Annotated in this window: 39 protein-coding genes, 4 tRNA genes and 2 pseudogenes (1 of these 45 only partly in view); 25 read left to right on the forward strand and 20 right to left on the reverse strand. The window is 67.6% G+C overall.

The window, feature by feature from the left end; all coding sequences use genetic code 11:
• On the reverse strand, positions 1 to 1,098 hold the 5' portion of the coding sequence (locus V8688_RS04020; protein ID WP_255588105.1) for a geranylgeranyl reductase family protein. Its footprint begins 243 nt before the window's first position; the window shows 1,098 of its 1,341 coding nt (coding positions 1-1,098); its start codon is at positions 1,096 to 1,098; its stop codon lies off the left edge, out of view.
• A gap of 145 nt (positions 1,099 to 1,243) precedes the next feature.
• Here V8688_RS04020 and V8688_RS04025 point away from each other — a divergent pair, with 145 nt between their 5' ends.
• Complete coding sequence (locus V8688_RS04025) at positions 1,244 to 2,266, forward strand: polyprenyl synthetase family protein (protein ID WP_255588106.1); 1,023 nt, start codon at positions 1,244 to 1,246, stop codon at positions 2,264 to 2,266.
• 173 nt (positions 2,267 to 2,439) lie between these two features.
• Positions 2,440 to 3,303, forward strand: coding sequence for a zinc metalloprotease HtpX (gene htpX, locus V8688_RS04030; RefSeq protein WP_218719606.1), 864 nt, complete (start codon positions 2,440 to 2,442; stop codon positions 3,301 to 3,303).
• A gap of 115 nt (positions 3,304 to 3,418) precedes the next feature.
• Here htpX and V8688_RS04035 read toward each other — a convergent pair whose 3' ends face one another.
• Complete coding sequence (locus V8688_RS04035) at positions 3,419 to 3,910, reverse strand: YajQ family cyclic di-GMP-binding protein (protein ID WP_316576178.1); 492 nt, start codon at positions 3,908 to 3,910, stop codon at positions 3,419 to 3,421.
• 177 nt (positions 3,911 to 4,087) lie between these two features.
• Here V8688_RS04035 and V8688_RS04040 point away from each other — a divergent pair.
• The 10 genes from V8688_RS04040 (at position 4,088) to rplA (ending at position 9,238) form a co-directional block, all read left to right on the forward strand.
• Positions 4,088 to 4,170: transfer RNA gene (locus V8688_RS04040), tRNA-Tyr, on the forward strand.
• A gap of 313 nt (positions 4,171 to 4,483) precedes the next feature.
• A tRNA-Thr gene (locus V8688_RS04045) sits at positions 4,484 to 4,556 on the forward strand.
• A 58-nt stretch (positions 4,557 to 4,614) separates the two neighbouring features.
• Positions 4,615 to 4,690, forward strand: a tRNA-Met gene (locus V8688_RS04050).
• 36 nt (positions 4,691 to 4,726) lie between these two features.
• Complete coding sequence (gene rpmG, locus V8688_RS04055) at positions 4,727 to 4,897, forward strand: 50S ribosomal protein L33 (RefSeq protein WP_019049401.1); 171 nt, start codon at positions 4,727 to 4,729, stop codon at positions 4,895 to 4,897.
• A gap of 144 nt (positions 4,898 to 5,041) precedes the next feature.
• Positions 5,042 to 6,109, forward strand: a complete 1,068-nt coding sequence (locus V8688_RS04060; protein ID WP_308248557.1) for a fused (3R)-hydroxyacyl-ACP dehydratase subunits HadA/HadB — start codon at positions 5,042 to 5,044, stop codon at positions 6,107 to 6,109.
• A 197-nt stretch (positions 6,110 to 6,306) separates the two neighbouring features.
• Positions 6,307 to 6,379: transfer RNA gene (locus tag V8688_RS04065), tRNA-Trp, on the forward strand.
• Positions 6,380 to 6,487: 108 nt separating this feature from the next.
• Positions 6,488 to 6,865 carry a preprotein translocase subunit SecE gene (gene secE, locus V8688_RS04070; RefSeq protein WP_218719608.1) on the forward strand — a complete coding sequence of 126 codons (378 nt, stop codon included), beginning with the start codon at positions 6,488 to 6,490 and terminating at the stop codon, positions 6,863 to 6,865.
• A gap of 112 nt (positions 6,866 to 6,977) precedes the next feature.
• Complete coding sequence (gene nusG / locus V8688_RS04075) at positions 6,978 to 7,772, forward strand: transcription termination/antitermination protein NusG (protein WP_316576176.1); 795 nt, start codon at positions 6,978 to 6,980, stop codon at positions 7,770 to 7,772.
• 238 nt (positions 7,773 to 8,010) lie between these two features.
• Positions 8,011 to 8,445 carry a 50S ribosomal protein L11 gene (rplK, locus tag V8688_RS04080; RefSeq protein ID WP_019049397.1) on the forward strand — a complete coding sequence of 145 codons (435 nt, stop codon included), beginning with the start codon at positions 8,011 to 8,013 and terminating at the stop codon, positions 8,443 to 8,445.
• A 79-nt stretch (positions 8,446 to 8,524) separates the two neighbouring features.
• Complete coding sequence (rplA, locus tag V8688_RS04085) at positions 8,525 to 9,238, forward strand: 50S ribosomal protein L1 (protein WP_067641870.1); 714 nt, start codon at positions 8,525 to 8,527, stop codon at positions 9,236 to 9,238.
• Between the two features lie 77 nt (positions 9,239 to 9,315).
• Here the strand turns inward: rplA and V8688_RS04090 are convergent, their stop codons facing one another.
• Positions 9,316 to 10,914 (reverse strand): MFS transporter, encoded by a 1,599-nt coding sequence (locus V8688_RS04090; RefSeq protein ID WP_342800192.1) that lies wholly within the window; start codon positions 10,912 to 10,914, stop codon positions 9,316 to 9,318.
• Between the two features lie 404 nt (positions 10,915 to 11,318).
• Here V8688_RS04090 and rplJ point away from each other — a divergent pair, with 404 nt between their 5' ends.
• The 5 genes from rplJ (at position 11,319) to V8688_RS04115 (ending at position 21,699) form a co-directional block, all read left to right on the forward strand.
• The gene (rplJ, locus tag V8688_RS04095) at positions 11,319 to 11,849 is read left to right on the forward strand and encodes a 50S ribosomal protein L10 (RefSeq protein WP_218719611.1); all 531 of its coding nucleotides are present in this window, start codon (positions 11,319 to 11,321) and stop codon (positions 11,847 to 11,849) included.
• 60 nt (positions 11,850 to 11,909) lie between these two features.
• A complete protein-coding gene (rplL, locus tag V8688_RS04100) occupies positions 11,910 to 12,296 on the forward strand; it encodes a 50S ribosomal protein L7/L12 (RefSeq protein WP_218719612.1) in 387 nt (128 codons plus the stop codon).
• Between the two features lie 230 nt (positions 12,297 to 12,526).
• Positions 12,527 to 13,609, forward strand: a complete 1,083-nt coding sequence (locus V8688_RS04105) for an ABC transporter ATP-binding protein (RefSeq protein WP_255588111.1) — start codon at positions 12,527 to 12,529, stop codon at positions 13,607 to 13,609.
• Between the two features lie 532 nt (positions 13,610 to 14,141).
• Positions 14,142 to 17,642: a DNA-directed RNA polymerase subunit beta gene (locus V8688_RS04110; RefSeq protein ID WP_218719614.1), complete on the forward strand. Its 3,501-nt coding sequence runs from the start codon at positions 14,142 to 14,144 to the stop codon at positions 17,640 to 17,642.
• Positions 17,643 to 17,745: 103 nt separating this feature from the next.
• Entirely contained in the window at positions 17,746 to 21,699 is a 3,954-nt protein-coding gene (locus tag V8688_RS04115; protein WP_218719615.1) for a DNA-directed RNA polymerase subunit beta', read from the forward strand.
• 55 nt (positions 21,700 to 21,754) lie between these two features.
• Here V8688_RS04115 and V8688_RS04120 read toward each other — a convergent pair whose 3' ends face one another.
• The 3 genes from V8688_RS04120 to V8688_RS04130 form a co-directional block, all read right to left on the reverse strand.
• Positions 21,755 to 22,558 (reverse strand): hypothetical protein, encoded by an 804-nt coding sequence (locus V8688_RS04120; protein WP_316576175.1) that lies wholly within the window; start codon positions 22,556 to 22,558, stop codon positions 21,755 to 21,757.
• A gap of 41 nt (positions 22,559 to 22,599) precedes the next feature.
• Positions 22,600 to 23,673 carry a Fic family protein gene (locus V8688_RS04125; RefSeq protein WP_342800193.1) on the reverse strand — a complete coding sequence of 358 codons (1,074 nt, stop codon included), beginning with the start codon at positions 23,671 to 23,673 and terminating at the stop codon, positions 22,600 to 22,602.
• 176 nt (positions 23,674 to 23,849) lie between these two features.
• Positions 23,850 to 24,674, reverse strand: coding sequence for a formate/nitrite transporter family protein (locus V8688_RS04130; RefSeq protein WP_316576173.1), 825 nt, complete (start codon positions 24,672 to 24,674; stop codon positions 23,850 to 23,852).
• A 156-nt stretch (positions 24,675 to 24,830) separates the two neighbouring features.
• Between V8688_RS04130 and cynS the strand changes: the two genes are divergently transcribed.
• The gene (gene cynS / locus V8688_RS04135; protein WP_218719617.1) at positions 24,831 to 25,280 is read left to right on the forward strand and encodes a cyanase; all 450 of its coding nucleotides are present in this window, start codon (positions 24,831 to 24,833) and stop codon (positions 25,278 to 25,280) included.
• 21 nt (positions 25,281 to 25,301) lie between these two features.
• Here cynS and V8688_RS04140 read toward each other — a convergent pair whose 3' ends face one another.
• Together V8688_RS04140 and V8688_RS04145 are read right to left on the reverse strand one after the other, a co-directional pair.
• Positions 25,302 to 25,499: a hypothetical protein gene (locus V8688_RS04140; RefSeq protein WP_218719618.1), complete on the reverse strand. Its 198-nt coding sequence runs from the start codon at positions 25,497 to 25,499 to the stop codon at positions 25,302 to 25,304.
• A 176-nt stretch (positions 25,500 to 25,675) separates the two neighbouring features.
• On the reverse strand, positions 25,676 to 26,668 hold the full coding sequence (locus tag V8688_RS04145; protein ID WP_342800194.1) for a DMT family transporter: 993 nt from the start codon (positions 26,666 to 26,668) through the stop codon (positions 25,676 to 25,678).
• Positions 26,669 to 26,706: 38 nt separating this feature from the next.
• Between V8688_RS04145 and V8688_RS04150 the strand changes: the two genes are divergently transcribed.
• Positions 26,707 to 27,237, forward strand: coding sequence for a CGNR zinc finger domain-containing protein (locus V8688_RS04150; RefSeq protein ID WP_342800195.1), 531 nt, complete (start codon positions 26,707 to 26,709; stop codon positions 27,235 to 27,237).
• On the opposite strand, the gene V8688_RS04155 is transcribed toward V8688_RS04150, so the two are convergent.
• Together V8688_RS04155 and V8688_RS04160 are read right to left on the reverse strand one after the other, a co-directional pair.
• A complete protein-coding gene (locus V8688_RS04155; protein ID WP_316576170.1) occupies positions 27,234 to 27,920 on the reverse strand; it encodes a hypothetical protein in 687 nt (228 codons plus the stop codon). The two genes, V8688_RS04150 and V8688_RS04155, sit on opposite strands and share 4 nt — an antisense overlap.
• A 61-nt stretch (positions 27,921 to 27,981) precedes the next feature.
• The gene (locus V8688_RS04160; RefSeq protein WP_342800196.1) at positions 27,982 to 28,995 is read right to left on the reverse strand and encodes an aldo/keto reductase; all 1,014 of its coding nucleotides are present in this window, start codon (positions 28,993 to 28,995) and stop codon (positions 27,982 to 27,984) included.
• A 100-nt stretch (positions 28,996 to 29,095) separates the two neighbouring features.
• Between V8688_RS04160 and V8688_RS04165 the strand changes: the two genes are divergently transcribed.
• Positions 29,096 to 29,938: a helix-turn-helix transcriptional regulator gene (locus V8688_RS04165; RefSeq protein ID WP_218719623.1), complete on the forward strand. Its 843-nt coding sequence runs from the start codon at positions 29,096 to 29,098 to the stop codon at positions 29,936 to 29,938.
• Between the two features lie 3 nt (positions 29,939 to 29,941).
• Here V8688_RS04165 and V8688_RS04170 read toward each other — a convergent pair whose 3' ends face one another.
• Both V8688_RS04170 and V8688_RS04175 read right to left on the reverse strand, forming a co-directional pair.
• Positions 29,942 to 30,574, reverse strand: a complete 633-nt coding sequence (locus V8688_RS04170) for a hypothetical protein (protein WP_342800197.1) — start codon at positions 30,572 to 30,574, stop codon at positions 29,942 to 29,944.
• Positions 30,575 to 30,670: 96 nt separating this feature from the next.
• Complete coding sequence (locus V8688_RS04175) at positions 30,671 to 31,927, reverse strand: FAD-dependent oxidoreductase (RefSeq protein WP_342800198.1); 1,257 nt, start codon at positions 31,925 to 31,927, stop codon at positions 30,671 to 30,673.
• 124 nt (positions 31,928 to 32,051) lie between these two features.
• Here V8688_RS04175 and V8688_RS04180 point away from each other — a divergent pair, with 124 nt between their 5' ends.
• Together V8688_RS04180 and V8688_RS04185 are read left to right on the forward strand one after the other, a co-directional pair.
• Positions 32,052 to 32,384, forward strand: a complete 333-nt coding sequence (locus V8688_RS04180; RefSeq protein WP_218719626.1) for a metalloregulator ArsR/SmtB family transcription factor — start codon at positions 32,052 to 32,054, stop codon at positions 32,382 to 32,384.
• A complete protein-coding gene (locus V8688_RS04185) occupies positions 32,381 to 32,860 on the forward strand; it encodes an SRPBCC family protein (RefSeq protein WP_218719627.1) in 480 nt (159 codons plus the stop codon). Before V8688_RS04180 ends, V8688_RS04185 begins: the two co-directional genes overlap by 4 nt.
• A 38-nt stretch (positions 32,861 to 32,898) precedes the next feature.
• On the opposite strand, the gene V8688_RS04190 is transcribed toward V8688_RS04185, so the two are convergent.
• From V8688_RS04190 to V8688_RS04215, 6 genes and pseudogenes are all read right to left on the reverse strand, one after another.
• A complete protein-coding gene (locus tag V8688_RS04190; RefSeq protein ID WP_342800199.1) occupies positions 32,899 to 33,888 on the reverse strand; it encodes a pirin family protein in 990 nt (329 codons plus the stop codon).
• Positions 33,885 to 34,223, reverse strand: a complete 339-nt coding sequence (locus V8688_RS04195; protein ID WP_342800203.1) for a GNAT family N-acetyltransferase — start codon at positions 34,221 to 34,223, stop codon at positions 33,885 to 33,887. Before V8688_RS04195 ends, V8688_RS04190 begins: the two co-directional genes overlap by 4 nt.
• A 15-nt stretch (positions 34,224 to 34,238) precedes the next feature.
• Positions 34,239 to 34,700, reverse strand: a pseudogene (locus tag V8688_RS04200) (carboxymuconolactone decarboxylase family protein); the annotation flags it as partial.
• A 192-nt stretch (positions 34,701 to 34,892) separates the two neighbouring features.
• Positions 34,893 to 35,875: pseudogene (locus V8688_RS04205) on the reverse strand (aldo/keto reductase); the annotation flags it as partial.
• Entirely contained in the window at positions 35,872 to 36,336 is a 465-nt protein-coding gene (locus tag V8688_RS04210; RefSeq protein WP_218719631.1) for a MerR family transcriptional regulator, read from the reverse strand. The gene V8688_RS04210 and the pseudogene V8688_RS04205, both read right to left, overlap by 4 nt.
• An 89-nt stretch (positions 36,337 to 36,425) precedes the next feature.
• Positions 36,426 to 36,794 (reverse strand): VOC family protein, encoded by a 369-nt coding sequence (locus V8688_RS04215; RefSeq protein WP_218719632.1) that lies wholly within the window; start codon positions 36,792 to 36,794, stop codon positions 36,426 to 36,428.
• 48 nt (positions 36,795 to 36,842) lie between these two features.
• Here V8688_RS04215 and V8688_RS04220 point away from each other — a divergent pair, with 48 nt between their 5' ends.
• Positions 36,843 to 37,046: a hypothetical protein gene (locus V8688_RS04220; protein WP_218719633.1), complete on the forward strand. Its 204-nt coding sequence runs from the start codon at positions 36,843 to 36,845 to the stop codon at positions 37,044 to 37,046.
• Between the two features lie 12 nt (positions 37,047 to 37,058).
• On the opposite strand, the gene V8688_RS04225 is transcribed toward V8688_RS04220, so the two are convergent.
• On the reverse strand, positions 37,059 to 37,550 hold the full coding sequence (locus tag V8688_RS04225) for a histidine phosphatase family protein (RefSeq protein WP_316576164.1): 492 nt from the start codon (positions 37,548 to 37,550) through the stop codon (positions 37,059 to 37,061).
• Positions 37,551 to 37,708: 158 nt separating this feature from the next.
• Here V8688_RS04225 and V8688_RS04230 point away from each other — a divergent pair, with 158 nt between their 5' ends.
• A complete protein-coding gene (locus V8688_RS04230; RefSeq protein WP_342800200.1) occupies positions 37,709 to 39,376 on the forward strand; it encodes an FAD-dependent oxidoreductase in 1,668 nt (555 codons plus the stop codon).
• Between the two features lie 34 nt (positions 39,377 to 39,410).
• Here the strand turns inward: V8688_RS04230 and V8688_RS04235 are convergent, their stop codons facing one another.
• Positions 39,411 to 40,184: an acyl-ACP thioesterase domain-containing protein gene (locus tag V8688_RS04235; protein WP_218719636.1), complete on the reverse strand. Its 774-nt coding sequence runs from the start codon at positions 40,182 to 40,184 to the stop codon at positions 39,411 to 39,413.
• Positions 40,185 to 40,326: 142 nt separating this feature from the next.
• Between V8688_RS04235 and V8688_RS04240 the strand changes: the two genes are divergently transcribed.
• Positions 40,327 to 41,157, forward strand: an 831-nt coding sequence (locus V8688_RS04240) for a serine/threonine-protein kinase (RefSeq protein WP_342800201.1), incomplete at its 3' end; no start/stop codon positions are given.

A 41,157-nucleotide genomic window follows, 5' to 3' on the forward strand; every position in this document is an offset into this window, starting at 1 on the left:
CTGCGGCCACACCCGGCTCAGGTCGGGCTCGTCGAGCAGGCCGGACAGCAGGTGCCCGCCCTCGAGGCCGTAGTCGATGCCCTCGCCGTTGAGCGGGTTCACGCAGCCCGCCGCATCGCCGACCAGGACCCAGTTCACCCCGGCCACGTTCGAGACCGCGCCGCCCATCGGCAGCAGCGCCGACGCCACCGCGCGCAGCTCGCCCTCGAGCTCCCATTCCTCGCGACGCAGCCGGGTGTAGTGCTCGATCAGCGGCTTGAGCGCGATGTGCGAGGGCCGCTGCTCGGTGGCCAGCGAGCCGACGCCGATATTCACCTCGCCGTTGCCCAGCGGGAAGATCCAGCCGTAGCCGGGGACCAGCTCGTCGGCGGCGTTGCGCAGTTCCAGGTGCGAGGAGATCCACTGATCGTCGCTGCGCCCCGACTTGATGTAGGCGCGCGCCGCGGTGCCGTAGGCGAAGCGCCGATGCCAGGTACGACCCAGCTGTTTTCCGATGGGGGAGCGCACCCCGTCGGCCACCACGAGCACCCGGCAGCGCACGGTGTGGGTGGCCTCGCCGATGCGCACCGTCACCCCGGTGACCCGCTCGCCCTCGCGCAGCACCTCGGTGACCTTGGCCCCGTCGACCATCAGCGCGCCCGACTTGATCGCGGTCTCCCGCAGCTTGTCGTCGAGTTCGGTTCGGGGAACCGCGCTTCCGTAGGTCGGGAACGACCCGCCCGGCCACGGCAGCAGCGCCTCCCGGCCGAAGCCTGCCATCCGCAGGCCGTGATTCACCGTATGCGCGCGCAGCCACTCGCCCAGACCCAGGTGTTCCAGCTCGGCGGTGGCCCGCGGCGTCAAGCCGTCACCACAGGTCTTGTCGCGCGGGAACACCGCGGAATCGAGCAGCAGCACGTCGCGACCGGCCCGCGCGGCCCAGGCCGCCGACGCCGATCCCGCGGGTCCGGCCCCGACCACCAGCACCTCGACGTGGGCAGGCAGCGGCGCGCCTGCCCCCGGCGGGCCGGCGGCGGCAGCGGAGTGTGACCACGCAGGCCCGCGAGGGCGGGCGCCAGGGGCACCGCGGTCGGCGGGGGTGAGATCCGGTGAACCCATGGCTCAATACTGGCACCCCCGGCCGCTGTGCGAGAGTGTCGGGTACACCGGGAATAGTCACTGTGTGACCGTGTTCATCGGCCCTGGCGCCGGAACACGCTAGGTTGCTACCCGTCGGGGTCGGACGCATCGCTGGGAGAAGATAATGAGCACATCGGCTGTGAGCGACGAGAGCACCGTGGTTGCCGGGGTAGATCTCGTCGATCCCGAACTCGCCGCCACCGTGCGCGACGGCCTGGCCGCGGTCGAGAAATTGCTCGTCGACGAACTCTCCGACGGTGAGGAATTCCTGCAGGAAGCGGCGCTGCATCTCGCCCGCGCGGGCGGCAAGCGCTTCCGGCCGTTGTTCACCGTGCTCACCGGTCAGCTCGGTCCCAATCCCACCGATCCGGCCCTGGTCACCGCGGGTACCGTGGTGGAGCTGGTGCACCTGGCCACGCTGTACCACGACGACGTGATGGACGAGGCGCCCCAGCGGCGCGGCGCCGTCAGCGTCAACGCGCGGTGGGGCAACAACATCGCGATCCTGGCGGGCGACTACCTGTTCGCCCACGCCTCCCGCCTGACCTCGACGCTGGGCCCCGACGCGGTCCGCATCATCGCCGAGACCTTCGCCGAGCTGGTCACCGGCCAGATGCGGGAAACCATGGGCGCCAAGCAGACCCAGGACCCGGTCGAGCACTACCTGCGCGTGGTCTGGGAGAAGACCGGCTCGCTCATCGCCGCCGCGGGCCGCTTCGGCGGCACCTTCTCCGGCGCGGGCCCCGAGCACGTCGAACGGCTGGCCCGCCTCGGCGACGCCGTCGGCACCGCCTTCCAGATCTCCGACGACATCATCGACATCTCGTCCTCGGCCGAGCAGTCCGGCAAGACGCCGGGCACCGACCTGCGCGAGGGCGTGCACACCCTGCCCGTCCTCTACGCGCTGCGCGAGTCCGGCGCCGACGGTGACCGCCTGCGCACCCTGCTGGCACGCCCCCTGGAAACCGACGCCGAGGTCGAGGAGGCGCTGGAGCTGCTGCGCCGTTCGCCCGGCATGGCCCAGGCCAAGGAGAAGCTGCAGGAATACGCCGACCTCGCCGACACCGAACTGGCCGCGCTCCCGGCGGGTCCGGCCAACGACGCCCTCAGCCGCCTCGTCCGCTACACCATCGAGCGGGTGGGCTGACCAGGAACTATCGCCGCCACGCAGTCGTTGACCAAACGCGAAGCAACATCGGATTTCGCGCGAACATGGGTGACTCGCCGGGTACGCCCAGAACTGTTCACGTGGTCGACCGCAGGCCCGACGCCTGACGAACCAAGCGCCTGACGACCGGCAAGAGGCGCGGGGAGGCGGAAATGCCCAATGGGATCAGAACATTCGGTTTGATGGTCGGGCTGTCGGCGCTGATCGTCGCCATCGGGGCGATGTTCCGCAGCCCGACGATCCTGATCATCTCGATCGTGCTGGCCGTCGGCATGAACGCCTACGCCTACTTCAACAGCGACAAACTGGCGCTGAAGGCGATGCACGCGCAACCGGTCAGCGAACTGGAAGCGCCGGTCATGTACCGGATCGTGCGCGAGCTCGCGACCACGGCCCGCCAGCCCATGCCGCGGCTCTACATCAGCCCGACCAACGCGCCCAACGCGTTCGCGACCGGGCGTAATCCCCGCCACGCCGCGGTGTGCTGTACCAGCGGCATCCTGCAGTTGCTCGACGAGCGGGAACTGCGCGCGGTGCTCGGACACGAGCTGTCGCACGTCTACAACCGCGACATCCTGATCTCGTCGGTGGCCGGCGCGATGGCCTCGATCATCACCGGCCTGGCCAATATGGCGTTCTTCGCGAGCTCGTTCGGCAGCAGGGACGGGCAGGGCCCGAACATCATCGCCGTGCTGCTGGTCTCGCTGCTCGGCCCGATCGCGGCGGGCCTGATCAAGATGGCCGTCTCACGGTCCCGGGAGTACCAGGCCGATCAGTCCGGCGCCGAACTCACCGGTGACCCACTGGCGCTGGCCTCGGCCCTGCGCAAGATCGAACGCGGCGTCCAGGTGGCCCCGCTGCCGCCGGATCCCCAACTCACCAGCGAATCGCACCTGATGATCGCCAACCCGTTCCGCGCGGGCGATCGCATCGCCCGCTGGTACTCCACGCATCCGCCGATGGAGGAACGCATCAAGCGGCTGGAGGAGCTGGCGGGCGGCGAGCACCGCTGCTGACGTCACCACCACGTTTTCGGCCGCCTCGCCGCCGAGCAGCGAGACGGAACGCCGAAGGCGCAGTATCGCTGCTCGGCGGCGAGGTCACGAGGCCGAAAACCCGCGGCGCCAGCCGCTAGCGATAATTCACGAACTGCAGGGCGATACCGAAGTCCTCGCCCTTGAGCAGCGAGATCACGGCCTGCAGATCGTCGCGCTTCTTGCTGCTGACCCGCAGTTCCTCGCCCTGGATCTGCGCCTTCACGCCCTTGGGGCCCTCGTCGCGGATCTTCTTGGAGATCTTCTTCGCCTTCTCGGTGTCGATGCCCTGCACCAGCGTGCCGGTGATCTTGAACACCTTGCCCGAGGCCTGCGGCTCGCCGGCATCGAACGCCTTGAGCGAGATGTCGCGCCGGATCAGCTTCTCCTTGAACACCTCGAGCGCGGCCTTGACCCGCTCCTCGGCGTTCGCGGTCAGCACGATGGCTTCCTCGCCCGACCACGCGATCGCCGCATCGGTGCCCTTGAAGTCGTAGCGGGAGTTCAGCTCCTTCTCCGCCTGGTGCAGCGCATTGTCGACCTCCTGCCGATCGACCTTGCTCACCACGTCGAATGACGAATCAGCCACACTGCGCTCCTGTCCCTCACGGTCTGCCAACGGGTGGGCCGACAGGTGTGCCGGCCACCGAGACAGTTGTACCCGTATGCCCCCGTCGACCGTGCTCGCAGGGTCGTTGTGCAGGCGGTTTGCATTGGGGGTGTGGGTTCGTTGTAAGCTGCTCAGCGCACCGGAAACGGCGCACAAGGCAGATTGCCCGAGCGGCCAATGGGAGCAGACTGTAAATCTGTCGGTGAAAGCCTACGTAGGTTCGAATCCTACATCTGCCACATCGAACCCCGTCGATCATCACGATCGGCGGGGTTCTTTGGTTCGTGGCCTCGTCCGCCTCTCCGCGATTCTGCGTCCCGTCCGGGAGCTCGACTGTGCGTTCTCGGGCTCGCGTCGTTCTGGCACGGCGTCGAGGTGGCCGGGGGAGTTACCCATGCACCTGCGTGATCAGTGGGTTGCGGGTCGGTAAAAATGGGGTCTCACCAGGCGATTTGGTGCTCTTCGGTGGAAGTGTGTAATCTCTTTCAGGACGCCGGAGCACGGGGTCGCTCGGATCGGTTCGCCGACCAAGACCTTGTGCCACGTAGTCATGCCCCCTTAGCTCAGTCGGCAGAGCGTTTCCATGGTAAGGAAAAGGTCAACGGTTCGATTCCGTTAGGGGGCTCGCCGGATTGCCGGTGGTGACCGACTTTCCCGCCGGCCCACCGTAACAGGTCCGCCGTGGCGGTGTAGCTCAGTCGGTAGAGCAAACGACTCATAATCGTTGTGTCGCCGGTTCAAGTCCGGCCATCGCTACCAATAACGACTCAGCCCAGACCGGAAAGAAGGCAAATCGTGGCCGCGAAGTCCACCGATGTCCGGCCAAAGATCACCTTGGCCTGCGAAGAGTGCAAGCACCGCAACTACATCACCAAGAAGAACCGGCGCAACGACCCGGACCGCCTCGAGCTGAAGAAGTTCTGCCCGAACTGCGGAACCCACCGGGCGCACCGCGAGTCGCGCTGATTCACCAAGCTTTGCCGAAAGGCCGGACGAGAGTCCGGCCTTTCGTGCGTTTCCGGGGTCGGTACGGTACCCGCCCGAGTGGGTGAATACACCCCGCTCGACGTTGTGACCCGGCTACGTGTGAGTAAGGTCCACGGTGTGACAGTGAACACCGGAACCGACGAAGCGGTCACCGCCGCAGCCGCCGCACCGGTCGATCCCGCCGCGCACGCCGCGGCGATGGTCGGCCACCACTACCGTGTCGACGACTACTACGAGGTCGGCCGCGAGAAGGTGCGCGAATACGCCCGTGCCGTGCAGGACTACCACCCGGTGCACTGGGAGGAAGACGTCGCACGTGAGTACGGCCACGACGGCCTGCTCGCCCCGCTCACCTTCATCTCGCTGGTGGGCATCCTCGCCCAGCGCAAGCTGTTCGAGCAGATCGTCACGGGCTACGACCTGAGCCAGATCATGCAGACCGATCAGATCCTGGAGTTCCACCGCCCTATCCGGGTGGGCGACCAGCTGACCTGTGATGTGTACCTGCATTCCTTCCGGCAGGCTTTCGGCGGCGACATCATCGTGACGAAGAACATCGTCACCGCCCAGGACGACGAGCTGGTGCTCACCACCTACACCACGCTCATCGGCCGCAGCGGCGGTGACATCGATCCCACGATGTCGGACGCGGTGCGCAACATCCTGATGCACGGCCTCGAGGAGCCCGCTCATCACGCGCCCGTCGACGCGCACACCGGGATCACCCCGGATCCGGTCACCAAGCAGCCGGCCCCGTTCTTCAGCACGCGCGCCCTGTCCTTCGACAGCGTGTCGGCCGGTGATGAACTCCCGCCGCGCACCGTCCGGCTCACCCGTGGCGATCTGGTTAACTACGCGGGCGTGTCCGGCGACGCCAATCCGATCCACTGGAGCGACGAGATCGTCAAGCTCGTCGGCCTCGACGACGTGGTCGCGCACGGCATGCTGACGATGGGTCTCGGCGGCGGTTTCGTCACCTCCTGGCTCGGCGATCCCGGCGCCGTCAAGGAGTACAACGTGCGCTTCACCAGCCCGGTCTACGTCGGGTCCGACGCACCGGCCGAGGTCGAGTTCACCGGTAAGGTGAAGTCGGTCGATCCGGAGACCAGGACCGCGGTCGTCGCCATCACGGCGAAGTCGGCGGGCAAGAAGATCTTCGGGCGGGCCACGGCTACCGTTCAGCTGTCCTGACCTGGTCGGCTGTCCCGGATTGGCAAATACCGCACGCGGTAACGTACACTCGGGACTCTGGGGTCACCGGCTGCTGCGCGCTGATCTTCCCGGGGACATGATCCCCATGGAAGCGGCGCGCATGTTGTGTGGCACCAGAGCTCGATAATCGAATATCGACTGTGGTTGGGCACTACAGCTCAGGCTGGTCCAACCGAAGGGGCGTAGCTCAATTGGCAGAGCAGCGGTCTCCAAAACCGCAGGTTGCAGGTTCAAGTCCTGTCGCCCCTGCCCTGAATGCCAGCGACGAGGAAGGATCGACGTGAGCGAGCGGAGCGAGCGAGCCATCAGGCCAGCGCGCTTCGCGCACGGCGGATCCGAGCGAAGCGAGGAGACGACGTGAGCGACGAGCGGGATACTCGCGCCGAAGACGGCGACGACACCGCCGCTGCCACTCGGCCGAGCGGCAAGCGGACAGCTCGCCGTGCGCGCACGTCGGATGCTCCGGCGGACACCGGTTCGGTGGCGACGCTCGACCGGTCCTCCTCGCGCAAGGCAGACAAGACTGCTGGGAAGGCCACGTCGGGCAACCCGTTCAAGCGGCTGCTCAGGTTCCTGCGAGAAGTTATCGCGGAACTGCGCAAGGTGATCTGGCCCAACCGGAAGCAGATGGTCACCTATACGACCGTCGTTCTGGTGTTCGTGGTCTTCATGGTCGCGTTCATATTTGGGCTGGATACGGCGTTCATCAAGGGTGTCGACTGGCTGTTCGGCTGATCGCCGACACCAACGCCGGTAGCCGATCCCGGGCCGGAACGGCGGAGTGTGCGCTCCGCGCCCCCGACCCGGCCCAGAGGATGTAGTGACGACACAGGAAGCGAGTGCCTCAGTGAGCACCCCGGAGAACGAAACAAACGACGAGTTCCCGGTCGACGACGCCGTGGCGGAGACCGCCACCGACGAGGTCGATGCCACCACCGAGGTCGCTGACGCCGACGAGACCGTCGTCGAGGACGTCGCCACCGAGGAAGACCCCGAAGCCGACCCGGTCGAGTCGATGAAGGCCAAGCTGCGCCGCGTCCCCGGCGACTGGTACGTCGTGCACTCCTACGCCGGCTACGAGAACAAGGTCAAGACCAACCTCGAGACCCGCGTGCAGAACCTCGGCCTCGAGGACTACATCTTCCAGGTCGAGGTGCCGACCGAAGAAGTCACCGAGATCAAGAACGGCCAGCGCAAGCACGTCAACCGCAAGGTGCTGCCGGGCTACATCCTGGTCCGGATGGAACTGAACAACGAGTCGTGGGGTGCGGTCCGCAACACTCCCGGCGTCACCGGTTTCGTCGGTATGACCGGCGGTGGCCCCGGCGCCAAGCCGACCCCGCTGACCATCAACGAGGTCGTGAAGTTCCTGGTTCCGGCCGGTGCGCAGCAGAAGAAGGCGGCCGCGGCGGCAGCCTCCTCGACCGGCGCCGAGTCCACCGGCGAGGTGTCGGCCAAGCCGATCATCGAGGTCGACTTCGAGGTCGGCGAGTCGGTGACCGTGATGGACGGCCCGTTCGCGACGCTGCCCGCCAGCATCAGCGAGGTCAACGCCGAGCAGCAGAAGCTCAAGGTGCTCGTCTCGATCTTCGGTCGCGAGACCCCGGTCGAGCTGAACTTCACCCAGGTCTCCAAGATCTAGCTCGAACCAGCTTCGCAACGGCACCGCCTCGGCGGTGCCGTTGTCGTTGTACGACCTCCCCGCCTGCGGCCGCCACGGTGGGGTTCGGTAGAGTGTGACAGTTCGTGTGTAGACCCGCTCCAGGCGTTTTCCGCCCGGTGTGACGGTCGTGCGCGAATGCCGGGCTTGGACCCGGCGTGGGAGCGATCCCGCAACAGGCTTACGGCAACCGTAAGGAACCGAAACCCAAGGAAGAAAGATGCCCCCCAAGAAGAAGAAGCTCGCCGGGATCATCAAGCTGCAGATCCAGGCCGGTGCCGCGAACCCGGCTCCTCCGGTCGGCCCCGCGCTCGGTCAGCACGGCGTCAACATCATGGAGTTCTGCAAGGCGTACAACGCCGCGACCGAGTCGCAGCGTGGCAACGTCATCCCGGTCGAGATCTCGGTGTACGAGGACCGGACGTTCGACTTCAAGCTGAAGACCCCGCCCGCCGCGCGTCTGCTGCTCAAGGCCGCCGGTGTGCAGAAGGGCTCGGCCGAGCCGCACAAGACCAAGGTCGCCAAGGTCACCATGGACCAGGTCCGGGAGATCGCCAAGACCAAGGCCGAGGATCTCAACGCCACCGATCTCGATCAGGCCGCGAAGATCATCGCCGGTACCGCGCGTTCGATGGGTATCACCGTCGAAGGCTGAGCGACTACTCGCTCACTGTGGGAGGGCCGGCCAGGCCCGTAACACCACATCTGAACTCGAACATTAAGGACAGAGAAACATGGCAAAGCGAAGCAAGGCGTATCTCGCCGCTGCTGAGAAGGTCGATCGCGACAAGCTGTACTCCCCGCTGGCCGCTGCGCGCCTGGCCAAGGAGACCGCGACCACCAAGACCGACGCGACCGTCGAGGTCGCCGTTCGTCTCGGCGTCGACCCCCGTAAGGCCGACCAGATGGTCCGCGGCACCGTCAACCTGCCGCACGGCACCGGTAAGACCGCCCGCGTCATCGTGTTCGCCGCCGGCGAGAAGGCCGCCGAGGCCGAGGCCGCCGGTGCCGACGCCGTGGGCGCCGAGGACCTGATCGAGCGGATCCAGGGCGGCTGGCTGGACTTCGACGCCGCGATCGCCACCCCGGACCAGATGGCCAAGGTCGGCCGCATCGCGCGTGTCCTGGGCCCGCGCGGTCTGATGCCGAACCCGAAGACGGGCACCGTCACCAACGATGTGACCAAGGCCGTCAACGACATCAAGGGCGGCAAGATCAACTTCCGCGTCGACAAGCAGGCCAACCTGCACTTCGTCATCGGCAAGGCGTCGTTCGACGACGCCAAGCTGGTGGAGAACTACGGCGCCGCGCTGGACGAGATCCTGCGTGTGAAGCCGTCGACCGCCAAGGGTCGCTACGTCAAGAAGATCACGGTTTCGACCAACACCGGACCGGGCATCCCGGTGGACCCGAACCGCACCCGCAACCTTCTCGACGAGGATGCGTGAGCTTCGACTGACAGGTAGCTCCTGATCGACCACGAGGGTGGGAACGCACTGCGTTCCCACCCTCGCGGTCTTTCCGCTCAGTCCTTCTTGCGCCAGCCGAGCAGGACCGATTCGCCGTCCTGCGGCTTCCACGGCAGGAAGATCGCGACGATCACCGCGCAGACGGCGACCGCGCCCGCCGCCACCAGGGACGCGGTGTGCGCACCCTGTAGCGTCGCGGTCTTCATGGCGACGATGAGGTTCTCGCGCTGGGTTTCCAGGAACGGCGTCAGTTCACGCTTACGCAGCTCCAGCACGCTGAGTGGACTGGCCTTGACCAGGCTCTTCTCATTGGCGTTCATGATCGCGAGCGGGATGGCGTCGACCCGGGCGCCGATGCGGCCGCTGTAGTACGAGGCCACGATCGAGCCGAGTACCGCGACGCCGAGGGTGCCGCCGATCTCGCGGGTGGTGTCGTTGACGGCCGAGCCCGCGCCCGCCTCGTCGAGCGGCAGCGCCGACATGATCGACTCCGTGGCCGGGCCCTGCACGATGCCCAACCCCAGCGCCATCGACACCATCGATGGCAGCACGCCGATCAGATAAGTGCTGTCGACGGTGACCTGGCCGCCCAGATAGAGGCCGAGTCCGGTGAGCAACAGCCCGATCACCAGCACCGCGGTGGTGCCGACCCGCTGGGCGAGCAGCGTCGCCACCGGTGCGCCGATCGCGACCGAGAACGCGAACGGCAATGACGCGATACCGAATTCGAGCGGGGTGTATTCCCGCACGCCCTGGAAATACTGGGTGATCAGAAACAGGAATCCGAACATCGAGAAGTACGCGATGGCAATGGCCAAGGCGGGCAATGAGAATCGGCGGTTGCGGAACAGTCGCATATCGAGAATTGGAGCCGCGGTGCGCAATTCCCACGTGACGAAAGCGGCGAGCAGAACGACACCGAGCGCCGCGGTGCACAGGGTGGTGAGCGAGAGCCAGCCGTTGTGCGGTGCCTCGATGATGGCCCACACCACCAGCGTGATGCCCGCGACGGACAGCAGGATGCCGGGCAGATCCAGCCTGCCGACCTGTTCGGCGCGTGATTCCGGCACCCAGATCAGCGTCGCGACAAGTGCGACCAGCGCCACCGGCACATTGATCCAGAACACCGAGTGCCAGCTGAAGTGTTCGAGCAGCCAGCCGCCCGAGATCGGGCCGATGGCGATGGCGAAGCCCGCCATCGCGGTCCAGGCGGCGATGGCAAGCGCGCGTTCGCGCTTGTCGGTGAAGATGTTGATGATCAGGGCCAGGGTGGCCGGGAAGACGGCGGCGGCGAAGACACCCATCGCCGCGCGGGCCGCGATGACCTGCGTCATCGACTCGGCGAGCGCGCCGCCCACCGACATCACCGCGATGCCGATGAGACCCACGATCATGATCCGGCGGCGACCGTAGCGGTCACCGAGATTGCCTGCGGCGAGCAGCAATCCGGCGAAGGTGAGCGTGTAGGCGTCGACGACCCACTGCAGGCCGGAGACTCCGGTCTGCAGTTGGACGCCGATGGAGGGGAGGGCGACGTTGACGATGGTGTTGTCGAGGACGACCAGCAGTTCGGCCAGGCAGATGACGACGAGTGCGAGGAATCGCTGCGGACGCCGGTCCAGCAGCACTGATGGAGCGACTATGGAGGTTGCCATAGTTGAGAAGTGAAGCAGGTTACTGTCACCGAACGTAACACCTTTCCGGTGAGATTGCTGCCACTTCGACCCATCGAATGTGAACTGGGCCACAAATCGACACCGGCGAATTCAGCGCTGCCGGGGGCGTTTTGGCAGATCGGGGCAGGTGCCGGTACAGTGGACTCCGGTCATCGACATGTTCGATGGCTACCCATTCGTTCTACCGAAGACCGTTGGTCGTCGATGCCGCTTGCGTGGTGTCGATCGAAGGTCCGGCGACATTGCCGGCGGCCCACGCAGGGAGAGCTGAGGCCGATATTTTCGCGCCCCGGTACGCCTTGCGTCCGGGGCGTTAGTTTTGTCGCCGGCCCCTGAATTCGGTAGTGCGCGTTCACGAACCGACATCAGAGAGGAGGCGAAGTATGGCGAAGCCTGAAAAGGTCACCGCTGTCGCGGAGATCGCGGAGCAGTTCAAGAACTCCACGGCCACTGTTGTCACGGAATACCGTGGTCTTTCGGTCGGCAAGCTCACCGAGCTGCGTCGCGCGCTCGGCGCCGAGGCCACGTACTCCGTCGCCAAGAACACCCTGGTCAAGCTCGCGGCCGCGGAAGCGGGCGTCGAGGGCCTGGACGACTTGTTCGTCGGACCGACCGCCATCACCTTCATCCAGGGTGAGCCGGTCAACGCCGCGAAGGCCCTCAAGACCTTCGCCAAGGACAACAAGGCGCTCATCATCAAGGGCGGCTACATGGACGGCGCTGCGCTGTCCGTGTCCGAGGTCGAGAAGATCGCCGACCTGGAGACCCGCGAGGTCCTGCTGGCCAAGCTGGCCGGTGCGATGAAGGGCAACATGTCCAAGGCTGCCGGGCTGTTCTCGGCTCCTGCCGGTCAGGTGGCCCGTCTGGCCGCCGCGCTGCAGGAGAAGAAGCAGGCCGAAGGCGCTGCCGAGTAATACCCCCGTGTGGGTGTTACCGCCCGCGCGAACAGACATTCACTACCGAAAGGAACAATCATGGCCAAGCTGTCCACCGAAGAGCTGCTCGAGGTTTTCTCGGAGATGACCCTGCTGGAGCTGTCGGGCTTCGTGAAGGCGTTCGAGGAGAAGTTCGAGGTCACCGCCGCTGCCCCCGTCGCCGTTGCCGCCGCGGGTGCCGCCCCGGCCGCCGCTGACGCCGCCGAGGAGCAGGACGAGTTCGACGTCATCCTCGAGGGTGCGGGCGACAAGAAGATCCAGGTCATCAAGGTGGTCCGTGAGATCGTCTCCGGCCTGGGCCTGAAGGAAGCCAAGGACCTGGTCGAGGGTGCCCCGAAGCCGATCCTGGAGAAGGTCACCAAGGAGGCCGCCGAGGCCGCCAAGGCGAAGCTGGAAGAGGCCGGCGCCAAGGTTGCCGTCAAGTAATTCGGCACCAGCCGTTGCGAACGGGCGGTCCCACTCGGGGCCGCCCGTTTGTTATTTACCCAGACATGCGAAAGTGATCTCAGTCGTGAGTTCCGGTCGGGGTTACTCTTCAGTCATGTAGGGGTGTGCCCCGTCTCACTGATGGGTTACAGTGACCGGACCCACAGTGTCGTGACGCACCGCCGTGATGTGAGCGCGCGGTCAGCGGGGTGGGGTGCTCGCAGGGAACAATGGAGGTAGGCGTGGGCGTCGAGGTCAGGACCGAGGGTGTAACAAAATCCTTCGGTTCGCAGCGAATTTGGCAGGATGTGTCGATCACGCTCCCTTCGGGTGAGGTGAGCGCCCTGCTCGGCCCTTCTGGTACGGGTAAGTCGGTGTTCCTGAAGTCGCTGATCGGTCTGTTGCGGCCCGAGCGCGGCTCCATCTTCATCGATGGCACCGATATCACCACCTGCTCCAACAAGGAGCTCTACGAGATCCGGAAGCTGTTCGGCGTCCTTTTCCAGGACGGCGCGCTCTTCGGCTCGATGAATCTGTTCGACAACATCGCTTTCCCGCTTCGTGAGCACACGAAGAAGTCGGAAACCGAGATCAAGCGCATCGTCATGGAGAAGCTCGAGCTGACCGGTCTGCTCGGCGCCGAGGGCAAACTGCCCGGCGAGATCTCCGGCGGTATGCGCAAGCGCGCCGGTCTGGCCCGCGCCCTGGTGCTCGACCCGCAGATCATCCTCGTCGACGAGCCCGACTCCGGTCTGGACCCGGTGCGTACGTCGTACCTGGCGCAGCTGCTGCTCAATATCAACGCCCAGATCGACGCCACGATCCTGATCGTGACGCACAACATCAACCTGGCCCGTACCGTGCCGGACAACATCGGCATGCTGTTCCGCCGCCAGCTGGTCATGTTCGGCCCCCGCGAGGTGCTGCTGACCAGTGACGAGCCGGTGGTCAAGCAGTTCCTCAACGGCCGCATGATCGGCCCGATCGGTATGTCCGAGGAGAAGGACGAGGCGCAGATGGCGCGCGAGCAGGCGCTCGTCGACGCCGGTCACCACCACGGTGGCGCCGAGGAGATCGAGGGCATCATCCCGCAGATGAAGGCGGAGCCGGGCATGCCGGTCCGCCAGGCCGTCTTCCGTCGTCAGGCGCGTGTGCGCGAGATCATGCACACCCTGCCGCACGCGGCTCAGGTGGCGATCCGGGAGTCGCTCGACCAGTCCGACGACACCCAGGTGATGGCCGCCTACGGCAGCGAGCACCCCACCGCGGCCTTCGACACCAAGACGATTCCGCACGGCCAGATCAACGGCTGAGCGCACCCGGCGACACCAGCGAGCCCCGGCCGTCACGGCCGGGGCTCGCTGCGTTCACGGCCGGAAAACAGGCTCTGAACGGGTGTTTCGCGGGTTGGCGTCTTCGGCGTGTCGCGGGTAAAATAGCCGCGGTTCCGGCCGGGGATGTCCAGCGCGCCAGGCGATCTCACTTCTCGGACAGACCCCGCCGCGCCACTTGACGAGGCGCGCGCGAACCGTCACCCTATTCACAGCAGTGTCAGCTGCGCAGGGGCTCCAGCGCCCAGAACGACCGACGCGGCCAGCGTCACGGGAGTTCGGCGCGTTTGCCGTGTGAGCGGTCGCACGGATGGTATGTTGACACCCCTCTGTATGTGGGTGTAAGTTTGGACGTTGCGCTGGCTGCCTCCTGTCCACACCTTGATTCGCACACGTAAGTTCCACCTTCCGGTGTTACTTCCGCTGCTGCCTGTTCGGGTTTCGTTCGGGTTGTAACCAGCGGAATTCGTAGCAGACAAGCGACGGTCGCGGACCACCACGCGACGCGCGTGAGGTGCTGGAAGGACGCATCTTGGCAGTCTCCACCCAGACCAAGGCTGGAATCCCCGGAGCCCCGTTGAGGGTTTCGTTCGCGAAGATCCGAGAGCCCTTGGAGGTGCCCGGACTTCTCGACCTACAAACGGACTCGTTCGCCTGGTTGGTCGGTACCCCCGACTGGCGTGAGAAGGCGGCCGCACGCGGCGACGTCGGTCTCGCAGGCGGCTTGGAGGAGGTGCTCGAGGAGCTCTCGCCGATCGAGGACTTCTCCGGTTCGATGTCCCTGTCGTTCTCCGATCCGCGCTTCGAAGAGGTCAAGGCCTCCATCGAAGAGTGCAAAGAGAAGGACATGACCTACGCGGCGCCCCTGTTCGTCACCGCGGAGTTCATCAACAACAACACCGGCGAGATCAAGAGCCAGACGGTCTTCATGGGTGACTTCCCGATGATGACCGACAAGGGCACCTTCATCATCAACGGCACCGAGCGCGTCGTCGTCTCGCAGCTGGTCCGCTCCCCGGGCGTCTACTTCGATCACAGCATCGACAAGGGCACCGAGAAGGACCTGCACAGCGTGCGCGTCATCCCGTCGCGCGGCGCGTGGCTGGAGTTCGACGTCGACAAGCGCGACACCGTCGGTGTCCGCATCGACCGCAAGCGCCGTCAGCCGGTCACCGTGCTGCTCAAGGCGCTGGGTTGGACCACCGAGGAGATCGTCGAGCGTTTCGGCTTCTCCGAGATCATGATGTCCACCCTGGAGAAGGACAGCACGCCCGGCCAGGACGAGGCGCTGCTCGACATCTACCGCAAGCTGCGTCCGGGCGAGCCGCCGACCAAGGAGTCCGCGCAGACCCTGCTGGAGAACCTGTTCTTCAAGGAGAAGCGCTACGACCTGGCGCGCGTCGGTCGCTACAAGATCAACAAGAAGCTCGGCATCCACGTGCACGAGCCGGTGACCTCCTCGGTGCTCACCAAGGAAGACATCGTCACCACCATCGAGTACCTGGTGCGTCTGCACGCCGGTGACCGCTCGATGACCGCCCCCGGTGGTGAAGAGGTCCCCGTCGAGATCGACGACATCGACCACTTCGGTAACCGTCGTCTGCGCACCGTCGGCGAGCTGATCCAGAACCAGATCCGGGTGGGCCTGTCCCGCATGGAGCGCGTGGTCCGCGAGCGGATGACGACTCAGGACGTCGAGGCGATCACGCCGCAGACCCTGATCAACATCCGTCCCGTCGTGGCTGCGATCAAGGAGTTCTTCGGAACCTCCCAGCTGTCGCAGTTCATGGACCAGAACAACCCGCTGTCGGGTCTGACCCACAAGCGCCGCCTGTCGGCGCTGGGCCCGGGTGGTCTGTCCCGTGAGCGCGCCGGCCTGGAAGTCCGAGACGTCCACCCGTCGCACTACGGCCGCATGTGCCCGATCGAGACCCCGGAAGGCCCGAACATCGGCCTGATCGGATCGCTGTCGGTGTACGCGCGGGTCAACCCGTTCGGCTTCATCGAGACCCCGTACCGCCGGGTCATCGACGGCAAGGTGACCGACGAGGTCAAGTACCTGACCGCCGACGAGGAAGACCGCTACGTTCGCGCGCAGGCCAACTCCCCGGTCGACGCCGAGGGCCGCTTCCTCGAGGAGAAGGTCCTCGTCCGCCGTGCGGGCGAAGAGGTCGAGTTCGTGACGCCGGCTCAGGTCGACTACATGGACATCTCGCCGCGCCAGATGGTGTCGGTCGCGACGGCCATGATCCCGTTCCTCGAGCACGACGACGCCAACCGTGCCCTCATGGGCGCGAACATGCAGCGTCAGGCCGTGCCGCTGATCCGTTCCGAGTCCCCGATCGTGGGCACCGGTATGGAGCTGCGCGCCGCGGTGGACGCCGGCGATGTCGTGGTGAACGAGAAGCCGGGTGTGGTCGAGGAGGTCTCGGCCGACTACGTCACCGTGATGGCCGACGACGGCAGCCGCAAGTCCTACCGGATGCGCAAGTTCAACCGCTCGAACCAGGGCACCTGCTCCAACCAGCGTCCGATCGTGGACGAGGGCCAGCGGGTGGAGAAGGGGCAGGTCCTCGCGGACGGCCCCTGCACCGAGAACGGTGAGATGGCGCTCGGCAAGAACCTTCTTGTCGCCGTCATGCCGTGGGAAGGCCACAACTACGAGGACGCGATCATCCTGTCGCAGCGCCTCGTGGAAGAGGACGTTCTCACCTCGATCCACATCGAAGAGCACGAGATCGACGCCCGCGACACCAAGCTGGGCGCCGAGGAGATCACCCGGGACATCCCGAACGTCTCCGACGAGGTGCTGGCCGACCTGGACGAGCGCGGCATCATCCGCATCGGCGCCGAGGTTCGCGACGGCGACATCCTGGTCGGCAAGGTCACCCCGAAGGGCGAGACCGAGCTGACCCCCGAGGAGCGCCTGCTCCGCGCGATCTTCGGTGAGAAGGCGCGCGAGGTGCGCGACACCTCGCTGAAGGTGCCCCACGGTGAGTCCGGCAAGGTCATCGGCATCCGCGTGTTCTCGCGCGAGGACGACGACGATCTGCCTCCGGGCGTCAACGAGCTGGTCCGCGTGTACGTGGCCCAGAAGCGCAAGATCCAGGACGGCGACAAGCTCGCCGGCCGCCACGGCAACAAGGGCGTCATCGGCAAGATCCTCCCCGTGGAGGACATGCCGTTCATGCCCGACGGCACCCCGATCGACATCATCCTGAACACCCACGGTGTTCCGCGTCGTATGAACATCGGCCAGATCCTCGAGACCCACCTGGGCTGGATCGGCAAGGCCGGCTGGAATGTCGACGTGGCCTCCGACGGCACCCGTCCGGACTGGGCGGCCTCGCTGCCCGAGGAAATGCTGGGTGCCCCGGCCGACTCGAACATCGCGACCCCGGTGTTCGACGGCGCCAAGGATGACGAGCTGACCGGTCTGCTCGGCTCGACCCTGCCGAACCGTGACGGTGAGCGCATGGTCGACGAGAACGGCAAGGCGACCCTGTTCGACGGCCGCTCCGGCGAGCCGTTCCCGTACCCGGTCGCGGTCGGTTACATGTACATCCTGAAGCTGCACCACCTGGTCGACGACAAGATCCACGCCCGTTCGACCGGTCCGTACTCGATGATCACGCAGCAGCCGCTGGGTGGTAAGGCGCAGTTCGGTGGTCAGCGTTTCGGTGAGATGGAGTGCTGGGCCATGCAGGCCTACGGCGCGGCGTACACGCTGCAGGAGCTCCTGACCATCAAGTCCGACGACGTGGTCGGCCGCGTGAAGGTCTACGAGGCGATCGTCAAGGGCGAGAACATTCCGGAGCCGGGCATTCCGGAGTCGTTCAAGGTGCTCCTCAAGGAACTCCAGTCGCTGTGCCTCAACGTGGAAGTGCTGTCCTCGGACGGCGCCGCGATCGAGATGCGTGATGGCGACGACGAGGATCTGGAGCGCGCCGCGGCGAACCTGGGCATCAACCTGTCCAGGAACGAAGCGGCCACCGTCGACGATTTGGCGAACTAGGTGGTGACGCGGGTGGCTGTCTCGGCAGCCACCCGCGGACCCGCGATCGGTAACTAGTGAACTTTTTGCTCGAATTCGACCCGAACAGGGGAAAGGAAGTTACGTGCTAGACGTCAACTTCTTCGATGAACTCCGGATCGGCCTGGCCACCGCTGAAGACATCCGCCAGTGGAGCTATGGCGAGGTCAAGAAGCCGGAGACCATCAACTACCGCACGCTCAAGCCGGAGAAGGACGGGCTCTTCTGCGAGAAGATCTTCGGCCCCACCCGGGACTGGGAGTGCTACTGCGGCAAGTACAAGCGCGTCCGCTTCAAGGGCATCATCTGTGAGCGCTGTGGCGTCGAGGTGACTCGCGCCAAGGTGCGCCGCGAGCGGATGGGCCACATCGAGCTGGCCGCACCCGTCACCCACATCTGGTACTTCAAGGGCGTTCCGTCGCGCTTGGGCTACCTGCTGGATCTGGCGCCGAAGGATCTCGAGAAGATCATCTACTTCGCCGCCTACGTCATCGTCGGTGTCGACGAGGAGCTGCGCCACAACGAGCTCAGCACCCTCGAGGCCGAGATGGAGGTCGAGAAGAAGGCCGTCGCCGATCAGCGCGACGCCGATCTCGAGGCCCGCGCGCAGAAGCTCGAGGCCGACCTGGCCGAGCTGGAGGCCGAGGGCGCCAAGTCCGACGTGCGTCGCAAGGTCAAGGACGGCGGCGAGCGCGAGATGCGTCAGCTGCGCGACCGCGCCCAGCGTGAGCTGGACCGCCTCGACGAGATCTGGACGACCTTCACCAAGCTGTCGGTCAAGCAGCTCATTGTCGACGAGGTGCTCTACCGCGAGCTCGTCGACCGCTACGGCGAGTACTTCACCGGTGCCATGGGTGCGGAGTCCATCCAGAAGCTGATGGAGAACTTCGACATCGACGCCGAGGCCGAGAACCTGCGCGAGACCATTCGCTCGGGCAAGGGCCAGAAGAAGCTGCGCGCGCTCAAGCGGCTCAAGGTCGTCGCGGCCTTCCAGGCCAACGGCAACTCGCCCATGGGCATGGTGCTCGACGCCGTTCCGGTGATCCCGCCGGAGCTGCGCCCGATGGTTCAGCTCGACGGTGGCCGTTTCGCCACCTCCGACCTGAACGACCTGTACCGCCGCGTGATCAACCGCAACAACCGCCTCAAGCGACTGATCGATCTGGGTGCGCCCGAGATCATCGTCAACAACGAGAAGCGGATGCTGCAGGAGTCCGTCGACGCGCTGTTCGACAACGGCCGTCGTGGCCGTCCGGTCACCGGACCGGGTAACCGCCCGCTGAAGTCGCTGAGCGATCTGCTCAAGGGCAAGCAGGGTCGTTTCCGTCAGAACCTGCTCGGCAAGCGTGTCGACTACTCGGGCCGTTCGGTCATCGTGGTCGGTCCGCAGCTGAAGCTGCACCAGTGTGGTCTGCCGAAGCTGATGGCGCTCGAGCTGTTCAAGCCGTTCGTCATGAAGCGTCTGGTCGACCTGAACCACGCGCAGAACATCAAGTCCGCCAAGCGGATGGTCGAGCGTCAGCGTCCCCAGGTGTGGGATGTCCTCGAAGAGGTCATCGCCGAGCACCCGGTGCTGCTGAACCGCGCGCCCACCCTGCACCGCCTGGGTATCCAGGCCTTCGAGCCCCAGCTGGTCGAAGGTAAGGCTATCCAGCTGCACCCGCTCGTGTGTGAGGCGTTCAACGCCGACTTCGACGGTGACCAGATGGCCGTGCATCTGCCGCTGTCGGCGGAGGCGCAGGCCGAGGCGCGCATCCTGATGCTGTCGTCGAACAACATCCTGTCCCCGGCGTCGGGTCGCCCGCTGGCGATGCCGCGTCTGGACATGGTGACCGGCCTGTTCTACCTGACTCGTCTCGACGAGAAGGGTGTCGGCACCTACCAGGCCGGCGGCAAGGACACCCCGGAGTCGGGCGTGTACTCCTCGCCCGCCGAGGCCCAGATGGCCGTCGACCGCGGTGAGCTCACCGTGCGTTCGATGATCAAGGTCCGGCTCACCGAGCAGCGCCCGCCGCGCGAGATCGAGGCGGAGCTCTTCCCGGAGGGCTGGCACCGCGGTGACGCGTGGCTGGCCGAGACCACCCTGGGTCGCGTGCTGTTCAACGATCTGCTCCCGGCGGACTACGCGTTCATCAACGAGCCGATGCCGAAGAAGCGGCAGGCCACGATCATCAACGATCTGGCCGAGCGCTACCCGATGATCGTCGTCGCCCAGACCGTCGACAAGCTCAAGGACGCGGGCTTCTACTGGGCCACGCGTTCGGGTGTCACCGTCTCCATGTCGGACGTGCTCGTTCCGCCGGAGAAGGCGGAGATCATGGAGCGGTACGAGGCCATGGCGGATCAGATCGAGAAGAAGTACCAGCGTGGTGCGCTCGATCACCAGGAGCGCAACAACGCCCTGGTCAAGATCTGGCAGGAAGCGACCGAAGAGGTCGGCACGGCGCTGCGTTCGCACTACCCGGCCGACAACCCGATCATCACGATCGTCGACTCGGGTGCGACCGGTAACTTCACCCAGACTCGTACCCTCGCCGGTATGAAGGGTCTGGTGACGAACCCCAAGGGTGAGTTCATCCCGCGCCCGATCAAGTCCTCGTTCCGTGAGGGCCTGACCGTGCTCGAGTACTTCATCAACACCCACGGTGCTCGTAAGGGTCTGGCCGACACCGCGCTGCGTACCGCCGACTCGGGTTACCTGACCCGTCGTCTGGTGGACGTCTCGCAGGACGTCATCGTGCGCGAGCACGACTGCGGCACCGAGCGCGGCATCGTCGTGCCGATCGCGGAGAAGCAGGCCGACGGCTCGCTCATCCGGGACGCGCACGTCGAGACCTCGACCTACGCCCGCACCCTGGCGACCGACGCCGTCGACGCGAGCGGCAACGTCGTCGTGGCCAAGGGCGCCGATCTCGGCGACCCGGCCCTGGAGGCGCTGCTCGAGGCCGGTATCACCGAGGTGAAGGTCCGCTCCGTGCTGACCTGCACCACCGGCACCGGCGTCTGCGCCACCTGCTACGGCCGCTCGATGGCCACCGGCAAGCTGGTCGACATCGGCGAGGCCGTCGGCATCGTCGCCGCCCAGTCCATCGGTGAGCCGGGTACCCAGCTGACCATGCGTACCTTCCACCAGGGTGGTGTCGCGGGTGACGACATCACCGGTGGTCTGCCGCGTGTCCAGGAGCTCTTCGAGGCCCGTGTCCCCAAGGGCAAGGCGCCGATCGCGGAGGTCTCGGGCCGGGTGCGCCTCGAGGACGACGACCGCTTCTACAAGATCACGATCATCCCTGATGACGGGTCGGACGAAGTCGTCTACGACAAGCTCTCGAAGCGTCAGCGTCTGCGTGTGTTCAAGCACGACGACGGCACCGAGCGCCTGCTGGCCGACGGTGACCACGTGGAGGTGGGTCAGCAGCTGCTCGAGGGCGCTGCCGATCCGCACGAGGTGCTGCGCGTGATGGGTCCCCGTCAGGTGCAGGTCCACCTGGTCCACGAGGTCCAGGAGGTCTACCGCTCGCAGGGTGTGTCGATCCACGACAAGCACATCGAGGTCATCGTGCGCCAGATGCTGCGTCGCGTGACGATCATCGATTCGGGTGCGACCGAGTTCCTGCCCGGTTCGCTCACCGAGCGCGCCGAGTTCGAGGCCTCGAACCGTCGCGTGGTGGCCGAGGGCGGCGAGCCCGCCTCCGGTCGTCCGGTGCTGATGGGTATCACCAAGGCGTCGCTGGCCACCGATTCGTGGCTGTCGGCGGCCTCCTTCCAGGAGACCACCCGAGTGCTGACGGACGCGGCCATCAACTGCCGCTCCGACAAGCTGATCGGCCTGAAGGAGAACGTGATCATCGGTAAGCTCATCCCGGCCGGTACCGGTATCAACCGTTACCGCAACATCCAGGTGCAGCCGACCGAAGAAGCCCGTGCCGCCGCGTACGCGGTGCCGTCCTACGACGACACCTACTACTCGCCGGACAGCTTCGGCTCCTCCACCGGTGCCGCGGTGCCGCTGGACGACTACGGCTTCAGCGACTACCGCTAAGCAGTAACCCGAACGCCCCGTTCCTGATTGGAACGGGGCGTTCGTCGTTTCCGGGTCAGCGGACTCGCGGGCAGGTTTTGCCCGCGATGTGGCAGCGTTCCTCGAAGCCGTGGGGGAGCCAGGAGCCGCTGATCAGTTGGGGGTGATGGGGGAATCTCGCATGGCTGGCAAGGAGGAACGCCGGCGTCGCCCACGGAGTCGCCAATTCGAGGTAGTGCGATGTGTTCGCTTCCGTGAATCGGATTCGCAGCCGGTCGGGTTGCGTCAATTCGAGGTGCTCCAACGCCGCCAGCGGGATTCGAGATGAGCGGTGTTGATTGGTGAGGTGAATTCGGAGATTCGTGAGGGTGATGCTGCCGCTCGGCTCGGAGAACCAGCGTGGTTGCATCGCCTGAGTGCGGGCCGCTGCCGCCGCGGCATTCGCGGCCTGCGCCGCCTCGGCGGCCGCCCGAACCATATGGACCGCCATATGTTCGTTTCGCCGTCTGGCATTGAAGGCTGCGGCATTTGCTGCCGTACGTGCCCGCTGCATATCGCGGCTCGAGCTGCCGCGCGGCGGCACGACGACCGGGGCATGCGGGACGACAGCCGCGATCACCGGCGTGGCGACAGTCGGCGGCGGAGGCGGCAGCTCGGGGCTGCGAAACGCCGCCCACATACCCTGCCCTTCCCCGAAACAGGTCTCCTGCTCGTCCATCAGAATCGATGTCGTGTGCGGCGCGAGCGCTGCCATCCCACCCGCCCGCAGCCGCGTTAGCATTTCGCAGGCATAGACCAGATGGTCGTCAACCCAATTCCAGCCGACCTGGGCGGCCAGCGCCCGTTCGACATCCGCCATCGGATCGTGCACTTTCACCACCTGAGTTATGCCACACTGGGCCATTCAGAATAGCGATGCTGTCAGGTTGCGGGGGTGCGTTTGCCTGCTCGGCGGGCGAAGTCGTCGAGGGCGTCGAGGACTTCTCTTGCCTGCCAGAGGCGGTTGCGGCGCATGCCGGTGAATTCGGTGAGTACGCCGACTTCGACCAAGGCGTTGATGGCGCGTACCGCGTTGGAGTCGGCGATGCCGAGTGCGTCCGCTGCGGTGGCGGCGTCGAAGACCGGCTGGCGCAGGGCGACGTCGATCAGGCGCCATGGGGTGGATCCGCGCCGGGCGCGGACCGCCGATTCCCACCGTTCGCGGATTCGGTGGATATCGGCGACCAGCAGGCGCGCGTTGCCGAGTGCGATGAAGGTGGCTTCGGCGACCTGGTGCACGATCGGTGCCGGGTCGCCGGCCCGATAGGCGGTGAGCGCGGCGAAATAGTCGTCGACGCGGGTCAGCAGTCCGGCGGCGATCGGGACCGTCGCCTGTTCGGTGACGCCCTTCGACCGCAGCATCGCGTGCAGCATCGCCCGCCCGGTCCGTCCATTGCCGTCGATGAACGGGTGAATCGTCTCGAAGTGCGCGTGTGCGAGGGCGGTATGAGCCAGCGCCGGAATGTCGTCGCGCCGGATGAACCGGAGCAGATCGTCGATCGAATCCGGTACGCGGGCGTGATGTGGAGCGACGAAGGCCGCACCATGTGGGCCCACATTGTCGCCACCGATCCACACCTGCTGGGCCCGCCACCGCCCGGCCGACTCCGGCTCGTGCACCATCAGCGCGGCATGCATCTCCAGGAGCAGACGCTCGTCGACCTCGCCGACCAGGTTCATCGCGGTCCGCATCGCACGGACATTGCCCACGATCTCGACCGCGTTGCGCTGGTCGGTGCCGCCGATCTCGGCCAGCGCGATCGCCTTGGCTCCCGAGGTCAGGTGTTCGATCTGGGAGGAGGACGCGGATTCGGTCCGCAGCAGGATCGCGCCGAACGGCGTGAGGTCGGCACCGACCAGGGTGTCGAACCGGGTGATCTCCACGGTGGCGGCGTCGGCGGCGGCCAAGACGTCCGAGGGCAGGCAGACGGACTGTTCGGCGATCGTCGGCACCACTGCGGCCCGGTACGGCCCCGTGTGCCGTGCACGCACTCGGCGTGAGAGCAACTCGGCCGGAATTGTCGGAGTCCAATCGTGAGACTCCCAGGTGACAGACGGCCACACGGCATCTGACGACATCCTGCCATCTTATCATCATTTATTCGATAAATGATCACACCTGGCGGGGATGGTCACGCTTCGGAGGATTCGGGGCGGCGGGAGGGGGCGGTGCGGGCGTGGGTGGCGTAGAGGGTGAGGCCGACGAAGGTGAGGCCGCCTACGAGGTTGCCTATGACTGTGGGGATTTCGTTCCAGATGAGGTAGTCGCCGAGGGAGAAGTCGCCGCCGAGGAGGAGGCCGGACGGGAACAGGAACATGTTGACGATGGAGTGTTCGAAGCCCATGTAGAAGAAGAGCATGATGGGCATCCACATGGCGATCACCTTGCCGGAGACCGAGGTGGACATCATGGCGGCGACCACGCCGGTGGAGACCATCCAGTTGCACAGGACGGCGCGGATGAAGAGGGTGAGCATGCCCGCGGCGCCGTATTCGGCGTAGCCGAGGGTGCGGGCCTCGCCGATCTCGCCGAGTTTCTGGCCGACGGCGCTGGGGTCGACGGAGAAGCCCATGGTCAGGATGATCGCCATCATGACGGCGACGGTGAACGCGCCGGCGAAGTTGCCGACGAAGACCAGGCCCCAGTTGCGCAGCATCGAGCGCACGGTGACGCCGCGGCGCTTGTCGAGCAGGGCCAGCGGGACCAGCGTGAAAACGCCGGTGAGCAGGTCGAATCCGAGCAGATACAGCATGCAGAAGCCGACCGGGAAGAGGACGGCGCCCAGCAGCGGCTGGCCGGTGTTGACGGTGATGGTGACCGCGAACGCCGCGGCGAGGGCGAGGATCGCGCCCGCCATGTAGGCGCGGATCACGGTGTCCCTGGTGGACATGAATGCCTTGGCTTCGCCCGCGTCGATCATCTTCTCGACGAAGTCCGCTGGTTTGAGATACGACATGTGACCCCTTCGTAGTGCTTCCAGCACAGTAGTTTTCGCCGCCGAGGTTGCCTCGCGATCACCGGAAGTTGCCACTCGGTAAATAGTGGTATTCCACTATGGCGGGCGGGTGCGGGCGGATGGCAGGCTGACGAAGTCCCCCACCGAGGAGCCCGTATGCAACCGATCATGAGCAAGTCCGCCGCCGCCGATCTCGTCGTCGCCGCCCGCATCCGCAAAGGCCTGACCTGGGCCGCCATCGCGGAATCGCTGGGCGCGCCGCTGGTCTGGACGACGGCGGCCCTGCTCGGTCAGCACCCGATGACCGAGGAGCAGGCGGCCGCGGCCTGCGCGCTCCTGGACCTGGACGAGACCGTCGCCGAGAGCCTGCGTCTGCAGCCCTCGCGCGGCGCCGACCCGGCGCAACTGGCCGATCCCACCATCTATCGCCTGGTCGAGGCGGTCTCGGTCTACGGCCCGGCGCTCAAGGCTCTCATCCACGAGGAATTCGGCGACGGCATCATGAGCGCCATCAACTTCAACATCGACATCGCCCGCCGCCCCCACCCCGACGGCGACCGCGTGGTCATCACCCTCGACGGCAAGTTCCTCGACTACCGCTGGTGATCGCGGTCCGCGCGCATCCCGTCACCCGCGATCTCGGTCGCGGTTCCTGATCCGGTCGAAGACCGCGCGCTGATCTTCCTCGGCCTGCCGGTCCTGACACGGTCGGCAACCCCACTGCGGCGAGACGTTGGTGACGCAGCATCCGCCCAGGATGTACTCGCCCCGCTCGGCGGCCTGGAACGACTCGAAGGTGGGGTAGCCGTAGAGGATCCGGAGCATCGGGCCATCGCATTCCGGGCAGCGCGGTGCGTTTTCCTGTGTGTTGGGCACCGGTAGAGCTTGCCGGATCGATGGTCACCGGAGAGCCGAATCGAGGTAGTCGGACGCGGGGTTCGCCGAGTCGCGCGGTGACCGCGTCGTCATCGCCGGCGCGGCCCTCGACCATCGCTGGTAGGTCAGGCCTCGGGGCGTGTCGGGACCGCGGCGACCGCCCGCGCCTCGGGGTCGCCGGCCGGCAGGGGTTCGGGTTCGCCGAGACGGACGATGATCACGCCGAGGAGAATCAGCGCGCCGCCGAGTAATTGGATCGGACGGGGGGCCTCGCCGAGCAGGGCCCAGGCGAACAGCAGGGCGGCCAGCACCTCGGTGAGGGCGACGAACGAGGCCAGCCGGGAACCCAGGCGGCGGGTGGCGGCGATGCCGGTGACGTAGGCGATCGCGGCGGTGACGATGCCGATCAGCAGGATCGGGACCCACCACGGCGTGCTGAAATCGTCGAACACGACTGTCGCGGTGGTGGCGTGCAGCGGCACGATGCCGACCAGGCCGGCCAGCACCAGCGTGACCCCGCCGATCAGCAGGCCGCCCGCGGCCAGGACCGTGCCGGGCAGCTCGCCGCCCTGGGCGGAGAGCACGAAATACGCGGCGGCGCCGATCATCGCGGCCAGTGCCCAGGTGATGCCGATCGGATCGGTCGACACCCCGGCGAGGATGTCGAGCACCAGCAGCAGTCCGGTGATGCCGAGCGCGGCACCGGCCAGGGTGGCCGCGCCGGGGCGCTGGCGGTGCCGTGCCCACATCCAGCCGACGACGGCGATCGGCGCGGTGTATTCGATCAGCAACGCCGCGCCGACTTCCATGTGGGCGACCGCGTTGAAGTAGGCCAGCTGGGTGCCGGCTACGGCGAGTAGCCCGTACAGCACGATCAGGGTCGCGTTGGCGCGCACCAGGTTCCAGTTCCCCCGGAGCTGGGGGAGGGCGACGGGCAAGAGGACGACTCCGGCGAGCAGTACGCGCGCGGCGACGACGGCGGCCGCGCTCCAGCCCGCGTTCATCAGCCCGCGCGCGAGTGGGCCGGACAGGCCGAACGAGGTGGCGGAGGCCAGCGCGAAGAGCAGGCCGGTGCGGATCCGGCTGCTCGCCAGTCCGTCATGAGTCAAAGTCGCCATGACTAATGACGGTAAGCAGGCTGCGGTAATATGTCAACGTGGTTTTCGCTCATGACACCGAGGCGGCGCTGCTGGCGGCGGTCGAACTGGTCAATTCCGCGGAGGACCCCGACACCCTCACCGGCACCGACCAGCTCGACGAGTTCTTCGTGCGGCACGTCTACACGGGTGTGTACACCGGCGACGCCGCGGAACTGGCCGCGGTGCGGGCCCTGCGCGCGCCGCTGCGCCGGATGCTCACCAGCGACCGGGACCGCGCGGTGGTCCTGGTGAACGAGACCCTGGCCGAGCATCGCGCGGTGCCGCAGCTGGTCCGGCACGGTGAGGTCGACTATCACGTACACGCCGTCCCGGCCGAGGCCCCGCTGCCGGTCCGCATCGCCGTCGAGACCGCGATGGCCATGATCGATCTGATCCGTGCCGACGACCTGAGTCGCCTGTCGATCTGCGCCGACGACACCTGCGACGGCCTGGTACTTGACCTGTCCCGCAACCGTTCCCGCCGCTACTGCAGTACTGCCTGCGGCAATCGCAACGCCGTCGCGGCCTACCGGGCCAGGCAGCGCTAGAGCGAGCGCACCTTCGGGCATTTCTTGCCCGCCAGGTGACACTTGTCCTCGAACCCGGCGGGCAGCCACGTCCCGTTGCGCAGCAGCGGATGGTGCGGGAAATGTCGCAGGGCCGCGGTGACGAAGATCAGGGGCGCCCAGGCGCTGCGGATCTGCAGTTGCTGGAGGGTCCCGGCGCGGTCGGGGAACCGGCAGCCGACCAGGTCGGGCGCGGTCAGGTCGACGCTCTCCAATGCCGACCAGTACAGCGAGAACGATCGCTCCGGGTTGGCCAGGTGAATCCGGTGCTGGGAGATCATCGCCGATCCCGGACGTTCGGCCACCCAGCGCGGTTGCGTCGCGGCCTCGGCCCGCAGCCGCCGCGACTCGTTGCGCACCGCGTTGCCCAGGTGGGCGACGGCGCCGAGGGGCGTCCGCCCGTCGGCGCGCACCTGGCCGCGCACCCACTTGCCGTTCCCCGGTCCGCGCCAGGTGAACCACTGGACGCCGCCGTCGGCGAAGCAGGTCTCGCCGGGGTCGAGCCGAACCCTGGTCGCGGTGGACGGTATCCGCTCGCCCCGGCCCGAAGCGAGCAGCTCGGCCACGCCGCACGTGTACAGCAGGTAGTCGTCGAACCAGGTCCAGCCCGCTTGCTCGGCCAGGGCCCGATCGATGTCGGCCAGCGGGTCGAACACGTCTCTCACCACCCACTCACAACGTGCGAACTCTCCTTCCGTCAACGGTAGCGGAGAGTCCGCACGCCACTCAGCGCTCGCTGTCGAGGGCTGCCATCTGCGCGGGCGCGTACCGCTCGCCCGCCACCGCCGCGGCCGGGGTGGCGGACTCGATCGCGGTCAGTTCCCGCTCGGTCAGCGCTATCCGCAGTGCGTCCAGGGTCTCGGTCAGGCGGGTGCGGCTGCGCGCGCCGATCACCGGGACGATGTCCTCGCCACGATGCAGGGCCCACGCGATCGCGAGCTGGGCGACCGAAACGCCCTTGGCGGCAGCGATTTCCGCGAGCGCCTCGACCAGGCGCAGATTGCGGGTGAGGTTCTCGCCCTGGAAGCGCGGGCTGTGGGTGCGGAAGTCGGTGGCGTCGGTGGGCGCGCCCGCGCGGAAGGTGTCGCTGAGCAGGCCGCGCGAGAGCACGCCGTAGGCGGTGATCCCGACACCGAGTTCCCTTGCCACCGGCAGGATCTCGTCCTCGATGCCGCGCGAGAGCAGCGAGTACTCGATCTGCAGATCGACGATCGGGTGCACGGCGGCGGCCCGGCGCAGCGTGTCGGCACCGACTTCGGACAGGCCGATGTGGCGGACATAGCCGGCTTCGACCAGGTCGGCGATGGCGCCGACGGTGTCCTCGATCGGCACCTCGGGATCGAGTCGGGCCGGGCGGTAGATGTCGATGTGGTCGACACCGAGCCGGGTGAGGCTGTAGGTGAGCGAATTGCGGACGGCGGCGGGCCTGCCGTCGAAGCCGGCGAAGGAGCCGTCCGGGCCACGCAGCGCGCCGAACTTCACGCTCAGCACCACGTCCTCGCGGGCCCGTTCGGCGATGGCCTTGCCGATCAGCAGTTCGTTGTGGCCGGCGCCGTAGAAGTCGCCGGTGTCGACGAGGTTGATACCAGCGTCGATCGCGGCGTGCAGGGTGGCGGTGGATTCGCGGTCGTCGGCGGCGCCGTACATGCCGGACATGCCCATCGCGCCGAGGCCGATGCGGCTGACCCGGGGACCGGTGTCGCCGAGGGAGGTCGAGGGGGAGTGTCGGAAATTCGTCATGACCTCAGCCTGCGTGGGGTGTGCCGGACGCGGCAGAGAGCGTTCATCGGGGGATCGCCGGTCCCTGGCTGGGCCGCGCGCGGTCGCGCACCATGGAGGGATGGACCGCTCCGAGCTCGCCGACTTCCTGCGCAGGCACCGCGAACAGCTGACGCCCGCCGACGTCGGCCTGCCGCCCGGGGTGCGCCGGCGAACTCCCGGGCTGCGCCGCGACGAGGTCGCCCTGCTCACCGGCATGTCGACCGACTACTACACCCGGCTGGAGCAGGCGCGCGGACCGCGCCCGTCGACCCAGGTGCTGGCCGCGCTGGCCCGGGCGCTGCGGCTGAGCGCCGACGAACGCGACCACCTGTTCCATCTGTGCGGTCATCAGTCCCCGGATCGGGAGCTGCGGGACAAGCACGTCGGGCCGGGTCTGCTGCACATGCTGTCCAAACTCGACGACACCCCGGCCGCCGTGATCACCGAGCTCGGCGAAGTGCTCGTCCAGAACCGCATGCACACCCTGCTGGCGGGCGATCACGGCGAGCGCAGCGGTCTCGACCGCTACTACGCCTGGCGGTGGTTCACCGATCCCGCCGCCAGGGCGGTGTTCCCGGAAGCGGATTGGGATCGGCTCAGCCGCAGCCATGTCGCCGACCTGCGCGCCACCGCGGCACGCCGGGCAGGCGACGCCGAAGTCGCCCACTACATCGCCGAATTACGCAGCACCAGTCCCGAATTCGAGGCGCTGTGGAACGAACACGAGGTGGCCGTGCGGGTCACCGACAGCAAGCGGTTCGCGCATCCCGAGGTCGGGCTGATCGACACGATCTGCGAGGTCCTGGTCACCAGGAACGCGGCGCAGCGGTTGCTCGTCTACCTGCCCAGGCCCGGGACCGACGCCGCCGAGAAGATGGCGTTGCTGCGCGTGATCGGTACCCAGCGGCTGAGTCCGGCGTGAGCGTCAGGGCGCCCCGGTGACGTAGGCGAGCGCGGTGTCGACGGCCGGTTGCCCGCCGGCCAGCGCGTACCCGGCCAGCGCGCCGATCGCCGCGCCTGCCACCGTCGCCACCGGCACGGTGATGAAGTCCAGGACGAACAGCCCGAGCGGGAACCCGAGGACGAAGCCGATCGCCGCCCCGATCACAGCGCCCTGGATGATCTGCGGCTGCAGTCGCTGGGTCTCGGCGAAGAAGCGTTCCTGCGCGCTGATATCGCGCACCGGGGTATCGGACTCGCCGACCGGAGTGAGGGTGAGGCTGGTGCCCGCCGCGTCGATGGCCGGCGTCAGCGGCACCTCGCGCTCACCGAGACGGACGACCATCGGCAGCGCGGCGATCACCGTGCCCGCGGCATCGGTCACGGTGACGACCTTCGCGTCGTGCACCAGCTGGAACCGGCCCGCGTCGAGCGTGGTCACCACGGCGCGCCGATCCTCGGACACGCCGACCTGGTAGTTCACGTCCTTGTCGACGCCGCGCAGCTGGACGCCGGGCTGGGTGCCGGCCGGTTCGGGCTCGGCGGTCCCGACTCCCGTGCCCGCCAGGGTGACCCCCACCGCCAGCAGCGCCGCGCCGATCACAGTGCCGATCCTCATCCCGCCAAGCCTCCCGCTGATCCACCGGGACCGAATCGTCCCGTTCGTCGCGGCAAACCTAACCGCTGAGCGGCTTTTCGGAAAGTTGTCGGGCGGTCAGCGCGACGCGGCCGACCGTCCCGCACCGGCATTCGGCCTGCGCGCGAAGTCCGGCGCGTGCTCGGGGCGGAGGCCGATACCGCCGAGGTACGCGGCGAGCCCGGCCAGCATCGGCACGGCGTCGACGACCCGCAGCGGCAGTGGGGCAGTGGTCAGCTCACCGCGCAGGGCGGGCGCGATCAGCATGTCGTGCTCGCCGCGCTGGGAGCGCTGGGTGAAGCTCGCGGGCAGCATCCGCCTGCGCTGGACCTTCTCCAGGTCGGCGGTTCGCACCGTCCCGTCCAGCAATGGCTGGGCGAGCAGCCGCGCGGTCGCGACAGCGTCCTGCACCGCCAGGTTGACCCCGACACCGCCGACCGGCGACATCGTGTGCGCGGCGTCGCCGATGCACAGCAGGCCGGGCACGTACCAGCGATCCAGCATCCCGACGGTCACCTCGAGCAGTTTCACGTCGTCCCAGGACCCGATCGCCGCGGTCGCCTCGGTGGGCCAGCCGAACAGCTCGGTGACGCGTTCGCGGAGCCATGCCACGTCGTGGGCGGCCCGCAGGGCCGCGTCGCGACCCTTCTCGATGATGTAACCGGTCTGGTAGTAGTCGCCGCGGTCGATCGCCACCGCCGAGTTCCCGCTGGTGAAGCGGGCTTGCACCGCGCCACCATCGGTGTCGTCGGCGCCCTTCGGGACGCGGAAGAACCACATGTCCATCGGCACGTCCTCGCTCCGCTGGCGGAGTCCGGCGGCCTCGCGCGCTACGGAATCGCGTCCGTCGCAGGCGATCACGAGGTCGGCGCGCAGGGTGTGCTCGGTGCCGTGGGCGTCGCGGTATCGCACCCCGGTGACGGTATCGGCCTGGTGGATGAGCCCGGTGACGGTCGAGCGCATGCGGAGCGTGAAGGTCGGCTCGGTGGCGGCGGCGCGGACCAGCAGGTCGAGGAAGTCCCACTGCGGGACCATCGCGATGTGGCGGTACCGGCCGGGAATCCGGCTGAGGTCGGCGGCGACGACCATCCGATCGCCGGCGTACATGCACATCCTGGTCAGGGTGGACTGCGGGAGCCGGGCGAAGTCCACGCCGAGGCCGAGTTCGTCGAGCAGTCGCACGGTCGACGGGTGCACGGTGTCGCCGCGGAAATCGCGCAGGAAGTCGGGGTGCTTCTCCAGCACCGTCACCTCGACGCCCGCCCTGGCCAGCAGCAGGCCCGCCATCGTGCCCGCCGGTCCGCCGCCGACGATGCAGCATGTCGTCTTGTCCATGTCTCCCCCTCGAACACCGATGTCTACGACGGAGCGTAGTAGTCAATCCGGGGGCAGGTCCAGGGTTTTCGGAAATCCTCGACCGCCCTTGACGAGGAGGCGTGGCCGCGCAATACTGAACTAGATGGTTCAGTATGACTTCCTGGATGCCTCGTTCGGGGCGCTCGCGGACCCCACCCGGCGGGGCATCCTCGAGCAACTCGGGCGTGGGCCCGCCAGCATCAGCGAGTTGGCCGAGCGGTTCGAGATGACCCTGACCGGCATCAAGAAGCACATCGGCCTGCTCGAGAACGCGGGCATGGTGGTCACCGAGAAGCGTGGCCGGGTCCGGTACTGCCGGATCGGCGAGCACGTCTTCGATCGAGAGGTGGCCTGGATGCAGGGTTATCGGCAGATGCTCGAAGCCCGGATGGACCGTCTCGGTGAATTCCTCGAACGAACGGAGCCAGAGCAATGAGCACAACGACCAACGACGCGGTCATCACCTCGACCTCGGACCGCGAAGTCCACATCGAACGCGATTTCGACGCACCGCTGGACCGGGTGTGGAACGCCTACAGCCGGATCGAACAGCTCTCGCGCTGGTGGGGCCGCGGCCATGTCGTCGATGTCGAGCGCTGGGAGTTCCGCAAGGGCGGCCACTGGCGCTTCGTCGAACACGACGGCGACGAGTCCTACGGCTTCGAGGGCCGCTTCCGCGAGATCACCCCGAAGGAGCGCATCGTGCAGTCCTTCGAGTGGGACGGCATGCCCGCCCACATCTCGATCGACTCGACCACCTTCGTCGACCTCGGCAACGGCCGCACCCGGGTCGTCACCGACAGCATCTTCCACACCGCCGAGGAATGCGCGGGCATGCTCGCCTCGGGTATGGAAGGCGGCCTCAACGACAGCTACCGCGCCCTCGACGCCCTGCTGGCCGACGGCCGCTAGCGGCCGTCGGATCCGGCGCCGCGGGAGGCGGCGCCGGATCAGCGGTGGGCGCAGCCGGTCGCCCGCTTGCGTGGCTTCAAACGCAGCGGCGGCAGCGGTGGGGCGGGAATCCGCTCGTCCGGCGCGTGGCCGACCACCTCGGCGAAACGGCTGGTGTCGTGGGCTTCCCAGGCATTGCGGGCCGCGACGATCTCGTCGTGACTGCGGCCGACGAAGTTCCACCACATCACCAGTTCCTCGGCGAATGGTTCACCGCCGATCATCGCGAAGTGCGCGCCCTCGGTGCTGGTCAGGCGCACCTCGGCCCGATCGGTGCCCAGATACAGCAGGGGGCCGGGCGAGAGTTCGGTCCCGTCCACCACCACGGTGCCCTCGACGACCAGCACCGCGTGCTCGAAGGCGCGTTCCAGCGGCAGCCGCACCTCGGCGCCGGAGTCGAGCACGATATCCGCCCCGACGATCGGCGTGTAGGCCCGTGCCGGTGAGGTGACGCCGCCCAGCGTGCCGATCAGCACGGTGGCCCGCAGGCCCGGTTCCTCGTACACGGGCAGCTCGCGATGCTGCTCGAAATGCGGTTCGATCCCGGTCGCGGTGCCGGGCAGCGCGATCCACAGCTGCAGCCCGTTGCCCGCGTGGGCGCCGGGGACGCCGAACTCCGAATGGGCGATACCGCGGCCCGAGGTCATCAGGTTCAGCTGGCCCGGCTCGATCTCGACGTCGGAGCCCACCGAATCCCGGTGCCGGATCCGGCCGTCGAACGGCCACGTCACCGTCTGCAGGCCGATGTGCGGGTGCGGCAGGATATCGGGCGACGCGCCGGTCCGGGTGACGGTCGGCGAACCGAACCGGTCCAGGAAACACCACGCGCCGACGGTCGGCAGATCCCGTTGCGGCAGGGTGCGTTCGACGTACACACCGCGCACGCCACCGAGGGGTACCTCCCTGGCGGGGTACAGCTCGGTGATCGGTCCCGGACTCGGCGACGGCTCGCACACCGCCTCCGTGGGATCGAGCTCCAGATCGCTCACTTGGCGATGCCCTTGCCGACGACGTGCGCGTCGTACTCGGGGTGCTTGTCGAGCCAGCCGCGGATGAACGGGCAGTGCGCGGTGATGGTGCGCCCGCGCGCGATCACGTCCTCGACGGCCTGGCGGGCGAGCACGCTGCCCAGGCCCTTGCCCGCGAAGGCGCCGTCGATCTCGGTGTGGATGAAATCGGTGTCGTCGTCGCGCTCGATGTACTCGGCGAAGCCGGCCAGTGCGCCGTCGTAGAACACGTCGTAGCGGTTCTTCTCCGGGTTGCGCACGACCCGGCGCTCGGGCTCGGTCGACGCGGGCTGCGCGGCGGGGGTGGTCTCGGACATCTTCTTGCGCTCCTTCCGCACCGGAACAGGGTGCGCGCTCAGGATCGACACGCGGTTGAACGCGCCGATCGCGACGGCGATCCAGATGATCACCGAGATCTGTTCCTCGGACCAATGCTCGCGCGCGATCTCGTATTCCCGATCGGTGCGCTCCTCGTCGGGCAGGGTGGTGACGGCCTCGGCCAGCCCCAGCGCGGCCCGGTCGGCGGCCGAGTACGTGCCGCCGCGCCGCCAGGCGGGCAGCACCGCGATCTCCTGTGCCGACAAGCCGGCGCCGAGGCCCGCGTGCTCGTGCACGTCGAGGCAGTACGGGCAGCCGTTGATCTGGGAGACCCGCAGATTGATCAGCTCGATCAGCCGCCGCTCGATCCCCGCGGCCGCCGCGGCGGCGCGGATCTCGGCAGCGGTCGCGCTGAGCGCTTTGAAGATCGCGGGGTGCTGCTTGTCGATCCACACGCGGTCGTGGCGTTCGGTCACTCTCGCGATGCTAGCGCCGCGCGCCGCGGCCCGTCGGACCGCGGCGCGCCGACGGCTATTCCCGACCGGCGGAGGTGAAGGACATGTCGGCGTAGCGGTTGCCCGCCACTTGCCCGGCGATCGGCTCCAGCGTGGCGAGCTCCTCGGCGGTGAGCCGCACCGTGGCCGCCGCGACGTTCTCGGCCAGTCGGNGCGTAGCGGTTGCCCGCCACTTGCCCGGCGATCGGCTCCAGCGTGGCGAGCTCCTCGGCGGTGAGCCGCACCGTGGCCGCCGCGACGTTCTCGGCCAGTCGGACGCGCTTGCGGGTGCCGGGGATCGGCACCACCGGCAGGCCGTGCGCCTCGGCGCGCGCGTGCACCCACGCCAGCGCCGCCTGGGCCTGGGTGATCCCGTGCGCCGCGGCGATCGCGGCCAGCGGGGCGAGCAGCTCGGCGTTGTGCTCGGCGTTGTCGCCGGTGAAGCGGGGCTGGAACCGGCGGAAGTCCTTGTCGCCGAGGTCCTTCGCGGTGCGGAACGCGCCGGTGAGGAAGCCACGACCCAGCGGCGAGTACGGCACGAACGCCACGCCGAGTTCGGCGGCGGCGGGCACCGCGGTGCGCTCGACGTCGCGGGAGAACAGCGACCACTCCGACTGCACGGCCGCGATCGGGTGCACCGCGTGCGCGGCGCGCAGTTCGTCGCCGGTCACCTCCGAGAGCCCCAGCGCGCGCACCTTGCCCGCCGCGACGAGTTCGGCCAGCGTGCCGACGGTCTCCTCGATCGGCGCCCGCGGATCGCGCCGGTGCATGTAGTACAGGTCGATCGTGTCGATGCCGAGCCTGCGCAGGCTCGCGTCGACCGCGGCGCGGATGTAGCCGGGGGAGTTGTCGAAGCCGCGGTAGGCGGGGTCGTCGGCCTTGCGCACGATGCCGAACTTGGTCGCGATCACCAGCTCGTCGCGATGGGCGCGGACGAACTCGGACAGGAACTCCTCGTTGTGGCCCGAGCCGTAGATGTCGGCGGTGTCGAACAGGGTGACGCCGAGTTCGAGCGCGTGCTCGAGGGTGGCGCGTGATTCGGCCGGATCGGTCTCGCCGTAGAACTCGCTGATGCCCATGCAGCCCAGGCCCTGCACGCCGACCAGCGGGCCGCCGGTGCCGAGGGTGGTGGTGGGCAGCGTCGCGGTGGTGCTCATGTATCGGTTCCTTCGCTCGTGGACGCGGTGCGCGTGGCCGGCCGGTCGGCCTCGGATCTGCCCTCGTAGATGGCGATCTTGTAGTCGAGGACGGCCACGGTCTGCTGGAGTTCCGCGATCTTGTCGAGCACGTCGGACCTGGTCTGGCGGAACATCGCGAGCCGCTCCGGGTAGGTCTGCTCACCCGCCTTGACCAGTTCGGCGTAGCGGATCATGTCGGCCACCGGCATGCCGGTCATCCGCAACCGCTTGATCAGCGTCAGCCATTCCAGGTCGCGGTCGCTGAAGCGCCGGTTGCCGGTGTGGTCGCGGCCGACGTAGCTCATCAGCCCGATCCGCTCGTACCAGCGCAGGGTGTCGCGACTGAGGCCCGATCGCTCGGCGACCTGGCCGATCGAGTATCGCGGGCGTTCGCGATCGTCGTCCCCGGCGGTGCTGCGCAGGGCCGCGTCCTGATCCATCGTGCTCGTCCCTTTCTCGTGGAACCCCACCGACGCTATCCACCTGGAGTGCGCTCCAAGCAAGACCTATTCTCGCGGGACGAGCGAATTCAGTTGTACTTCGGCAGCTCCTGCACGGCCCACCGGTTGCCGTCGGGGTCGGCGAAGAAGGTGAACAGGCCCCAGCCCATGTCCTGCACCGGGCTGGCCTCCACACCCGCGGCCACGAGCTGCTCGTAGGCCTGCTGGGCACTGGGGACGACCATCTGCATGCCCTCGACGCTGCCGGGCGCCGCACTGGTCAGGCCGCGGCCGATGCAGATCGAGCAGCCGGAGCCGGGCGGGGTGAGCTGGACGAAGCGGATGTCCGGGCTCGGGGTGTGGTCGTGATCGGCGTTGAAACCGATGCTGGTGTAGAAGTCCTTGGCCCGATCGACATCGGTGACCGGGATGGCAACGAGTTCGATTTTCCAATCCATGCCGTTCAGCATGGCACCAGAGGCCGACAGAAACGTAGTGTGGATCACATGGCAGGTAAGGACATCGACCGCGTCAGGGCCCGATCGGCCTGGGAGACGGTCAAGGAGAGCCCGGTGATCACCGCGATCGCGGTGGCGCCGGTGGTGCTGGTGCTCGGCGTGGTGTGGTGGCTGACGAACGGTTTCGTCGCCTTCGTGCTGCTCGCCCTGCTGGGGGTCGGCATCGTCGTCGGCGGCAAGCTGCTCAAGTAGCCGCGTCCGCCCTCAGCGGGGCACGTGGAAGTACGTGAGTTCACCCGAACCCGGGTCCAGCTGTGCCCACGGCCGGTCGAACTCGAGCACGGCCAGCGCCGAGGTGGGAAATTTGCGGCTGAGCTCGGTCGCCTGATCGGAGTCGCGATTGGCCGCGAGTTCCCAAGCGGTCCACGGGATTCCGGGCACGTGCCCGACGACGAGCAGCGTGCCGACGGCATCGTCGGTGAGCTGGACCAGCTCGATCAGGGTGTGCGGGTTCGCCTCGTAGATGTCGTCGGTGTACTCCACCGGCGCATCGATCCCGGTCGCGGCGAGCGTCTGCCTGGTCCTGGTGGCGGTCGAGCAGCGCACGGCGTCGATCGGCGGCTGGGTGGCCCGCAGCCAGTCACCGGCCAGGGCCGCCTCCCGCTGCCCACGCGGCGCCAGCGGGCGGGCGTGATCGCCGACACCGTCGGGGTATGCCGATTTTCCGTGCCGCATGAGGATCAGGGTCGCCACCATGGGAACCACCGTAATCCCGACCGCCGGTGAGGTAGCGGTCACACTCGAGGCACACTGAAAGCTGCGTCACCGTAGATGTGTTCGTGGCACACCCGCCGCGGGCCCGCCACGGACGACGTCTCGAGCCACCGACCACACATTTCGAGGATCTGCACACTATGGCCTACGTCATCACGCAGCGTTGTTGCAACGACGCCAGCTGCGTCACCGAGTGCCCGGTCGACTGCATCCGTCCGACCCCGGATCAGCCGGAATTCGCCACGGCGGAGATGCTGTACATCGACCCCGACACCTGCATCGACTGCGGAGCCTGTGTCGACGCGTGCCCGGTGGACGCCATCTTCTCCGAGGACGACCTGCTCGCCTCGCTGGCCAGGTACCGCGAGATCAACGCCGCCTACTTCCAGCGCCACCCGTTGGAGTCGAACTTCGATCCGCTGGCGACCCCGACCCGTCCGCCCAAGGACCTGGGCACGCTGCGCGTCGCGATCGTCGGCGCCGGCCCGGCCGCCTGCTACGCCGCCGACGAACTGCTGCGCCGCAGCGACGTCGAGGTCGAGATGTTCGACCGGCTGCCGACCCCGTGGGGTCTGGTCCGGGCGGGCGTCGCGCCCGACCACGCGGGCACCAAGAACGTGGCGAATATGTTCGACTCGGCCTTCCGCCGCGAGACGCTGCAGTACTACCTCAACGTCGAGGTCGGTCAGCACATCGACCATCAGGAACTGCTCGATCACCACCACGCGGTGATCTACGCGGTCGGCGCGTCCAGCGATCGCAAGCTCGGCGTGCCCGGCGAGGACCTGCCCGGCAGTCACTCGGCCACCGAGTTCGTCGCCTGGTACAACGGCCACCCCGACTTCGCCGATCGCGAGTTCGACCTGTCGGGCGAGCGCGCGGTGATCGTCGGCAACGGCAATGTCGCGCTCGACGTCGCCCGCGTGCTCACCGTCGACCCGGACGAGCTCGCCAAGACCGACATCGCCGACCACGCCCTGGACGCGCTGCGCAACAGCAACATCCGCGAGGTGGTGATCCTGGGCAGGCGCGGCCCGCTGCAAGCCGCCTACAGCACCCCGGAGTTCCTGTCGCTGACGCACCTGAAGGGCGTCGACGTCGTCGTCGATCCGGCCGATCTGGCGCTGGACCCGCACAGCCAGGCGCTGCTCGACGACCCGAACATCGAGCCGTCGCTGCGGCTGAAGTACACCCTCGCGCAGGAGTACTCCATCGCCGAGCACGACCCGGCGCACAAGCGGATCGTCTTCCGCTACCTGACCACGCCGACCGCGGTGCACGGCGAGGACAAGGCAACCTCGATCGAGTTCGCGCACAACGAACTGACCGAGGAGAACGGTCAGCTCGTGGCGACCGCCACCGATCGCACCGAGTCGCTCGACACCGGTCTGGTGCTGCGCTCGATCGGTTACCGCGGCGTGCCGGTCGCGGGTCTGCCCTTCGACGAGCGGCGCGGCACCGTGCCCAGCGAGCACGGCCGGGTCATCGAGGCCACCGAGCCGGTGCCGGGCGTGTACGTCTCCGGCTGGATCAAGCGCGGCCCGCGCGGCGTGATCGGTTCCAACCGGGTCGACGCCGAGGAAACGGTGGAGGCGCTGATCGCCGACTTCATCGCGGGCAAGCTCACCGCGCCGACCGGTGACCGGGCGGCGCTGCAGGCGCTGCTCGCGCAGCGGCAGCCGGAGCTGGTCGACCGGAAGGGCTGGAAGACCATCGACCAGGCAGAGAAGGCCGCGGGCAAGGCGGCGGGCAGGCCGCGGGTCAAGTTCACCACCCGCGCCGAGCTGCTCAAAGCGGCCAAGGGCTAGCCGAGGCAGCCCCGGTCCGCGCGGCGGGCCGGGGCTACTCCGGCAGGGGCATGATCCGGACGACGGTCGTGGTGATCCCGCCGACCACGAACCACAGCCGCAGCACCGGGCGGCCGGTCCGGTCGCCCGATTCGTAGCGGCCGCGCACCGTGATGTGCTCACGGGCCAGCACCGGGGCCACGTATTCGATGACCGCGCGGTGCGGTCCGGCGACCAACTTGGGGTAGTCGACCAGGAACTGCTCGACCGCCTGCCAGTAGCAGGTGTGGTTGACGTGGTTGTATTGGTCGATATCGGTCGCGCGGACCGGGAACGGCAGATCGGTGTCGGACTCGCGCGGGGCCGGATCGGTCAGGTAGGGCCGCCAGCGCAACCGGTGCTCGTCGGTGGATCGGGCCAGGTAGGCCAGGCCCTCGTCGCTGATCCGGGCGGGCAGATTGCTGGACTCGCTGAGGTTGATCCAGAAGCCCTCGGTCTCGATCAGCCCGCCGCCGTCGCTGGTGATCCGCGTGCGCATGTTCGTCCACCGGGTCGACATGCTCGAACACCAGCGGGTCAGGTGCACCTGGTCGGGCCAGGTGACCGGCCGGATGACGTCGATGACGGTGCGGCGCACGATCCAGGTGGGGTCGGTCCGATGCAGGGCCGTCTGATGCAGTTCGTCCCAGGAGATGTCCTGCAGATAGCGCGCCACGGCATCGAAGCGCAGCCGGTGATAGGGATCCACATCGCCAGCCCGGACGGGCCACGCCGCGGCGAAACCCATGCCCTCCTGGGGAAGCGGGGCCAGTGGCTGATCGAGTGACACGTGTGCTCCTTGCACGGCGCACCAGGTGTGCCGCGACTTCTTGCGTAGTTCTGCTGACGACTTTACGGGGCGCAGATCACACCCTCGCGCGGAGCCGGGGCAAGCGGTATCGAATTCCACCGGCTCCCGGTAGCCTGCAGGAATGGCCGGCGGGGCGATGGCGGGCTCGATGTTCGGGCGCTATGAATTGCGCAGACTCCTCGGAGTCGGCGGTATGGGGGAGGTCTACGAGGCCTACGACACCTCCAAGAATCGCACTGTCGCCGTCAAGGTGCTCAACCGCGATCTGGCCAGAGACCCCGTCTACGTGCAGCGATTCCGCCGGGAGTCGCACGCGATGGCGAGTGTGCAGGAGCCGCACGTCATCCCGGTGCACGACTGGGGTGAGGTCGACGGTGTCCTCTACATCGACATGCGGCTGGTCAAGGGCACCGATCTCAAGGACCGCCTGCAGCGGCACGGCAGGCTGACGCCCGGTGAGGCGGTGCAGGTGGTCGAACAGATCGCCGCCGCGCTCGACGCCGCCCACGAGATCGGCCTGATCCATCGCGACGTGAAGCCCGCCAACATCCTGCTCACCAGCAGCATGTTCGCCTACCTGGTCGACTTCGGCATCGCGCACACCGACTCCGATCCGCAGCTCACCAGCACCGGCAGCGCCGTCGGCTCGATGGCCTACATGGCGCCGGAGCGCTTCGAGGACGCGCCGCTGACCGCCGCCGTCGACACCTACGCGCTGACCTGCGTGCTCTACGAGGCCCTGGTCGGGCGGGTCCCGTACCCGGTGAACAGCCTCGCAGGCGCGATCGGCTCGCATCAGATGGCGCCGCCGCCACGGCCCAGCGCCGTGGACCCGGCCCTGGAATTCTTCGATCCGGTGATCGATCGGGGCATGGCCAAGCGGCCGGGACAGCGCTACGCCACTCCCGGTGACCTGGCTCGCGCGGCCCGCGCCGCGCTGGTGCAGGGCGAG

It is taken from the genome of Nocardia sp. No.11 (genome assembly GCF_038752175.1).
In the GTDB taxonomy this organism is placed as follows: Bacteria; Actinomycetota; Actinomycetes; order Mycobacteriales; family Mycobacteriaceae; genus Nocardia; species Nocardia canadensis.

Coding starts and splice junctions, on each gene's coding strand:
- V8688_RS04025 (WP_255588106.1), top strand. CDS start 1,244: ATGAGCACATCGGCTGTGAGCGACGAGAGCACCGTGGTTGCCGGGGTA.
- htpX (WP_218719606.1), top strand. CDS start 2,440: ATGCCCAATGGGATCAGAACATTCGGTTTGATGGTCGGGCTGTCGGCG.
- rplK (WP_019049397.1), top strand. CDS start 8,011: ATGCCCCCCAAGAAGAAGAAGCTCGCCGGGATCATCAAGCTGCAGATC.
- rplA (WP_067641870.1), top strand. CDS start 8,525: ATGGCAAAGCGAAGCAAGGCGTATCTCGCCGCTGCTGAGAAGGTCGAT.
- V8688_RS04090 (WP_342800192.1), bottom strand. CDS start 10,914: ATGGCAACCTCCATAGTCGCTCCATCAGTGCTGCTGGACCGGCGTCCG.
- rplJ (WP_218719611.1), top strand. CDS start 11,319: ATGGCGAAGCCTGAAAAGGTCACCGCTGTCGCGGAGATCGCGGAGCAG.
- rplL (WP_218719612.1), top strand. CDS start 11,910: ATGGCCAAGCTGTCCACCGAAGAGCTGCTCGAGGTTTTCTCGGAGATG.
- V8688_RS04105 (WP_255588111.1), top strand. CDS start 12,527: ATGGAGGTAGGCGTGGGCGTCGAGGTCAGGACCGAGGGTGTAACAAAA.
- V8688_RS04130 (WP_316576173.1), bottom strand. CDS start 24,674: ATGTCGTATCTCAAACCAGCGGACTTCGTCGAGAAGATGATCGACGCG.
- cynS (WP_218719617.1), top strand. CDS start 24,831: ATGCAACCGATCATGAGCAAGTCCGCCGCCGCCGATCTCGTCGTCGCC.
- V8688_RS04140 (WP_218719618.1), bottom strand. CDS start 25,499: ATGCTCCGGATCCTCTACGGCTACCCCACCTTCGAGTCGTTCCAGGCC.
- V8688_RS04145 (WP_342800194.1), bottom strand. CDS start 26,668: ATGGCGACTTTGACTCATGACGGACTGGCGAGCAGCCGGATCCGCACC.
- V8688_RS04160 (WP_342800196.1), bottom strand. CDS start 28,995: ATGACGAATTTCCGACACTCCCCCTCGACCTCCCTCGGCGACACCGGT.
- V8688_RS04165 (WP_218719623.1), top strand. CDS start 29,096: ATGGACCGCTCCGAGCTCGCCGACTTCCTGCGCAGGCACCGCGAACAG.
- V8688_RS04170 (WP_342800197.1), bottom strand. CDS start 30,574: ATGAGGATCGGCACTGTGATCGGCGCGGCGCTGCTGGCGGTGGGGGTC.
- V8688_RS04175 (WP_342800198.1), bottom strand. CDS start 31,927: ATGGACAAGACGACATGCTGCATCGTCGGCGGCGGACCGGCGGGCACG.
- V8688_RS04180 (WP_218719626.1), top strand. CDS start 32,052: ATGGTTCAGTATGACTTCCTGGATGCCTCGTTCGGGGCGCTCGCGGAC.
- V8688_RS04185 (WP_218719627.1), top strand. CDS start 32,381: ATGAGCACAACGACCAACGACGCGGTCATCACCTCGACCTCGGACCGC.
- V8688_RS04195 (WP_342800203.1), bottom strand. CDS start 34,223: ATGTCCGAGACCACCCCCGCCGCGCAGCCCGCGTCGACCGAGCCCGAG.
- V8688_RS04210 (WP_218719631.1), bottom strand. CDS start 36,336: ATGGATCAGGACGCGGCCCTGCGCAGCACCGCCGGGGACGACGATCGC.
- V8688_RS04215 (WP_218719632.1), bottom strand. CDS start 36,794: ATGGATTGGAAAATCGAACTCGTTGCCATCCCGGTCACCGATGTCGAT.
- V8688_RS04220 (WP_218719633.1), top strand. CDS start 36,843: ATGGCAGGTAAGGACATCGACCGCGTCAGGGCCCGATCGGCCTGGGAG.
- V8688_RS04225 (WP_316576164.1), bottom strand. CDS start 37,550: ATGGTGGCGACCCTGATCCTCATGCGGCACGGAAAATCGGCATACCCC.
- V8688_RS04230 (WP_342800200.1), top strand. CDS start 37,709: ATGGCCTACGTCATCACGCAGCGTTGTTGCAACGACGCCAGCTGCGTC.